At 62.5% G+C, this 55,141-nt stretch carries 61 protein-coding genes (1 of these 61 running past the window's edge); 37 read left to right on the forward strand and 24 right to left on the reverse strand.

The window, feature by feature from the left end:
• Both LGQ03_RS12070 and LGQ03_RS12075 read right to left on the reverse strand, forming a co-directional pair.
• Positions 1–368, reverse strand: the 5' end (the start) of a protein-coding gene (locus tag LGQ03_RS12070; protein ID WP_226748609.1) for a GumC domain-containing protein. 712 nt of this gene lie to the left of the window's left edge; only the first 368 of its 1,080 coding nucleotides appear in the window; its start codon is at positions 366–368; its stop codon lies off the left edge, out of view.
• 141 nt (positions 369–509) lie between these two features.
• Entirely contained in the window at positions 510–1,310 is an 801-nt protein-coding gene (locus tag LGQ03_RS12075; protein ID WP_090159829.1) for a L,D-transpeptidase, read from the reverse strand.
• Positions 1,311–1,498: 188 nt separating this feature from the next.
• On the opposite strand from LGQ03_RS12075, the gene LGQ03_RS12080 reads away from it, so the two are divergent.
• The 4 genes from LGQ03_RS12080 (at position 1,499) to LGQ03_RS12095 (ending at position 5,754) form a co-directional block, all read left to right on the forward strand.
• A complete protein-coding gene (locus LGQ03_RS12080; protein ID WP_226748610.1) occupies positions 1,499–1,969 on the forward strand; it encodes a hypothetical protein in 471 nt (156 codons plus the stop codon).
• A gap of 2 nt (positions 1,970–1,971) precedes the next feature.
• Positions 1,972–2,934, forward strand: a complete 963-nt coding sequence (locus LGQ03_RS12085) for a P1 family peptidase (protein WP_226748611.1) — start codon at positions 1,972–1,974, stop codon at positions 2,932–2,934.
• Between the two features lie 111 nt (positions 2,935–3,045).
• Entirely contained in the window at positions 3,046–4,524 is a 1,479-nt protein-coding gene (locus tag LGQ03_RS12090) for an NAD-dependent succinate-semialdehyde dehydrogenase (RefSeq protein ID WP_226748612.1), read from the forward strand.
• Between the two features lie 117 nt (positions 4,525–4,641).
• Positions 4,642–5,754 carry a sensor histidine kinase gene (locus LGQ03_RS12095; protein ID WP_226748613.1) on the forward strand — a complete coding sequence of 371 codons (1,113 nt, stop codon included), beginning with the start codon at positions 4,642–4,644 and terminating at the stop codon, positions 5,752–5,754.
• A 38-nt stretch (positions 5,755–5,792) separates the two neighbouring features.
• On the opposite strand, the gene LGQ03_RS12100 is transcribed toward LGQ03_RS12095, so the two are convergent.
• Positions 5,793–6,392 carry a DUF1285 domain-containing protein gene (locus LGQ03_RS12100; protein ID WP_226748614.1) on the reverse strand — a complete coding sequence of 200 codons (600 nt, stop codon included), beginning with the start codon at positions 6,390–6,392 and terminating at the stop codon, positions 5,793–5,795.
• 59 nt (positions 6,393–6,451) lie between these two features.
• On the opposite strand from LGQ03_RS12100, the gene LGQ03_RS12105 reads away from it, so the two are divergent.
• The 4 genes from LGQ03_RS12105 to LGQ03_RS12120 all read left to right on the forward strand — a co-directional run bounded on the left by LGQ03_RS12105 (position 6,452) and on the right by LGQ03_RS12120 (position 13,312).
• Positions 6,452–7,456: an AAA family ATPase gene (locus LGQ03_RS12105; protein WP_226748615.1), complete on the forward strand. Its 1,005-nt coding sequence runs from the start codon at positions 6,452–6,454 to the stop codon at positions 7,454–7,456.
• A complete protein-coding gene (locus LGQ03_RS12110) occupies positions 7,453–8,325 on the forward strand; it encodes a DUF58 domain-containing protein (RefSeq protein WP_226748616.1) in 873 nt (290 codons plus the stop codon). The genes LGQ03_RS12105 and LGQ03_RS12110 overlap by 4 nt, the downstream gene beginning before the upstream one ends.
• 60 nt (positions 8,326–8,385) lie before the next feature.
• Positions 8,386–11,151, forward strand: coding sequence for a DUF4159 domain-containing protein (locus tag LGQ03_RS12115; RefSeq protein WP_226748617.1), 2,766 nt, complete (start codon positions 8,386–8,388; stop codon positions 11,149–11,151).
• Between the two features lie 76 nt (positions 11,152–11,227).
• Positions 11,228–13,312 carry a hypothetical protein gene (locus LGQ03_RS12120; RefSeq protein ID WP_404807656.1) on the forward strand — a complete coding sequence of 695 codons (2,085 nt, stop codon included), beginning with the start codon at positions 11,228–11,230 and terminating at the stop codon, positions 13,310–13,312.
• Here the strand turns inward: LGQ03_RS12120 and LGQ03_RS12125 are convergent.
• On the reverse strand, positions 13,309–13,656 hold the full coding sequence (locus LGQ03_RS12125; RefSeq protein WP_226748619.1) for a hypothetical protein: 348 nt from the start codon (positions 13,654–13,656) through the stop codon (positions 13,309–13,311). The two genes, LGQ03_RS12120 and LGQ03_RS12125, sit on opposite strands and share 4 nt — an antisense overlap.
• 110 nt (positions 13,657–13,766) lie before the next feature.
• On the opposite strand from LGQ03_RS12125, the gene LGQ03_RS12130 reads away from it, so the two are divergent.
• The 5 genes from LGQ03_RS12130 (at position 13,767) to LGQ03_RS12150 (ending at position 19,216) form a co-directional block, all read left to right on the forward strand.
• A complete protein-coding gene (locus tag LGQ03_RS12130) occupies positions 13,767–15,200 on the forward strand; it encodes an FAD-linked oxidase C-terminal domain-containing protein (RefSeq protein WP_226748620.1) in 1,434 nt (477 codons plus the stop codon).
• A gap of 60 nt (positions 15,201–15,260) precedes the next feature.
• Complete coding sequence (locus LGQ03_RS12135; RefSeq protein ID WP_226748621.1) at positions 15,261–16,346, forward strand: FAD-binding protein; 1,086 nt, start codon at positions 15,261–15,263, stop codon at positions 16,344–16,346.
• The gene (gene glcF, locus LGQ03_RS12140) at positions 16,346–17,731 is read left to right on the forward strand and encodes a glycolate oxidase subunit GlcF (protein ID WP_226748622.1); all 1,386 of its coding nucleotides are present in this window, start codon (positions 16,346–16,348) and stop codon (positions 17,729–17,731) included. The genes LGQ03_RS12135 and glcF overlap by 1 nt, the downstream gene beginning before the upstream one ends.
• A 61-nt stretch (positions 17,732–17,792) precedes the next feature.
• Complete coding sequence (locus tag LGQ03_RS12145; RefSeq protein WP_226748623.1) at positions 17,793–18,593, forward strand: trypsin-like serine peptidase; 801 nt, start codon at positions 17,793–17,795, stop codon at positions 18,591–18,593.
• Between the two features lie 155 nt (positions 18,594–18,748).
• Positions 18,749–19,216, forward strand: coding sequence for an Hsp20 family protein (locus tag LGQ03_RS12150; protein ID WP_226748624.1), 468 nt, complete (start codon positions 18,749–18,751; stop codon positions 19,214–19,216).
• 68 nt (positions 19,217–19,284) lie between these two features.
• Here the strand turns inward: LGQ03_RS12150 and LGQ03_RS12155 are convergent, their stop codons facing one another.
• The 4 genes from LGQ03_RS12155 to LGQ03_RS12170 all read right to left on the reverse strand — a co-directional run bounded on the left by LGQ03_RS12155 (position 19,285) and on the right by LGQ03_RS12170 (position 24,374).
• Positions 19,285–19,764 carry a pyridoxamine 5'-phosphate oxidase family protein gene (locus LGQ03_RS12155; protein WP_226748625.1) on the reverse strand — a complete coding sequence of 160 codons (480 nt, stop codon included), beginning with the start codon at positions 19,762–19,764 and terminating at the stop codon, positions 19,285–19,287.
• Positions 19,765–19,842: 78 nt separating this feature from the next.
• Positions 19,843–21,333, reverse strand: coding sequence for a Na+/H+ antiporter NhaC (gene nhaC, locus LGQ03_RS12160; protein WP_090160008.1), 1,491 nt, complete (start codon positions 21,331–21,333; stop codon positions 19,843–19,845).
• A gap of 57 nt (positions 21,334–21,390) precedes the next feature.
• Positions 21,391–24,195: a DNA polymerase I gene (gene polA / locus LGQ03_RS12165; protein ID WP_226748626.1), complete on the reverse strand. Its 2,805-nt coding sequence runs from the start codon at positions 24,193–24,195 to the stop codon at positions 21,391–21,393.
• A complete protein-coding gene (locus tag LGQ03_RS12170) occupies positions 24,195–24,374 on the reverse strand; it encodes a zinc-finger domain-containing protein (protein WP_090159813.1) in 180 nt (59 codons plus the stop codon). Before LGQ03_RS12170 ends, polA begins: the two co-directional genes overlap by 1 nt.
• An 83-nt stretch (positions 24,375–24,457) precedes the next feature.
• On the opposite strand from LGQ03_RS12170, the gene LGQ03_RS12175 reads away from it, so the two are divergent.
• Complete coding sequence (locus LGQ03_RS12175) at positions 24,458–25,390, forward strand: ABC transporter ATP-binding protein (protein WP_090159812.1); 933 nt, start codon at positions 24,458–24,460, stop codon at positions 25,388–25,390.
• 58 nt (positions 25,391–25,448) lie between these two features.
• On the opposite strand, the gene LGQ03_RS12180 is transcribed toward LGQ03_RS12175, so the two are convergent.
• Together LGQ03_RS12180 and LGQ03_RS12185 are read right to left on the reverse strand one after the other, a co-directional pair.
• A complete protein-coding gene (locus LGQ03_RS12180) occupies positions 25,449–25,811 on the reverse strand; it encodes an HIT domain-containing protein (RefSeq protein ID WP_226748627.1) in 363 nt (120 codons plus the stop codon).
• Positions 25,812–25,819: 8 nt separating this feature from the next.
• Positions 25,820–27,397, reverse strand: a complete 1,578-nt coding sequence (locus LGQ03_RS12185; RefSeq protein ID WP_226748628.1) for a DUF5928 domain-containing protein — start codon at positions 27,395–27,397, stop codon at positions 25,820–25,822.
• Positions 27,398–27,549: 152 nt separating this feature from the next.
• On the opposite strand from LGQ03_RS12185, the gene LGQ03_RS12190 reads away from it, so the two are divergent.
• Positions 27,550–28,368, forward strand: coding sequence for a sulfotransferase family protein (locus LGQ03_RS12190; RefSeq protein ID WP_226748629.1), 819 nt, complete (start codon positions 27,550–27,552; stop codon positions 28,366–28,368).
• Between the two features lie 75 nt (positions 28,369–28,443).
• Positions 28,444–29,142: a hypothetical protein gene (locus LGQ03_RS12195; protein ID WP_226748630.1), complete on the forward strand. Its 699-nt coding sequence runs from the start codon at positions 28,444–28,446 to the stop codon at positions 29,140–29,142.
• On the opposite strand, the gene nth is transcribed toward LGQ03_RS12195, so the two are convergent.
• A complete protein-coding gene (gene nth / locus LGQ03_RS12200; RefSeq protein ID WP_226748631.1) occupies positions 29,139–29,783 on the reverse strand; it encodes an endonuclease III in 645 nt (214 codons plus the stop codon). The genes LGQ03_RS12195 and nth overlap by 4 nt on opposite strands.
• A gap of 86 nt (positions 29,784–29,869) precedes the next feature.
• Here nth and LGQ03_RS12205 point away from each other — a divergent pair, with 86 nt between their 5' ends.
• Entirely contained in the window at positions 29,870–30,712 is an 843-nt protein-coding gene (locus tag LGQ03_RS12205) for a methylated-DNA--[protein]-cysteine S-methyltransferase (protein ID WP_226748632.1), read from the forward strand.
• 105 nt (positions 30,713–30,817) lie between these two features.
• Positions 30,818–31,471, forward strand: coding sequence for an OmpA family protein (locus tag LGQ03_RS12210; RefSeq protein ID WP_226748633.1), 654 nt, complete (start codon positions 30,818–30,820; stop codon positions 31,469–31,471).
• A gap of 121 nt (positions 31,472–31,592) precedes the next feature.
• Here the strand turns inward: LGQ03_RS12210 and LGQ03_RS12215 are convergent, their stop codons facing one another.
• The 5 genes from LGQ03_RS12215 to LGQ03_RS12235 form a co-directional block, all read right to left on the reverse strand.
• Positions 31,593–32,150, reverse strand: a complete 558-nt coding sequence (locus LGQ03_RS12215) for a F0F1 ATP synthase subunit B (protein ID WP_090159804.1) — start codon at positions 32,148–32,150, stop codon at positions 31,593–31,595.
• A 3-nt stretch (positions 32,151–32,153) separates the two neighbouring features.
• A complete protein-coding gene (locus LGQ03_RS12220) occupies positions 32,154–32,675 on the reverse strand; it encodes a F0F1 ATP synthase subunit B' (RefSeq protein ID WP_090159803.1) in 522 nt (173 codons plus the stop codon).
• Between the two features lie 81 nt (positions 32,676–32,756).
• A complete protein-coding gene (locus tag LGQ03_RS12225) occupies positions 32,757–32,993 on the reverse strand; it encodes a F0F1 ATP synthase subunit C (protein WP_056035496.1) in 237 nt (78 codons plus the stop codon).
• A 63-nt stretch (positions 32,994–33,056) separates the two neighbouring features.
• Positions 33,057–33,842, reverse strand: coding sequence for a F0F1 ATP synthase subunit A (locus LGQ03_RS12230; protein WP_090159802.1), 786 nt, complete (start codon positions 33,840–33,842; stop codon positions 33,057–33,059).
• The gene (locus LGQ03_RS12235; RefSeq protein WP_226748634.1) at positions 33,814–34,167 is read right to left on the reverse strand and encodes an AtpZ/AtpI family protein; all 354 of its coding nucleotides are present in this window, start codon (positions 34,165–34,167) and stop codon (positions 33,814–33,816) included. Before LGQ03_RS12235 ends, LGQ03_RS12230 begins: the two co-directional genes overlap by 29 nt.
• A gap of 207 nt (positions 34,168–34,374) precedes the next feature.
• Here LGQ03_RS12235 and LGQ03_RS12240 point away from each other — a divergent pair, with 207 nt between their 5' ends.
• The gene (locus LGQ03_RS12240) at positions 34,375–34,716 is read left to right on the forward strand and encodes an ArsR/SmtB family transcription factor (RefSeq protein WP_226748635.1); all 342 of its coding nucleotides are present in this window, start codon (positions 34,375–34,377) and stop codon (positions 34,714–34,716) included.
• A 168-nt stretch (positions 34,717–34,884) separates the two neighbouring features.
• Here the strand turns inward: LGQ03_RS12240 and LGQ03_RS12245 are convergent, their stop codons facing one another.
• Both LGQ03_RS12245 and LGQ03_RS12250 read right to left on the reverse strand, forming a co-directional pair.
• The gene (locus tag LGQ03_RS12245; protein ID WP_226748636.1) at positions 34,885–35,796 is read right to left on the reverse strand and encodes a DMT family transporter; all 912 of its coding nucleotides are present in this window, start codon (positions 35,794–35,796) and stop codon (positions 34,885–34,887) included.
• Positions 35,796–36,674, reverse strand: a complete 879-nt coding sequence (locus LGQ03_RS12250; RefSeq protein ID WP_090159798.1) for a LysR family transcriptional regulator — start codon at positions 36,672–36,674, stop codon at positions 35,796–35,798. The genes LGQ03_RS12245 and LGQ03_RS12250 overlap by 1 nt, the downstream gene beginning before the upstream one ends.
• 121 nt (positions 36,675–36,795) lie before the next feature.
• Here LGQ03_RS12250 and LGQ03_RS12255 point away from each other — a divergent pair, with 121 nt between their 5' ends.
• The 16 genes from LGQ03_RS12255 to LGQ03_RS16805 all read left to right on the forward strand — a co-directional run bounded on the left by LGQ03_RS12255 (position 36,796) and on the right by LGQ03_RS16805 (position 46,822).
• Positions 36,796–37,707, forward strand: a complete 912-nt coding sequence (locus tag LGQ03_RS12255; RefSeq protein ID WP_226748637.1) for an alpha/beta hydrolase — start codon at positions 36,796–36,798, stop codon at positions 37,705–37,707.
• A complete protein-coding gene (locus LGQ03_RS12260) occupies positions 37,704–38,060 on the forward strand; it encodes a DoxX family protein (protein WP_226748638.1) in 357 nt (118 codons plus the stop codon). The genes LGQ03_RS12255 and LGQ03_RS12260 overlap by 4 nt, the downstream gene beginning before the upstream one ends.
• 169 nt (positions 38,061–38,229) lie before the next feature.
• Positions 38,230–39,717 carry a signal recognition particle protein gene (gene ffh / locus LGQ03_RS12265; RefSeq protein WP_090159795.1) on the forward strand — a complete coding sequence of 496 codons (1,488 nt, stop codon included), beginning with the start codon at positions 38,230–38,232 and terminating at the stop codon, positions 39,715–39,717.
• Between the two features lie 3 nt (positions 39,718–39,720).
• Entirely contained in the window at positions 39,721–40,302 is a 582-nt protein-coding gene (locus LGQ03_RS12270; protein ID WP_226748639.1) for a GNAT family N-acetyltransferase, read from the forward strand.
• Positions 40,299–40,814, forward strand: a complete 516-nt coding sequence (locus LGQ03_RS12275; protein WP_226748640.1) for a GNAT family N-acetyltransferase — start codon at positions 40,299–40,301, stop codon at positions 40,812–40,814. The genes LGQ03_RS12270 and LGQ03_RS12275 overlap by 4 nt, the downstream gene beginning before the upstream one ends.
• Complete coding sequence (locus LGQ03_RS12280; protein WP_226748641.1) at positions 40,811–41,380, forward strand: GNAT family N-acetyltransferase; 570 nt, start codon at positions 40,811–40,813, stop codon at positions 41,378–41,380. The genes LGQ03_RS12275 and LGQ03_RS12280 overlap by 4 nt, the downstream gene beginning before the upstream one ends.
• Entirely contained in the window at positions 41,377–41,676 is a 300-nt protein-coding gene (locus LGQ03_RS12285) for a chorismate mutase (RefSeq protein WP_056035533.1), read from the forward strand. Before LGQ03_RS12280 ends, LGQ03_RS12285 begins: the two co-directional genes overlap by 4 nt.
• Positions 41,677–41,717: 41 nt before the next feature.
• Positions 41,718–42,119: a 30S ribosomal protein S16 gene (gene rpsP / locus LGQ03_RS12290; protein WP_172794899.1), complete on the forward strand. Its 402-nt coding sequence runs from the start codon at positions 41,718–41,720 to the stop codon at positions 42,117–42,119.
• Between the two features lie 130 nt (positions 42,120–42,249).
• A complete protein-coding gene (gene rimM / locus LGQ03_RS12295; protein ID WP_226748642.1) occupies positions 42,250–42,759 on the forward strand; it encodes a ribosome maturation factor RimM in 510 nt (169 codons plus the stop codon).
• Complete coding sequence (locus tag LGQ03_RS12300; RefSeq protein WP_226748643.1) at positions 42,756–43,559, forward strand: hypothetical protein; 804 nt, start codon at positions 42,756–42,758, stop codon at positions 43,557–43,559. Before rimM ends, LGQ03_RS12300 begins: the two co-directional genes overlap by 4 nt.
• Before the next feature lies 1 nt (position 43,560).
• On the forward strand, positions 43,561–44,358 hold the full coding sequence (locus LGQ03_RS12305; protein ID WP_226748644.1) for a hypothetical protein: 798 nt from the start codon (positions 43,561–43,563) through the stop codon (positions 44,356–44,358).
• Positions 44,359–44,422: 64 nt separating this feature from the next.
• Complete coding sequence (locus LGQ03_RS12310) at positions 44,423–44,584, forward strand: DUF1328 family protein (protein WP_083484359.1); 162 nt, start codon at positions 44,423–44,425, stop codon at positions 44,582–44,584.
• A gap of 35 nt (positions 44,585–44,619) precedes the next feature.
• The gene (trmD, locus tag LGQ03_RS12315; RefSeq protein WP_226748645.1) at positions 44,620–45,441 is read left to right on the forward strand and encodes a tRNA (guanosine(37)-N1)-methyltransferase TrmD; all 822 of its coding nucleotides are present in this window, start codon (positions 44,620–44,622) and stop codon (positions 45,439–45,441) included.
• Positions 45,442–45,491: 50 nt separating this feature from the next.
• Positions 45,492–45,869, forward strand: coding sequence for a 50S ribosomal protein L19 (rplS, locus tag LGQ03_RS12320; protein WP_090159790.1), 378 nt, complete (start codon positions 45,492–45,494; stop codon positions 45,867–45,869).
• Positions 45,870–45,880: 11 nt separating this feature from the next.
• Positions 45,881–46,102 carry a 50S ribosomal protein L31 gene (gene rpmE / locus LGQ03_RS12325; RefSeq protein WP_056035554.1) on the forward strand — a complete coding sequence of 74 codons (222 nt, stop codon included), beginning with the start codon at positions 45,881–45,883 and terminating at the stop codon, positions 46,100–46,102.
• Between the two features lie 441 nt (positions 46,103–46,543).
• Positions 46,544–46,822, forward strand: a complete 279-nt coding sequence (locus LGQ03_RS16805; protein WP_226748670.1) for an HNH endonuclease signature motif containing protein — start codon at positions 46,544–46,546, stop codon at positions 46,820–46,822.
• A gap of 98 nt (positions 46,823–46,920) precedes the next feature.
• On the opposite strand, the gene LGQ03_RS12335 is transcribed toward LGQ03_RS16805, so the two are convergent.
• Complete coding sequence (locus LGQ03_RS12335) at positions 46,921–47,307, reverse strand: four-helix bundle copper-binding protein (RefSeq protein ID WP_090159788.1); 387 nt, start codon at positions 47,305–47,307, stop codon at positions 46,921–46,923.
• 98 nt (positions 47,308–47,405) lie between these two features.
• Complete coding sequence (locus tag LGQ03_RS12340; RefSeq protein ID WP_090159787.1) at positions 47,406–48,722, reverse strand: DEAD/DEAH box helicase; 1,317 nt, start codon at positions 48,720–48,722, stop codon at positions 47,406–47,408.
• A 341-nt stretch (positions 48,723–49,063) separates the two neighbouring features.
• Here LGQ03_RS12340 and LGQ03_RS12345 point away from each other — a divergent pair, with 341 nt between their 5' ends.
• Entirely contained in the window at positions 49,064–49,873 is an 810-nt protein-coding gene (locus LGQ03_RS12345; protein WP_056035780.1) for a division plane positioning ATPase MipZ, read from the forward strand.
• Here the strand turns inward: LGQ03_RS12345 and LGQ03_RS12350 are convergent.
• A complete protein-coding gene (locus tag LGQ03_RS12350; RefSeq protein WP_226748646.1) occupies positions 49,870–50,682 on the reverse strand; it encodes an alpha/beta hydrolase fold domain-containing protein in 813 nt (270 codons plus the stop codon). The genes LGQ03_RS12345 and LGQ03_RS12350 overlap by 4 nt on opposite strands.
• Complete coding sequence (locus LGQ03_RS12355) at positions 50,682–51,464, reverse strand: SDR family NAD(P)-dependent oxidoreductase (RefSeq protein WP_226748647.1); 783 nt, start codon at positions 51,462–51,464, stop codon at positions 50,682–50,684. The genes LGQ03_RS12350 and LGQ03_RS12355 overlap by 1 nt, the downstream gene beginning before the upstream one ends.
• 136 nt (positions 51,465–51,600) lie before the next feature.
• Here LGQ03_RS12355 and LGQ03_RS12360 point away from each other — a divergent pair, with 136 nt between their 5' ends.
• Positions 51,601–53,148, forward strand: coding sequence for an alpha-amylase family glycosyl hydrolase (locus LGQ03_RS12360; protein ID WP_226748648.1), 1,548 nt, complete (start codon positions 51,601–51,603; stop codon positions 53,146–53,148).
• Here the strand turns inward: LGQ03_RS12360 and LGQ03_RS12365 are convergent.
• Complete coding sequence (locus tag LGQ03_RS12365; RefSeq protein WP_226748649.1) at positions 53,084–54,103, reverse strand: SDR family oxidoreductase; 1,020 nt, start codon at positions 54,101–54,103, stop codon at positions 53,084–53,086. The genes LGQ03_RS12360 and LGQ03_RS12365 overlap by 65 nt on opposite strands.
• A gap of 166 nt (positions 54,104–54,269) precedes the next feature.
• The gene (locus LGQ03_RS12370; protein WP_226748650.1) at positions 54,270–55,052 is read right to left on the reverse strand and encodes a DUF4394 domain-containing protein; all 783 of its coding nucleotides are present in this window, start codon (positions 55,050–55,052) and stop codon (positions 54,270–54,272) included.
• Positions 55,053–55,141: the final 89 nt, after the last annotated feature.

The raw sequence follows: 55,141 nt of genomic DNA on the forward strand, positions 1-55,141 counted from the left end.
ATCAGGTCCTGAAGCTTGTCGTCGATCGACGCCTGACGGATGCGTTCCTCGCGCATCGAATCAGCCTTGCCGCGCGAGAAAATGCCGATCAGTTTTTCCGTGGTGGTTTTCGTGCGCATCTCGTCGAAATCGCGACTGAACCCGGCGGTCACATCGTCCAGCCCCATGATCAGTTCCGCGATATTGGCGTTCATCAGGTCGGTCTGGGCGTGGACGTCGTCCAGCGTGGCGTTTTCCAGATCAATCGCCACGTCACTGCCCAGATCGGCGCGCGCGCGTTCGATGCGTGCGGTCATTTCCGCAATCTGCGATTGCGCGGCCGCGACCTGCGCCTGACTGTCCTGGATTTGCTGATCGAAACTCGCCATGCCCTTGTCCCCTGCCTGTGTGCGCCGAAGGGACACCAAGCCCCACCAGTCGGGCATAAGTTAGGCAAAGCATGGGCGCGGACCAAGTGTGCCGCACGGGTCACGCCGTCTTTGTCAGGCGGCGTGACCGAAGGGTCGCAATCAGAAGTTGCTGGCGAGTTCATCCCGCATCGGTTCCCGGTCAGAGGACACGGCCTCTGGTCCCAGCAGTTCGTCCGCACTGATGATCTTGGGCGGCAGTTCCACGCCCCGGTTGAAATACTCGGGGTCGACACGCAGGGATTCCGCCTCGGACCGGATATTGATGGTCATCGGTGTCGTCACGTTGTTGTACAGGTGGATGATGTCCTGGTTGAACATGCGGATACAGCCGGCGGAACCGGAATTGCCGATGCTTTCCAGATCGTTGGTGCCGTGCACACGGTAAAAGGTGTCGCGCCCGTTCCGGTAGATATACAGGGCGCGCGCGCCCAGCGGGCTGCGCAGGCCGCCGGGGATGCCACCGCGGAAATCGCTGTACACCTCGGGTTCGGTGCGGATCATGTTTGCGGTGGGTGTCCAGCCCGGCCAGGCCTTTTTCAGCTGAATCGTGGCCAGCCCGGACAGGGTGCGGCCCTGACGGCCGACGCCCACGGGGTAACGCGTGGCGGTGCCGTCCATTTTCACATGATACAGGAATTTGGCGTAAGGATCGACGTCGATGGACCCGCGCGGTGCCTCGCCGGTATAGACGCCTTCCATCCGGCGATTGATGCCTTGGGTGTATTCGATGGGAATCGCCGGCAGGTCGTAACCCGCATCGCGCAGGGGGGGGTATTCCGGCAGGAATTGCGGTGCGGTAGGCACCGGCATTTCGGGAACGCGCGGGGCACAGGCCGCCGCGGTCGATGCCAGCAGCATGGACCCAAAGGCACGACGAGACAGGGACGAATATGCGCTCATTTTCCAAATCACCAATTTTTAGCTTCTGATCTCTTTAACATCACAATCGGGATAGGCAAATCGCCAAGCCGCCGGGTTTCAATTCCTCACACGTCGTTTACCCGGTGGCTTGCCTTGGATGCGCCTGCGCGGCACTGTCAGGCCATGCAACGCGATTTTTGCCCAAAAAACATGCAACGGTGGATCAGATGACGCTGTCCGGCCTGTTCAATCGACTGCTGCGATACCTGGCCCGCCGCGGGTTGCGGGACGCAACCAGGCTGATCCCATCAGAGAGCACGCGGATCGCGCAACCGACCCGCCCCGCCCCTCCACCGCAAGGTCAGATGCGTTTGCATCTGTTCGGTGCGAATTTCGACAGTCAGGCAGCGGCAGAGGCGTTTTGCCTGTCGCCGCCGGGCACGGAGCTGCCCAGCGCCCTGACCCAGCAACTGTCGGGTGCCTTTGTCGACGACGCACAGGTCGAGGCGGTGCACGACGACATTCCCAACCGATTGGCGGAATTTCTGGACCCCGAGGGCGTGGACGACGTGCTGTTGCGGCTGGCGGGGGACAATACGCTGATCATCCTGACCGAACTGGCGTTCGGCGGACTGCCATACACCCTGGATGACACGGCCGACCTCACCTACCTTGGCGATATCACGGTGGCGGTCTGACGGTGCGCAATCTGCTGACCGATGTGCCCGGGCTGCGGGTCGGACATGCACAGGACGACCGGATCATGTCGGGTGTAACGGTCGTGACCGCCGCCGCACCCTTTGTTTGCGGCGTGCATGTCATGGGCGGTGCCCCCGGCACCCGCGAGACTGATTTGCTGGCCCCTGACAAACTGATCGAACGCGTCGACGCGCTGGTCCTGTCGGGCGGGTCGGCGCTGGGGTTGGATGCGGCATCGGGGGTTGCCAATGCATTGCGCGCAGCGGGGCGCGGGTTCGACGTGGGCGGCCAACGGGTGCCCATCGTGCCGGCAGCGATCCTGTTCGATCTGTTGAACGGCGGGGACAAGGGGTGGGACGTCAACCCCTATGCAGCACTGGGGTTGCGGGCGCTGGAAACCGCAGGCGATGGTGCCGGGCTGGGCAGCGTCGGCGCGGGGGCCGGTGCGACCACGGCCACGCTGAAAGGCGGGCTGGGTCAGGCGTCTGTCAGGCTGGATGACGGCACGACCGTAGCGGCGCTGGTCGCGGTCAACGCCCTGGGATCAGCCACGGTGGGCGAGACCCCGCATTTCTGGGCAGCCCCGTGGGAGGTCAATGCAGAATTCGGAGGCCACGGACCTGCCTTGACCTATCCGCAGGGCCACCCCGCGACAAAAGGGGCCAGCCGCAACACCACGCTTGGGATCATCGCAACCGACGCGGCCCTGACGCAGGCGCAATGCACCCGGCTTGCAACGGCCGCGCATGACGGGTTCGCCCGTGCATTAGTCCCCAGCCATACGCCGATGGACGGCGACCTGATCTTTGCGCTGTCGCAGGGTGACAGACCCGCGCCCGATGCGGCCCTGTTGGGTCATGCGGCCGCGACGGTGATGGCACGCGCCATTGCGCGTGGCATCTATCATGCCACACCTGACCCCCGCGACAGCCTGCCGACCTACGGCCAGCGCCACGGAACATAACCGCCCGATGGGGCGCACCGGATCAGCGCGACGTGCAGAGTTCCGGTTTCCCCCGCCGACCGCGCGCTCTATATGCATGGCAACCGAAACGCGCGTCCGAAAGGAACGACCATGCTTGACCAGACCACCGACCTTGCGTCCCAGCTGAAACGCCCCGACCTGTTGTGCCAAAAGGCCTATGTGGCGGGTGAATGGGTCGATGCCGCATCCGGCAAGACCATCGACGTGGTGAACCCCGCCCGCGGCGACGTGATCGCGACCGTCCCGGACCTGAGCCGGGCCGAAGTTGCAACCGCCATCGCGGCGGCCGACAGCGCACGGCACGCCTGGGCGAAACGCACCGGCAAGGACCGCGCAGGCGTGATGCGCAAATGGTATGACCTGATGATGGCCAACCAAGAGGACCTGGCGATCATCATGACTGCCGAACAGGGCAAACCCCTGACCGAATCCCGAGGCGAGGTCGCCTATGGCGCCGGTTTCGTGGAATGGTTCGGCGAAGAGGCAAAGCGCGTCTATGGCGAAACCATCCCTGCACATCAGGAAAACGCGCGCATCACAGTGATCAAACAGCCGATCGGTGTGGCCGCCGCGATCACGCCCTGGAATTTCCCCAACGCGATGATTGCGCGCAAGGTTGCCCCCGCGCTGGCCGTCGGTTGCGGCTTTGTCGTGCGCCCCGCGTCGCTGACACCGCTGTCGGCGCTGGCGATGGGCAAACTGGCCGAAGAGGCAGGCATCCCCAAGGGTCTGTTCAGCGTCGTGACATCCGACGACAGCTCTGGCGTGGGCAAGGAATTCTGCGAAAACCACGCGGTGCGGAAACTGACCTTTACCGGATCGACCGAGGTGGGGCGCATCCTACTGAAACAGGCCGCCGATCAGGTCATGAAATGTTCGATGGAACTGGGCGGCAACGCGCCGTTCATCGTGTTTGACGACGCCGATATCGACGAAGCGGTCAAAGGGGCCATCGCCTGCAAGTTCCGCAACAATGGTCAGACCTGCGTCTGTGCGAACCGCATCTACGTCCAAAAGGGCGTCTATGATGAATTCGCCAGCAAACTGCGCGACGCGGTCGCGGCAATGAAGGTCGGCGACGGCCTGAAGGACGGGACCGATCTGGGCCCGCTGATCGAACCCAAAGCCATCGACAAGGTCCGCGAGCACATGAAGGACGCGGTCGAAAAGGGCGGCAAGGTCATTCTGGGCGGTGAGCCGCACGCATTGGGTGGCCAATTTTTCCAACCCACCATCGTCACCGGGGCCACGCAGGACATGAAGGTCGCCACCGAGGAAACCTTCGGTCCCTTTGCACCGCTGTTCGCCTTCGAGGACGAGGACGAGGTCATCGCCATGGCCAACGACACGATCTTTGGTCTGGCCAGTTATTTCTACGCCAAGGACCTGAGCCGCGTGATCAAGGTCCAGGAGGCGCTGGAATACGGCATCGTCGGCGTGAATACGGGCATCATCAGCACCGAGGTCGCGCCCTTTGGCGGGGTCAAGCAATCGGGTCTGGGCCGCGAAGGCAGCCATCACGGCATCGAGGACTACCTCGAGATGAAATACATCTGCACGGCCATCTGACGCATGGGTCGAAAGCGGCGCATCGCCGCTTTCGACCTTGCCGGATTGCATGCGACCTTGGGGTCAAATAAAGCTGCCGGGATGGGTACGCTGACCCGGTGGACAGGAATTCAGACAATGCAGGCACCGCTGCACCCGGACGAAGATCAACGCCTGAGCGCGCTTGACGCCTACGACATGATCGAGACGCCGACGGAATCCGATTTCGACGATATCGTCGATCTGGCGTCGCGTATCTGTGAAACGCCGGTTTCCCTGATGTCCCTGCTGGACAAGGACCGTCAGTGGTTCAAGGCCAGCGTCGGCACCGACACCGACAGCACCCCCCGTGAAAACGCGATTTGTGGCCACACCATCCTGCAGGACGACCTGCTGGAGATCGAGGACACGCTGAACGATCCGCGCACATGGGACAATCAGCTGATCGTCGAAGAGCACGGGATGCGATTTTACGCAGGCGTGCAGTTGCGCACACCGCAGGGCCTGCCGATCGGCACGCTGTGCGTTCTGGACGACAAGCCGCGCAAGCTGACCGAATTCCAACGCACCGCTCTGCGCACCCTTGCCAATCAGGTCATGTCGCAGCTGGAATTGCGCCGCACCCTGCGCAATCAGGAAATCCTGCGCGGAGAGATGGACCACAGGGTCAAGAATTCGTTGCAGACCGTGCAGTCACTTATCCGGATCTATGCCAGCAAGGTGTCTGACCCCGTCGCAACCGAAGCCTTTGCCGCCGTGGACCGGCGACTGACCGCCGTGGTGGCCCTGCACCGCGAGTTGCACCAGTCCAGCGCCGTGACCCGTGTCAGGATGCAGCCGTTCCTGTCCGGAATCCTTGCACATCTGTCGCAGACCTGCCCGGAAAACGTGCGCGTCACATCAAAGATCGCCGATTTCGAGCTGTCCTCGGCCGAGGCGACGGCGGTCGCCGTGGTGCTGTCCGAATGTGTCGCCAATGCGATCAAACACGCCTTTCCGGACAATCGCGCGGGCGAAATCAGCATTTCGTTCCAGTACGAACCCGACGGGTCTGTCCGGCTGTCCTGTGCCGACAATGGCGTGGGCAAGACCGACACCCCGTCCGAGGTTGCGGCGATGACCAGCCTGGGTCAGCGGATCATGGATGCATCGGCCCAGCAGATCGCGGCCACGCTGGACCGCGAAGCGCAGAATGACGGTTACCGCGTGACGATGACGTTTACCCCGGTCGCGACAGGCCGTCCGGCCTGAAAACCAGCCGAGGTCCGGGAACGCAGGACCTGTGCAGGTCAATCCAGACCCACAAGCTCCGCCGCCGGCATGAAAGCAAAGAAGACTCCGCCGGAGCGGACACCGAACCAGTCCGCGCCGTCGTGCAAGCTGACCTCGCCCATATCCACAAGGCGGTAGAAACTCTTGCGGTCGATCAGCGCCTCGAGGTTGCGACGGATCAGCACATAGGGTGACGGCTCGCCAGTCTGCGGGTCGCGCGCCATGCGGATCGGATGATCGGGGCCGGCCACCGCACGGTCACCTACGTTTGTAGTGAAAACCAGATCGTCGCCCTGCCGGTCCACATCGATCGCGACGAATGGCGCATCCTCGACCGTGATCCCGACCTTTTCCACCGGAGTCACAAGGAAATAGGCTTCACCCTCGCGTTTCAGGATCGTTGAAAACAGGCGCACCAGCCGGGTTCTGCCGATCGGCGTGCCCTCGTAGAACCAGGTCCCGTCCCGGGCGATCCGCATGTCGATATCGCCGCAGAAATCAGGATTCCATTGATCGACCGGCGGCAGACCGCCTGCTTTTTGCGCCTTGTTCGCGGCCTCTGCCAGACCTTCGGGGCTGGGGGTCACGTTCTTTTGTGGACCGGACTCGTTTGTCATTGGGGTCTTCCGCGATAAGTGCTGTTATGCAGGGATATAGCGGTAAGGGATGAATTGTCATGGCGGATACGGACGACCTGGTGGCGCGGATCGAGGATTTGGGCGACAAGCTGGCGCAGGCCCGCAGTTCGATTGCGGCGCGTTTTCTGGGGCAGGACAGGGTTGTCGACCTGACATTGACCGCGCTGATCTGCGGCGGCCATGCCGTGCTGATCGGCCTGCCCGGACTGGGCAAGACGCGGCTGGTCGATACGCTGTCGACCGTCATGGGGCTGGACGGCAACCGTATCCAGTTCACCCCGGACCTGATGCCAGCCGACATCCTCGGCTCCGAGGTTCTGGAAACCGGCGAAGGCGGTGCCCGCGCGTTCCGCTTCATCGAAGGACCGATTTTCTGCCAACTGCTGATGGCCGACGAAATCAACCGTGCCAGCCCGCGCACGCAATCCGCGCTCTTGCAGGCCATGCAGGAAAAAGAGGTCACGATCGCCGGTGCCCATCGCAAGCTGGGCACGCCGTTTCACGTGCTGGCCACCCAGAACCCGATCGAACAAGAAGGCACCTATCCCCTGCCAGAGGCGCAGCTGGACCGGTTCCTTGTGCAGATCGACGTGCCCTACCCCGACCGGCAGACTGAGCGCGACATCCTGATCGCCACCACCGGGGCCCAAGACGCAAAATCCACCGCCGTGTTCACCGCCTCAGAACTGATTGATGCGCAGGACCTGCTGCGCCGGATGCCTGTGGGCGACGGGATCGTGGAAATGATCCTCGATCTTGTGCGCGCCTGCCGTCCCGGACCTGATGCCGCTGCCGCCGTGAACGACGCGGTCAGCTGGGGCCCCGGCCCGCGCGCATCGCAGGCGCTGATGCTGTGTGTTCGCGCGCAAGCTCTGCTCTCAGGCCGGCTTGCGCCCACACCAGAGGATGTGCGCGCGATGGCAGGACCTGTCCTGAAACACCGCATGGCACTCTCCTTCGCGGCCCGCGCGCGCGGGGTCGATCTGGATGCGCTGATCGACGATGTCACAGCCGGTATCACCCGGACTGCCGCCGCCGCATGAGTGATCCCGTCGTCCTTCGCGCCCGGGCAGAGGCCAGCGCCAGTGCGCTGCCGCCACTGCTGGCCGCGGCAGAGCATCTGGCCAGCACCGTGATCCTGGGCGATCACGGTCGACGCCGCGCAGGCACGGGCGACACCTTCTGGCAATACCGGCCTGCGCAAAGCCACGACAGCGCGCGCAGCATCGACTGGCGCAGGTCCGCCCGGTCCGACGGGGCCTTCGTGCAGGACAAGGAATGGCAGATCGCGCAATCGGTCGTGTTCTGGGTCGATCAGGGCGCGTCGATGCGGTTTTCATCTGCCCCGGCCATTGCGCAGAAATCAACCGTGGCCCGTACATTGGCGCTGGCCTGCGCGATCCTGCTGACCCGCGGCGGTGAACGGGTTGGCTTAACCGGGGCCGCCCTGCCACCCCGTCGGGGCACGGCCCAGATCGCGCAGATGGCGGCGCTGCTGTCGCAGGACGACCCCAGTGACTACGCCATGCCCGAGGCGCGCGGCATGGTTCCGCACAGCCGCGCGGTGTTCGTGTCGGATTTCCTGTCCGATCTGGCCCCGATCGAGGCCGCCTTGACCCGCGCCGCCGACCGCGGCGTGCGCGGTGCCCTGGTGCAGATTCTCGACCCCCAGGAAGAAGCCTTTCCATTCGACGGGCGCACGGTCTTTGAATCCATGACCGGTGGCTTGCGACACGAAACGCTCAAGGCAGGCGATCTGCGCGACCGCTATCTGGACCGCCTGGCCGAACGCAAGGACCGCCTGAACGCTCTCGCACGCACGACTGGTTGGCAGTTTACAACCCAGCATACCGACGCGCCCGCGACACAGGCGCTCCTGTGGCTCTACGCTGCCATGGAGCAGCCCGTATGACACTTCTTCTGGTCGAAAATATCCCGGGGGTCCGGGGGCAGCGCCCCCGGGATTTCACTTATGTTTAGCATCGGCCCCCTCGCCTTCACTGCGCCCTGGCTGCTGCTGGGGTTGATCGCATTGCCGATCCTGTGGGTGTTGCTCCGCGCCGTCCCACCAGCGCCCGTGCGGCGCAGGTTTCCCGGTGTCGCTCTTCTGCTGGGACTGACCGACAAGGATGCACAGTCCGACCGTACGCCCTGGTGGCTGCTGCTGCTGCGATTGCTGGCCGTTGCCGCGATCATCCTGGGCTTTGCTGGCCCCGTTCTGAACCCCCAGGACGATCAGGGCGGCGACGGTCCGCTGCTGGTGGTTTTGGACGGCACATGGGCCGACGCGCGCGACTGGCCCGCGCGGATCGACCGTGCGCGGATCGCATTGGACGACGCAGCCCGGTCAGGCAGGCCTGCCGCCGTGATGACGCTGACCGCACCGCCCGCACAAATGCCCGATTTCCAACCGGCGCAAGCCGTGGCGCAGACCTTGCCCAACCTGCAACCCGCGCCTTGGGAACCTGACGCAGAGGCTCTTGCGGGCTTTGCGCAGACGCTGGACGGCAGCTTTGACACCCTTTGGCTGTCCGACAGTCTGGCACGTGACACACGCAGCGACATGCTGGCCGCGTTCGAGGCGCGCGGCACGGTACGCGTGGTGCAGACGCCGCGCTCCACCATAGCACTGCGGCCTGCCACATTTGCCGACGGCAATATCGCGCTGTCCGCCGCGCGCACGCCTGTCGGCCTGCCGCTGAGCGTGCCGGTGCAGGCCATCGGGCTGGACCCCGCCGGCACCGAACGCGTCCTTGCCACTGTGAACCTGGAGATTCCGCCAGGCGAAGGCGTGGGCGAAACACTTTTGTCCCTGCCGGCAGAGCTGCGCAATCGCGTCACGCGGTTTGCGGTGGCAGGCGTGCGGTCTGCCGGTGCCGTGACGCTGACCGACGACGCCCTGCGCCGCCGCGAGGTCGCGCTGATTGCCGGCGGCGGCGAGGCCGAGGGCCTCGACCTGCTGTCGCCGCTGTATTACCTGCGCGAAGCGCTGGAACCGACAGCGGACCTGATCGACGGCACGCTGGAGGATGTCCTGCTGGCCAACCCGGACGTGATCGTGTTGGCCGATGTGGCGAACCTGTCTGCATCAGAGGCAGACGACATCGCGACATGGGTGGAAAACGGCGGATTGCTGCTGCGCTTTGCCGGACCACGGCTGGCCGCATCCGACGTGGGCCGCATGACCGAGGACCCGCTGCTGCCCGTGCGGCTGCGGGCAGGTGGACGCAGCATCGGCGGTGCCATGAGCTGGGGCGAACCCAAGGCGTTGGCCCCCTTTCCTGAAGGATCACCCTTTTTCGGCCTCGCCATCCCGCAAGACGTGAGCGTGACGGCGCAGGTGGTGGCACAACCCGACCCGACACTGGCCGACCGCGTGATCGCAGGGCTGGCGGATGGCACCCCACTGGTCACGCGCAAGGCGCTGGGACAAGGTCAGGTCGTCTTGATGCATGTCACGGCAAATGCCGAATGGTCGTCATTGCCGTTGTCGGGTCTTTTCGTACAGATGCTGGAACGTCTGGCGGTTTCGACGCGTCCCGCCACACCCGAGGCTGCGGCGCTGGAGGGCACTGTGTGGCTGCCGCAGGCACGGCTTGACGCCTTTGGCCAGTTGACGGATGCCACGACCGAGGCCGGTGTGCCCGGAGAGGCACTCGCCGCAGGCACCGTCGGGCCTGATCTGGCGCCGGGGTTATACGCATTTGACGAAACGCAGATAGCGGTGAATGTGGCAGATGCGGATACAACGCTGGCCACGGCGCAGTGGCCCCCTCGTATCCCCGTCGAAGGGTTGGATATCTCGCAGGAATTGCCGCTGAAGGGCTGGCTGATCGCTGCGGCACTCGCGCTCTTGGCGATTGACGTGATCGCCTCGCTGGCTGTGGGCGGCCGTTTGCGCGGACCGCGCGCCGATGTGGCCGCCGCCGTGTTGCTGGCACTGATGATCGCCACCCCGCAGAATTCGCGCGCACAGGATGCCGATGAATTTGCCATCACGGCCACGCAGGCCGTGTCCCTGGCCTATGTCACGACGGGCGATCCGCGGATCGACGAGGTATCGGAGGCCGGATTGCGGGGATTGTCCGACGTCCTGTTCCGCCGCACCTCGATCGAGCCTGTCGCACCGACGGCACTGAACATCGAGACGGACGAGCTTGCGTTCTTTCCGTTCCTCTATTGGCCGATGACACCCGGCCAGGCGCTCCCCTCGCGCGAGGCCTACGCCAAGTTGAACCGCTATCTGCGGTCCGGCGGGATGATCCTGTTCGACACCCGCGACGCGGATACGGCACGTTTCGGGTCATCCAGCCCCGAGGGGCGGCAATTGCAGTCCATCGCCATGTCGCTGGATATTCCCGCGCTGGAACCGATCCCGGACGATCACGTGCTGACGCGGACATTCTACCTGATCCAGGATTTTCCCGGTCGCACCGCCAGTCGCGATGTCTGGGTCGAGGCTGCCCCCCCGGACGCCGAACAGGCCGAGGGCATGCCGTTTCGCAACCTCAACGACGGTGTGACGCCCGTCGTGATCGGTGGCAACGACTGGGCACGGGCCTGGGCCGTGGACCAGTTCGGTGATCCGATGTTCCCCGTGGGCCGTGGCAGCGCGGGCGACACACAGCGCGAATATGCCTATCGGTTTGGCGTGAACCTGATCATGCATGTGCTGACCGGCAACTATAAATCCGACCAGGTTCATGTGCCCAACCTGTTGGAAAGGCTGGGACAATGAACAACTGGCGCATGTGTTGTAAGGGCAGGATGCCTCCGGCGGGGATATTTTTGACCAGAAGAAGCAGGGTGGATTGATGCAGAGCGTTGTCCTTGATCCACTGTTGCCGATGGTGGCGATTTACGGTGTCGGCGCGCTGGTACTGGCGGCCGTGCTGCTGGCGGTCTGGCGGCGGTTGCCCGGTTGGTGGTTGCGCGGTCTGGCGGGGCTTGCCCTGCTGGGCGCATTGCTGAACCCCGCACTTAGCCAAGAGGACCGGGTGCCGCTGGCCGATATCGTGATGTTGGTCGTGGACGAGAGTGCGAGCCAGCGGATCAGCGACAGACCGGACCAGACGGCTGCGGCCATCGCGAATGTGCAGGCCGAGATTGCCGGTATGGAAAACACCGAACTGCGGATCGTGACCGTCGGCGACGGTGAGGGCGACGCGGGCACGCAGGCCATGACCGCACTGGCCGAAGCACTGGCCGAAGAGCCCCAGGGCCGCATTGCCGGCATCTTGATGATTACGGACGGGCGTGTGCACGACCTGGACCGCACCCCGCCGCTGCCCGCGCCGCTGCACGCGCTGGTGACGGGCCAGCCCGACGACTGGGACCGGCGTCTGGTCGTGGCCAATGCACCGGCCTTTGCCATTCTGGGCGAACCCGTGACGCTGACCGTGCGGATCGAAGATCAGGGGGCCGCCCCCCAGGGGGTCGTGTCGGTGCCGCTGAACATCAGCATCGATGGTGGCGCGCCGTTGCCCTTTGAAGTGCCGATCGGGCGCGACATCGAATTGCCCGTCAACCTGCCGCATGGCGGGATGAATGTTCTCCAGTTCCAGACGCCGACGGTGGATGGCGAATTGACGGATCGTAACAACGCCGCTGTTGTCCAGATCAACGGTGTCCGCGACCGGTTGCGGGTCCTGCTTGTCAGTGGCGAGCCGCATGCGGGTGAACGCACCTGGCGCAACCTGCTCAAGGCGGATGCCAGCGTCGATCTGGTACATTTCACCATTCTGCGCCCGCCGGAAAAGCAGGACGGCGTGCCGGTGGACGAGTTGTCGTTGATCGCCTTTCCCACGCGCGAATTGTTCATGGAGAAGATCGCGGATTTCGACCTGATCGTTTTTGACCGCTATCGCCGGCGGGGCATCCTGCCGTCCCTGTATCTGGAAAACATCGCCAATTACGTGCGCGAGGGCGGTGCCGTGCTGGTGTCCTCTGGTCCGGAATACGGCAGCGTCGACAGTATCTTTCGTTCGCCCTTGCAGACGGTCTTGCCCGGTGCGCCGACGGCGCGGGTCTTTGAGGAAGGCTATGTGCCGCAGGTCACCGACCTGGGCGACCGGCACCCGGTGACTGCCGGGCTGGAAGCGATGTCACCCGGCACCGACAGCGACGGCCCCGGTTGGGGGCGTTGGTTCCGGCTGGTGGATACCACCGTGCCCGAGGGCGCCGAGGTGCTGATGACCGGGCTGGACGACCGCCCGCTGCTGACGCTGGACCGGATCGGCGAGGGGCGCGTGGCGCTGCTGGCAAGCGATCAGAGCTGGCTGTGGGATCGTGGGTATGAAGGCGGCGGTCCGCAGGCCGAACTGTTGCGCCGCCTTGCCCACTGGATGATGAAAGAGCCTGAGCTGGAAGAAGAATCCCTGTGGGTCGAACCCTCTGGCCAGACCATGCGCATCATCCGGCGCACGCTGGAAGATACACCCGGCGATGTCGTGGTGACTGGACCGGACGGGTCAGAGGTGACGCTGACGCTGGACGAGGTCAGCCCCGGACGGTTCGAGACCCTCTGGGACGCACCGGAAACCGGGCTTTATCGTTTGACGGACGGCACGCTGGACACCGTGATCGCGCTGGGGCCGGCGGCACCGCGTGAATTCGAGCAGACCATCGCCACCGGCGACGTGCTGGACGAGACCATCAGCGCCACCAACGGCGGCACGGTGCTGGTGTCTGACGGCGATATCGACATTCGCAGCGTGCGGGTAGGTCGCCCGGCTGCGGGACGCGGCTGGCTGGGAATCACCCCGCGCGAGGCCTACCGCACTGCCGATATTTCCATCGCGCCGATCCTGCCCGCCTGGGCATTCCTGATCCTGGCGGCGCTGTTGGTGATCGGAGCCTGGCTGCTGGAAGGACGCGGCACCAAACGGCGCAAGACCTAGTCCGGCAGGGCGACTGAAACCGTATCCGTGGACCAGCCGTCGACCGCGCATTTCGTGCGGATAAAGACCACTGACAAATTCGTGGGAACGGCGACATTGCCAAGTGACCGGGTAAAGGGCTGTTCGTTGACGTGAGGGTGCAACAACGCTCGGGTGCCGAGGATTGTGCCATCCGCATCCTCGACCCGCCAACCGTCGGCATAGTGATCCCAGCCCGTATCGGGATGGGACAGGGTCACATCGAAACGCCAGGCGGGTCCGTCACGTGCGACCTGCGCTGCGGTGACGACAGGGGCGTCGGCCAGCGCGGGAGTCGCGAGGCCAAGGATCAAAAGCGTGAACATGCGCAAAGGGGCGGTCCTGTGTCGGGGCGGTTGGCCGCAGGTTAGATGATGCAGGCGCGCTTGTCATGGACGTGCGTCGTGCCTTAGGGTTTATCCAAGAGGAGATCATCATGCACATGCCTACACCCGACGCCAAGATTATGGCGCTGAAGGCTGCGCTTGCCGCGCGCCTGCGCGCCATTTTGCCTGCCGACGCCGTGATCGACGATCTGGCGGAGACCCGCGCCTATGAATGCGACGGGCTGTCAGCCTACAAATGCCCGCCGATGCTTGCGGTGTTGCCGGCCACCACGGCAGAGGTTTCGGACGTGCTGCGTATCTGTCACGAGATGGACGTGCCCGTGGTGCCGCGCGGGTCCGGCACATCGCTGGCCGGTGGTGCCATGCCGACGGCGGATTCGGTTGTGCTGGGCGTGGCGCGGCTGAACGCAGTACTGGAAACCGATTATGCCGACCGGATCATCCGCGTGCAGTCGGGCCGCACGAACCTGAGCGTCACCGGCGCTGTCGCGGAAGACGGATTTTTCTACGCGCCAGACCCCAGCAGCCAGCTGGCCTGCGCGATTGCGGGCAACGTGGCGATGAATTCCGGCGGGGCGCATTGCCTGAAATACGGGGTGACGACCAACAACCTGCTGGGCGTGACGCTGGTGTTGATGGACGGCACCGTCGTGGAACTGGGCGGCGGGCATCTTGATGCGGGCGGACTGGATCTGCTGGGGGTCATCTGCGGATCCGAGGGCCAGCTGGGTGTCGTGACCGAGGCAACCCTCCGCATTCTGGCCAAGCCGGAGGGCGCGCGCCCCGTGCTGATCGGATTTGACAGCAACGCCGTCGCGGGGGCCTGCGTGTCCGACATCATCAAGGCGGGCGTGCTTCCCGTCGCGATCGAATTCATGGACCGCCCCTGCATCGTCGCCTGCGAGGCCTTTGCCAAAGCAGGCTATCCCGATTGCGAGGCATTGCTGATCGTCGAGGTCGAAGGATCGGACGCCGAGATCGACCATCAGCTGGGGCTGATCAGTGCGATCGCCCAGCGCCATAACCCGGTCGAGGTGCGCGAGGCCCGCGATGCGGACGAGGCCGCCCGCATCTGGCTGGGGCGCAAATCCGCGTTCGGCGCGATGGGGCAGATCAACGACTACATGTGCCTGGACGGGACGATTCCGGTCACGGAACTGCCGCGCGTGCTGGACCGGATCGGCGCACTGTCGCAAGAATACGGGCTGGACGTCGCCAACGTGTTCCACGCCGGTGATGGCAATATGCATCCGTTGATCCTGTATGACGCCAATACCCCCGGCCAGCTGGAACTGTGCGAGGCACTGGGTGCCGCGATCCTGAAACTCTGTGTCGAGGTCGGCGGCTGTCTGACCGGAGAGCACGGCGTCGGCATCGAGAAACGCGACCTGATGGGGGTGCAGTTCGCCCCCGCCGACCTGACGGCACAGATGGCCGTGAAGGACGTGTTTGACCCCAAGTGGCTGTTGAACGCGGCCAAGGTTTTTCCCCTTGATGCGAGTGCCACGCACCGGGCGGCCTGAGGGCCACCTTGGAGGCGCTGCCTCCAAACCTCCGGGATATTTCTGACCAGAAGAAGACCTATGACCCTGCAAACCGAAGATGATGTTGCTGATTTTGTGCGGGCTGCGAAAGGGCCGGTGGCCGTGCGCGGTGGTGGAACGCGCGCGCAGGGCGGGGTCGATGAGACACTGCCTGTCGCGGGACTGTCGGGGATAACGCTGTATGAACCCGGTGCGCTGACGCTGGTGGCCAAGGCCGGCACACCGATGACCGAGATCGAGACAGCCCTTGCGGCAGAGCGGCAACAACTGGCGTTCGAGCCGATGGATCATCGTACATTGCTGGGGACTGCGGGCGTGCCAACCATTGGCGGTGTGGTGGCGACCAATGCGTCGGGTCCACGCCGGATACAGGTAGGCGCGTGCCGCGATCATCTGCTGGGCGTGCGGTTTGTCGATGGGTCCGGCACCGTGGTGAAAAACGGCGGTCGCGTGATGAAGAACGTCACGGGCTATGATCTGGTCAAGCTGCTGGCGGGCAGCCACGGCACGTTGGGCGTGCTGACCGAAGTGTCGCTGAAGGTGTTGCCACTGCCTGAACGGGTCGCGACACTGACCAAGGTGGTGCCTGATGCGGCGGCGGCTGTCAGGATCCTGTCGGATGCGCTGGGATCGCCCTATGATGTCACGGGTGCCGCCGCTGCGCAGGACGGTGACGGGTTTCGCGTCCATGTAAGGGTCGAAGGATTTGATGACAGCGTCGGTTATCGCGCGGCGCAGTTGCGCGATTTGCTGCATCTTGATGACGGTGCCGATCCTTGGGCGGATTTGCGCGACGTGACCGCCTTGGGCGATTGTCCCTTTGTCGTGCGCGTGTCGGTGCGACCATTGCAAGCGGCAGGGTTGCTGTCACGGATGGATGGCGTGGACAGGGTGCAACTGGACTGGAGCGGTGGTCTGATCTGGCTGGGCGGTGCGCAGGCGGCGCTGTTGGCACAGGCGCAGGCGATCTGCGCCGACATCGGCGGCCATGCGACAGGGATCAAGGGCGACTTTGGCCCCCTGCCCCGGTTCCAGCCGCAACCTGCACCGCTGGCGGCGATCAGCGCGGGCCTGCGGGCCAAATTCGATCCACGCGGAATCCTCAACCCCGGAGTGATGGGCTGATGCAGACGACCTTTACCCCCACGCAGCTGACTGATCCGGCCACGGCGCGGTCCAACCAGATCTTGCGCGCCTGCGTGCACTGCGGGTTTTGCACTGCGACCTGTCCGACCTATCAGGTGCTGGGGGATGAACTGGATAGCCCGCGCGGGCGCATCTACCTGATCAAGGACATGCTGGAAAACGAACGTGTCCCCGATGCCACGACTGTCAAGCACATCGACCGCTGCCTGTCGTGCCTTGCCTGCATGACCACCTGTCCATCGGGCGTGCACTACATGCATCTGGTCGATCATGCGCGCGCCTATATCAATGCCAACTACAAACGCCCATTGTCGGACCGCGCGTTGCGCTGGGTCCTTGCGCGGGTGCTGCCCTATCCGGGGCGTTTCCGACTGGCGCTGCTGGGGGCCAAGATCGCGCGGCCCTTTGCGCGGTTCATGCCTGATCCGCGTCTGCGCGCGATGTTGCGGATGGCCCCTGACGTGATCCCGCCTGTCAGCCGCAACGACGATCCGCAGACCTTTGCCGTGGCGGAACCCCGAATGCGTGTCGCCTTGATGACAGGCTGTGCCCAACGGGCACTGAACACCGATATCAATGACGCGACGATCCGGCTGCTGACGCGGCTGGGGGCCGAGGTGGTGATCGCCGACGGTCAGGGCTGTTGCGGGGCGCTGACGCATCACATGGGCAAAGAGGATGAATCCCACGCCTCTGCTGCGCGCAATATCCGCGCCTGGACCGCATTGGGTGATCTGGATGCAATCGTCGTGAACACCTCTGGTTGCGGGACCACGGTCAAGGATTACGGGCATATGTTCCGCAATGATGCGCTGGCAGAGGATGCGGCGCGCGTCTCGGCGCTGGCGCGCGACGTAAGCGAGGTATTGCTGGACCTGCTGCCCGCCGACAGCCCGCATCTGGACCTGAACGTGGCCAAGGGCGCGATCGCGGGAACCGATGCGGCACGTCTGCCTGCACAGTCCACCGCCACCGGGACCGGGCTGCGCGTCGCCTATCACGCGGCCTGTTCCCTGCAACACGGCCAGCAGATCAAGGCGGCCCCCAAGACACTGCTGAAACGTGCAGGCTTCACCGTGCTGGAACCCGCCGACAGTCACCTGTGCTGTGGATCGGCGGGGACCTATAACCTGATGCAGCCCGAGATCGCGGGGCAACTCAAGCAGCGCAAGGTCGCCACCCTGTCGGCATTGCAGCCCGATATCGTGGCGGCGGGCAACATCGGCTGCATGATGCAGATCGGGACGGCGGCGGGTGCGCCCATCGTGCACACGGTCGAACTGCTGGACTGGGCGACCGGCGGGCCACAGCCGCCCGCGCTTTTGCGGGACCCGGCCACGCCGGTGGTGCCAAAGCTGCGCTGATCTGGTCATAGTGTCGCCATGCGCGGGTGCCACGATTCCCGGCAACCGAAAGGACCGACCGTTGCGCTTGACCCTGCCCCTGATCCTGTCCCTGCTGGCATCACCGCTGTCTGCGCAGGATACTAGCCTGATGGCGCTGGAAACATCCGACACCGGACGCGGTTGGGAGGCGGTCGGCCGGCTGGACGTGGATCGCGGCGGTTTCTGCACGGCCTCGTTGATCGAGGAAAAGCTGATCCTGACAGCGGCGCATTGTCTGTATGACAGCGACGGCAGCCCGATTGCCGCAGAGCGTTTCACCTTTTTGGCAGGCTTGCGCGATGGACGGGCCGAAGCGACGCGCGGCGTTTTGCGCGTCACCCCTCACCCCGACTACGTTCACCGATCCGAACGGCCGCAGAATGATGCGGTCGCGGTCGATATTGCCGTGCTGGAACTGGACCGTCCGATCCGGCAAGGGCGCGTGACGCCGTTCACGCTGGCCACCGAACCGCAGACAGGCGCGCAGGTCGGCGTGGTATCCTATGCCAACGGTCGCGCCAATGTGCCCAGCCTGCAAGAGGTCTGCGAGGTTCTGGACCGCCAAGGCGGGATCGTGGTGATGACCTGTTCCGCCGATTTCGGGGCCAGCGGATCGCCAGTGTTCTGGATGAACGGTGGCACGCCCCGCATCGTATCCGTCATCTCGGCCAAGGGGCGTTCCGGCGCGCGCGACGTTTCACTGGGCACGTCGCTGGCGGACCCGCTTGCGCGTCTGTTGGACGCGCATGCGCGCGGGGTCGGTGCGCTGCCCGTGCCGGTCGCACGCACCATCGGTGTCGGCACCCGCGACGGCACGGGTGCGAAATTCGTCCGTCCCTGAGGACCGTTTCGACAGCCCGCACTCTTGAACGCGGGGCATCTGTTTCCCAAATGTGATGCACCACGATGCCTATCAGGGTCGTGGCACAAACCAATGGCCGGGCCCGCACGGGGCGGCCAGACATCGTTATCGCTTGCACAAAAGGATGACCTGACATGCGAAATTTCGACCTTACCCCCCTGTATCGCGCGACCGTCGGCTTTGACCAGATCGCGGAACTGATGGATCGGGCGCTTGCCTCTGACGTGGGCAGTCAGACCTATCCCCCCTACAATATCGAAAAGACCGACGACGACGCGTGGCGCATTTCCATCGCGGTTGCCGGATTTTCGGACCGCGACCTGTCGATCGAGGTCAACGATCGCAATCTGGTCGTGACCGGCCGCAAGGCTGATGACGACAAGTCGCGCAAATATCTGCACCGGGGCATTGCAACCCGCGCTTTTGATCGCCGATTTCATCTGGCCGACCATGTCCGTGTGACGGGTGCCAGCCATGTGGATGGCATGCTGCACATCGATCTGGTGCGTGAAGTGCCAGAGGCGCTGAAGCCGCGCCGCATTGCAATTGAGACAACCGCCCCGCGCGATGCTGACGTGCTGGATGCAAAATCGGTCAATTAATCACTGACCGTGGATGAGGAAAGGCGGGCCATTGCGGCCCGCCTTTTTTGTGTCTCGACTTGCCCGTCTTAGAACGTCAGATCGGCCTGATAGCCTTGGTCGGGTTCTGCGCCCGTGACGTTCGCCTTGCCGATCTCGTAAAAGAATTTGAGCGGATTTGTTGTGCTGAACCAGCAACCTGCGATCGTTGGGGTCAGGCAGAGCAGACGCACATCTTCGTCTTCCTTGCCGTCTTCGAACCATGCGGCGGCTACGAATGACCAGAGCTCGTCCAGAATGGCGGCGTCCTGAACCTGCTCCAGCTTGCCCTCGATATTGGCATACAGGCCGGATTTCGCATCGGCGATCACGAAACGGGCGGGCTGGTTTGCACTGGTCGTATTTTTCACCAACTCTTCGCCAGCGGCAGCGATGAACCAGATCTTGCCGTCGCGATCCTTGCGCAGTGTCGGGGACATGGGCACCAGTTTACCGTTTTCTGTCAGGCCCAGCATGCCGGCCTGCACATCATCGACCCGGTCCCAAAAGTCTGCTTTTGCGTCACTCATCACGATCTCCTTGCGTATGAAATTCAGTGACGAAACGCGTGGGCGGCAACGGTAGTTCCGCCGCCGCCCACATATCGATCAGGACGTCAGCGCGTGGCCGCTCATGTCCTTGACGTCTTCGTTCTGTTCCTTCCACGTCTGGCGTTCCTCATCCGTCGCCTTGGGTGAGAACAGCCCCGTCAGCGCGTAGAAGATGCCGATAATGGGTGCCATCCAGCAGGCAAAGGCGAGCGGGATATACAGCAGGTTTTGCATGTTGCCGTCCATGATACCCAAACCAAGCGCCGTGATGACAAATGCACCACCCGCATTCCAAGGGATCAGCGGCGACATCATCGTGCCACCCTCTTCGACCGCGCGCGACAGGTTCAGCGTCGAATAGCCGATCCCGCGATAGAGCGGCGCATACATCCGACCCGGCAGCGCGATGCTGATGTATGGGTCGCCCGCGACCACGTTCGTGGCAAAGCTGGTGGCGATGGCGCTGGTCTGCACGGCACCAAAGTTGCTGACGCGTTTGACGATGGAATTGATGATCGATTCCAGACAGCCGGTGCGTTCCAGCGCACCGCCAAAGCCCAGCGCGATGAGGATCAGTGAAATCGTCCACATCATCGACTGAATCCCGCCAGAGTTCAGCAGGCTATCAATGTCCGACACACCGGTATCGATAGAGAAACCTGACTGTGCGTAGGTAAAGACGTCATGAAGCCCCTCACCCTGCCAGAAAATGGCGACAAGACCGCCGGCCAGTACACCCGAAAACAGCGACGGCAGGGGCGGTTGTTTGGTCAGCGCCAGTCCGATGACGATCAGCGCGGGCAGCAGCGGCACGATGCCGATGCTGAATTCATTCTGGAGACCGCCGGTAATGGCATCGATCGCGTCAAAAGACGTCTGGCCATCGCCCATCAGCAGAAATCCCGCCCCGATATAGATTACGAGTGCGATCAGCATCGCAGGCACGGTCGTGGGCAGCATGTTTTGGATATGATCAAAAACCGTGACCCCTGTCACGGCAGGTGCCAGGTTTGTCGTATCAGAGAGTGGAGAAATTTTGTCCCCGAAAAACGCGCCTGACACGACCGCCCCGGCCGTCCAATAGACAGGCACCTCGAACCCGGCACCGATGCCCATCAGTGCCAGACCGATGGTGCCGACAGTGCCCCAACTGGTGCCCAGCGATACAGAGACCACGGCACACAGGATCATCGCCGCAGCGAGGAAGATCGACGGGTTAAGGAGTGTCAGACCGTAATAAATCAACGTCGGCACCGTGCCCGACGCGATCCAGACACCAATGATCATGCCGACGATGATCAAGACGGCCACCGACGGCATAGAGACGTGAATGACGTGAAAAACGCCCTCGCGGATGTCCGGCCAGCCCTGTCCGCGCAACTTGCCCAAAAGGGCCGTGATCGCGAGACCCAAAATGAGCGGAATATGCGGTGTAAAGTCGCCATAGTAGAACAGTTGCAAGGCCAGAAGGCCCAGTGTCAGGACAACGGGTAATAGCGCAAGCCCGAGGCTTGGCAGGTTTTTTTCGTCGCTTGCAGTCTCGCTCATCGCGGCCTCCGGCATTTGTGATCTTATTTGACCTAGTGCGCTGGCAAATTAGTCCAGTTAATGCGCTTCGGACCAGGTCAGGCCCTTGCCGCCGTCGACTGACAGTTTGACGTCCAGATGCACGGCAGGGTCGGCCGCATTTTCCATGACCTCGCGCGCCGTTTCGATCAGCGCGTCGGCGGCATTTTCATCCACCTCGAACAGCAATTCGTCGTGGACCTGCAACAGCATTTTGGCAGGCAAGTCCTTGATCGCATCGGGCATACGGATCATGGCGCGACGGATGACGTCGGCGGCGGTCCCCTGAATCGGCGCGTTGATCGCGGCGCGTTTTGCAAAGCCGGCCTGCGGCCCCTTTGCATTGATTTCGGGCGTGTTGATACGCCGACCGAACAATGTCCGGACGTAGCCGTGATCCTTGGCAAATTTCACAGTGTCGTCCATATAGGCGCGGATGCCCGGGAAACGTTCAAAATAGCGGTCGATGAAACCCTGTGCCTCGGCCCGCGGGATGCGCAGATTACGCGCAAGACCAAATCCGCTAATGCCGTAAATCACGCCAAAGTTGATCGCCTTGGCCTGTCGGCGCACCTCTGGTGTCATCTCGTCCAGGGGCACGTTGAACATTTCGGACGCGGTCAGCGCGTGGATGTCGACGCCGCCGCGAAAGGCCTGTTTCAGCTCTTCGATGCCAGCGACATGGGCTAGGATTCGCAGCTCGATCTGGGAATAGTCGAGGCTGACCAGGACCTTGCCGTCCTCTGCAATGAAGGCCTCGCGGATGCGGCGGCCTTCTTCGCTGCGGACCGGTATGTTTTGCAGGTTCGGATCAGTGGATGCCAGACGCCCGGTGTTGGCACCCGCGATGGAATAGGATGTATGCACCCGGCCCGTATCGGGGTGGATGTGGTCCTGTAGCGCGTCGGTATAGGTCGATTTCAGTTTCGACAGTTGCCGCCAGTCCAGGATGAGGCGCGGCAGGTCGTGCAGCGTCGCCAGATCCTCGAGAACGTCAGCCCCCGTGGAATAGGCCCCCGTCTTGCCCTTGGCCGGGGTTTTCCCGTCGGGCAGCGACAGACCCATTTCGTCGAACATCACCTCGCCCAATTGTTTGGGTGAGCCGACATTGAACTTGCGCCCTGCAAGGGTCTGGATTTCGTCCTCCAGCCCGGCCATTTTCTGGCTGAATGCGTTGGACATGCGCGACAGCGTATCGCGGTCGACCTTGACGCCTGCCATTTCCATCTGCGCCAGCACCGGCACCAGCGGGCGCTCCAGCGTTTCATAGACCGTGGTGACCTTGTTCACATGCAGCTGCGGTTTGAGGTGTTGCCACAGGCGCAGAGTGATGTCCGCATCCTCTGCCGCGTATTTCACCGCCTCGTCGATGCCGACGCGGTCGAATGTGATCGCGGATTTGCCGGTGCCCAGCAATGGTTTGATCGGAATCGGGATATGCCCCAGATAGCGTTCGGACAGCACGTCCATCCCGTGATTATGCAGTCCCGCGTGCATGGCATAGGACAGCAGCATCGTGTCGTCGATCGGGGCCACGTCGATCCCCAACAGGGCAAAGACCTTGGCGTCGTATTTCATGTTCTGACCGATCTTGAGGATGCTATCATCCTCGAGCATCGGTTTCAGGGCCGCCAGACAGGCATCCATGTCCATCTGACCTTCGGCCCGCGCATCGGACCCGAACAGGTCGTCCTGCGTCGCGGCCTTGTGCGCCAATGGAATATAGCAGGCCTGACCTGGCGTCACGCAAAGGCTGATGCCGACGAGATCGGCGCGCATTTCATTCAGCCCGGTGGTTTCGGTGTCCACCGCGACATGACCGTGTTCATAGATCCGGTCGATCCAGACCTGCAGCGCATCCATGTCGCGCACACATTCATAGGCCTCCGCATCAAACGGCTGATCGTCAGGCTGGGCCACGTCCTTCGGGGTCTCGACCTCGATCGCGGGGGCCTCTTGTCCCAGTGAAGCAGCGATGCGTTTCGTGACAGTGCGGAATTCCATCTGTGCGAGGAACCCCAGGAGTGTGTCGGGATCAGGATCACGGATTTCGAGGCTGTCCAGCGTGAACGGCAGGTCCATGTCGCAATCGAGCTGCACAAGGCGTTTGGACAACTCGATCTGGGCCCGGTGGTCGATCAGCGTCTGGCGCCGCTTGGGTTGCTTGATCTCTTCGGCGCGGTCCAGAAGGCTTTCCAGATCGCCGTATTCATTGATCAGCAAGGCGGCAGTCTTGATGCCGATGCCCGGTGCACCGGGCACGTTATCGACCGAATCGCCGGCCAGCGCCTGCACATCGACCACGCGGTTCGGACCGACGCCGAATTTTTCCACCACGCCGTCGCTGTCGATGCGTTTGTTTTTCATCGGGTCGAGCATTTCGACACCGTCACCGACCAGCTGCATCAGGTCCTTGTCCGACGACAGGATGGTCACCCGCCCGCCCGCATCGCGGGCCTGATGTGCAAGGGTCGCGATGATGTCGTCGGCCTCGAACCCTTCGATTTCCTCGCAGGCGATGTTGAACGCGCGGGTGGCATCACGGGTCAGCGGGATCTGCGGGCGCAGATCCTCTGGCATGGCGTCACGGTTCGCCTTGTATTGATCATACATGTCGTTGCGGAACGTGTGGCTGCCCTTGTCGAAAATCACCGCCACATGGGTCGCCGCATCCGGGCCGGTGTTCCCCTCGATGTAGCGTTGCAGCATGTTCACGAAACCGGACACGGCACCGACAGGCAACCCATCAGAGGCGCGCGTCAGCGGTGGCAGTGCGTGATATGCGCGAAAGATGAACGCAGAGCCGTCGATCAGGTGCAGGTGGCAGCCTTTGCCAAAGGCCATCAGACCTTGTCCTTGAACTCTTCGTGGATGAACCGCGCGTCACAATAGCCGCATTCGACCCAGCCTTTGTCATGCGGAATCGCCAGCCAGACCCGCGGATGACCCAGGCCCGGGCCGCTGCCATCGCATGCAATGCGCCATTGGTCGACGATCTTGGTTTCCGGTGCGGGACGTGTCATGGACTGGCCTGTGCGTTGTCGCGGGACCTGCCCGCCTTATATCGCCCCGAACCTATCCCAGCCCAGCAAAGGGTGAAAGACCCATGTCAGACAATGCCATCGAAATTTCCGGACTCAGGAAAACCTATGCCGCCACAGGGCGCAGTGCGGCCAAGGACGCGCTGAAAGGCATCGACCTGACCATTCCGCGGGGGTCAATCTTTGGCCTGCTGGGTCCGAACGGTGCCGGCAAATCCACACTGATCAACATTCTGGCCGGTCTGGTCCTGAAAACCGAAGGCACGGTGAAAATCTGGGGATTCGATCAGGACGTGAACGCGCGCCAGTCGCGAGCGTCAATCGGGATCATGCCGCAGGAACCCAACCTTGACCCGTTTTTCACCCCGCGCGGGTCGCTGGATGTGCAAGCGGGCCTATACGGTGTGCCCAGATCGCAGCGCCGCACGGACGAAATTCTGGATCTGATCGGCCTGTCCGACAAGGCCGACGCCTATGCCCGGTCCTTGTCGGGTGGTATGCGGCGGCGGCTCTTGCTGGGCAAGGCGCTGGTGCATTCGCCGCAGATTCTTGTGCTGGACGAACCCACCGCCGGCGTCGATATCGAGCTGCGCAACCTGTTGTGGCAGAACGTGCGGCAGTTGAACGAACAGGGCATGACCATCATCCTGACGACCCATTACCTCGAAGAAGCCGAGGCGATGTGCGACGAAATCGCCATCATCAACCACGGTGAGATGATCGTGCGCGACACCACAGCGAACCTGCTGGGCACGCTGGACCAGAAAACGCTGGTGATCACGCCGGACGCGGACCATCCGGACCTGCCCGCACTGCCGGATGGTGTGACGGGGGAAAAGCGTGCGAACGGCACGCTGGCCTTTACCTATCAATCCAGCAAAACGCCTGCCGGTCAGATCATCGACACGGTGCGCAATGCAGGCGTCACGATCCGCGATGTCACGTCGGAACAACCCGACCTCGAGGACGTGTTCCTGTCGCTGACGTCCAGCCGCTGACGGGACGGTGGGCGGGGCGCCTTTGCGGGCGCAGCCCGTCAAACAGCGCCGCCGACCGTCATTTGGGCAGCATGCGCCCCAGATGTCTGCCACCGATGATATGCAAGTGGAAATGCGGCACATCCTGCACACCATGCGCGCGGGTGTTGGCAATGGCGCGGAATCCGTCATCGACTCCCGTGATCCGGCAGACCTCTGCCACGGCCTGCATGAAACCCGCCTGTTCCTCTGGCGTGGCCGCACCCGCGAAATGATCCAGCGACACATAGGCCCCCTTGGGGATCACCAGCACATGCACCGGGGCCTGCGGCTCGATATCGTGAAATGCCAGCGCGTGATCATTCTCGAACACGGTCTTGTTGGGGATTTCACCGCGCAGAATGCGGGCAAAGATGTTCTGGTCGTCGTAGCTGAATTCCATGTCTGTCCTCAATCAACGAATAGGTAGGGCGTTTCCGCCAGCGTCTTGGCCACTTCATCCGACACGCTCAGGAAACTGGCAAGCGCCGGCGCATTCTCGATCGGTGTCGCCCGTTCCCTGATCCGGTAGAGATGACTGAAATTGGCGTCCCGGATCCGGTCGCTTTCGAATGTCACATCCTGCTTGATCGTGGGCAGGATCTGGTTGATCGCGTCCAGCGGGGTCTGATCCCCCGCAAGGCCCACCCGCTTGGCATGGCCGATCAGATAGTCTTCGGTAAATTCGCACTGGATTTCCAGCAGGCGCGTTGTGGACCGGTCGGAAAAGAAATCCTGCATCAGGTCGATGTTGGATGTGTCCAGACAGATGATCATCCGGTCGCTTTCGTAATAGTCGAACAGCATCCGCATCAGGGCCCGCCTGTGACGTGTGCGTTTTTCGAGGCTGGCCTGAATGCCGCCCAGATCCGGCATCACGGTGTTTTCCTCGTTGAACAGATAGGCCACGGCGGGAATGTTGGTGTTGTGTTCTATCGCGGCCAGCAGGCGTTTGGCGACGTGCCATTTCTTGCAGGCGATGATCAGCAATTCGCGTTCACGGCCCAGCGTGCTCTCTGTTTCCCAGAAACGGTCTGCAAACCTGCGGCCGATCCGTCCGCGTCCCGTCAGGAATCGGAACAGGTTGCGTCCTTCGTTCGATATCTGGAAATCGGACCTGTCTGACGCATAAAGCCGTCCCAACCTGGCCTTCAGGTCAGTGGCCTCGGGGCTGATCTTGCGCGCAAACAGCGCGTCCTGATTGAGCAGCAGATCAAAGTGGTCGTTGTAGAATGTCACCGGCATCCCGTAGTCGGTGAACATCAGGAATGTCAGCGTGCGCGCCTCGATTTCCTTGCCCGGCACCAGATGCCGCACGAGTGTCTGAAAAAACGTCTCGTCCGGAATCCAGGTGGTCCGAAAGAACCGCATCACGTCGCGCCGCTGGCGTGCGAAATCCAGAATCATTTCGATGGTCTGACGCCTCAGGCACCACCATTGGCTGCCGATCATGATTTGCAGATCGTCAGGCACCTTTCGGGTCAGGCCCAGACGGCGCTGTGTCCAGAAACTCCAGTAGAACCGCCGCTTCTGCGTGCGTTCATTGAACCAGTGGCGATAGATCAGACGTTCTTGCTTGAAACCCGTCTTGATCCAGTCGCTGTCAAAGAAATCAAAGCTTTCGATATAGTCGCGGTCGTTGCGGTCCAGAAAGGCGTGGGCATAGGCCGCCGATTTGATCGCTAGGCAATCGCCGGACACCATGTAGAAATGCGTGGCACGTGGAAAGGCATCGACCGCCGCCTCGACCGCGGACAGGGTCGCGTCAACCAGGCTCCACTCGCCCCAGCCGCATTTTAGTCGCCGCTTGGCGAATGTCACGTTGGGATTCCCCGCCAGGGCCGTGCGGATCCGGTCGAAGCTTGCGCGCGGGGCACGGGCGTCGAAATGAATGGCGATGCAATCACCCACGGCCGTCAATTGCCGGGCCTGCTGGATGATGGCGTCCGGGTCCTTGTGACAGAGCAGGATAAAGGCGATGGTAGCCATCGGTCAGAGAATGTCCTGTTTACGACTGTTGTAAGGTGTCCTCATATCAACAACACTCGGCCATAAGACAGGGTTTCTTTGTCATGATACCTCCAATAAGACATTATTGGATCATATACAGGCCCAGACTTAAACCGACGAGGTAGTGACCCATGGGGTTTCCCGGAACATGGATGACCGAAAGCGAGAGCATGGTCTACCGCGTGGTGCCCAAATGCGCCTGTTCGACCATCGGGCAGATCATGTTCTATTCGGATCATGGCACGTTCTTTGACGGCGATATCCATGACGCGCAGGCCGGTCTGCACAAATGGGCGATGGATGACAGCCAGCCGCTGATCACGGACAACGTCAAATCGCACCGTTCCTATGCCTTTACCTGCGTGCGCAACCCCTACACCCGGATCCTGTCATCATTTTTCGACAAGATTTGCGGCATCCAGCGCAATGGCAAACGCTATCGCGGTAACCTGGTGCCGCTGTTGATCCAGAAATACGGGATCGAGGTCGGCGACCCCGAGACAGGGTTCGAATTCGACCAGATCAAATCGTTCCGCCGGTTCCTGCTGTTCGCGCGTGACACCATCCGCTGGCGGCGCCCGATGGAACCGGACATTCATTGGTCAGCCATGTCGGGCCATATCAGTACCTTCATTCACAACGGCGGAACCTACGACCAGATTTTCTGGACCGAACAGTTCAACGACGGCATGGCCGAAGTGCTGTCCAGGATCGAGACACGCCACCCCGTCGATCTGGCAGCGATCCCCCGTTTCAACGAAAGCGAAGGCCACGGCCCCAAGCGGCTGCACAAGGTGTCCGACTACTTTGACGACCTGTCGATGCATCTGATGTGGGAAATCTACAAAAAGGATTTCCAGCTGTTCCGTTACGATTTCGACAACCCCGACAACAAGATGCCTGTGGCTGACATTGATTTGCGTGAGGTCCACGCCAAGTTGGGCGACTAGAGGGGGCGTTGCCCCCGTGCCGCAAGCGGCACCCCCCAGGATATTTTTGACCAGAAGAAGACAGGACCGCCCGCCATGACCCGTGTGTTGATCCTGGGGTCCGGCCCTGATGTGGCCGAAGCAGCTGATTGGGCGCGCGCGCCGTTCGATGTGATCGTGGCGATCAACAACGCATGGCGCGTGCGTGACGATTGGGACGTTCATATCTTTCCCACCGATTTCCCCGTAGACCGGCGTCCGCGCGACATGCAGCACGATCAGCAGAGTGTTCAGGCTGACGATTATGTCCCGGTCCAGAACACCTATGGCGGTTTCGTTTATGCTGGTGGGACCATGGCGTTTACCGCCGGGTATTGGGCGTTGGGGGCCTTGCGTCCCAGCTTGATGGCATTTGCCGGTTGCAACATGGTCTATCCGGCCAGCGGGGCCACGCATTTCTATGGGACCGGCACCGCCGATCCGCTGCGGCCGGACGTGACGCTGCGGTCGTTGCCTGCGAAATCGGCCCGGTTACATGTGCACGCAGCGCGGCAAGGTTGCACCTGTGTAACCGTCACGGGGGAGGACAGCGTGCTGATATTTCCCCGAGCCACACCAGATGCATTGCCCGCAGCCCCTGCCCCGTTTGATGCCGGTCTGGCCGCACAAGCCGATGCGATGGAGGCGCGGCTGGACTACGTGGTGCCCAGCGGCAAATACTGGAAACAAGAATACCGGTTCGATCCCGCGCAGATCGACGCGCTGGACGCGCTGTGGCTGCGCGCCGTCAGCTAGAGGGTCTTGTCCTCGAACAGGCATAGATCACGAATGATGCAGGTCGCGCATTTGGGTTTGCGCGCGACACAGACGTAGCGTCCGTGCAGGATCATCCAGTGATGGGCATGCAGCTGGTAATCGGCGGGTATGTGATCCTCGATCCGGCGTTCGACGACATCCACATCCTTGCCCGGTGCGATGCCCGTGCGGTTTCCGATGCGAAAGATATGGGTGTCGACGGCCTGGGCGGGATAGCTCCACCACATGTTCAGAACGACATTCGCGGTTTTGCGCCCCACACCCGGCAGTGATTGCAGGGCCGCGCGTGAATTGGGAACCTCTCCGCCATATTCGTCGACGAGGATCTGACTGAGCTTGATGACGTTCTTGGCCTTTTGCCGGAACAGACCGATGGTCTTGATGTGTTCCATCACGCCGTCCAGCCCCAGATCCAGCATCTTTTGCGGGGTATCGGCGACGGCGAACAAATCGCGGGTCGCCTTGTTCACGCCCTTGTCGGTTGCCTGTGCAGACAGCGCCACGGCCACCACCAGCGTATAGGCGTTTGTGTGGTCCAGCTCGCCCTTGGGTTCGGGATCCACTGCGTGAAACCGGCGAAAAATCTCGCGGATCGTGTTGTAGTCGAGTTGCTTTGCCATGGCCCTTGATGCCCCGACGGCGGGGCCTGCGCAAGTTGCGCAAGTTCCGGGTCGCGCGACATGTTGCAGCGCCGTAGATTGGGATCATGGAACGCACACAAAGCTATCATTATCACGTCATGGCCCGCGCGATCACAGAGATCGACGCACGGCAGGGCGAGGCGGCATCGCTGGCCGATATCGCCCATGCGCTGGACATGAGCCCCGCCCATTTCCAACGGCTTTTTTCCGCGTGGGTCGGGGTGTCGCCCAAGCGGTATCATCAATACCTGACGCTGGATCATGCGCGGCACTTGCTGCGCGACAGGTTCACCACGTTGGAAACAGCGGCAGAGGTCGGCCTGTCCGGCACCAGTCGCCTGCACGACCTGTTCGTGCGCTGGGAGGCGATGACCCCCGGCGATTTCGCCCGTGGCGGCGCGGGGCTGACGATCCGCTGGGGGTGGTTCGACAGTGCGTTCGGGCCCGTCCTGTCGATGGCGACGGACAGGGGATTGTGCGGTCTGGCGTTTGCCGCGGAAAGTGGTCGAGAGGCCGCCATGGATGACCTGACCTCGCGCTGGCCCACCGCACACTATGTCGAGGACGCAGCCACCATCGCGGCGTGGACGACCGCTGCACTGACCACACGCGGGGACGCGCGTCTGCACATGATCGGCGCACCGTTTCAGATCAAGGTCTGGGAAGCGTTGCTGCGAATCCCCTCGGGGCATGTCACGACCTATTCCGAAATCGCCAGCAGCATTGGCCATCCCAAGGCTGTGCGGGCCGTCGGCACGGCTGTCGGCCGCAACCCGGTCAGCCTGCTGATTCCCTGCCACCGGGCGCTGCGCAAATCGGGTGGCTTGGGCGGCTATCACTGGGGGCTGCCGGTCAAACGTGCCCTGCTGGCCGTCGAAGGCGCGCGGGCTGACGCGATATCCGCCTGAAAAACGCAATTTCGCCCCCGCTATTTGATAGCGGCGACGGTTGCGCCATATAGCGAGGTATCTTGAATGCCCGAACGTCGGGGATTCGCATGAAGGAAACACGCTATGACTTTTTCACGTTTGAACATGACCGCCGCGTCCGCAGCCTTGCTGCTGGCAGCTGGCTGTGCCGGCACTGGCGGCCCGAACGACAACCAGAATGCCCGCAACGCCGCGATGATCGGCGCAGGTGCTGGTGCCGTCGCCGGCCTTTTGGCAGGGGATGATGCAACCGAGCGGCGTCAGAATGCCCTCGCAGGTGCTGCACTTGGCGCGGCTGCTGGCGCTGGTATCGGCACGCTGCTGGACCGCCAGGAAGAAGAACTGCGCCGCGAGTTGGGCAACAACGTCGGCATCGTCAACAATGGCAACAACCTGACCGTGACCCTGCCGCAGGACATCCTGTTCGCAACCAACTCGACCGCAGTTTCCGGTGCGGCACAGGGCGACCTGACAGCACTTGCCCGGAACCTGCAGTCCTATCCGAATTCGACCGTGAACGTGATCGGTCACACCGACAACGTCGGCGAAGCCGCATTCAACTTTGACCTGTCGCAGCGCCGCGCGCAGGCCGTCAGCAGCGTGCTGATCAACGCAGGGGTTGCACCGTCGCGGATCCGTTCGATCGGCCGTGGCGAGGATCAGCCGATTGCGACGAACAATTCGCCCGAGGGGCGTCAGCAGAACCGCCGGGTCGAGATCGTCATCACTCCGAACTAAGCGGCTTTTGTCAGAAAACCGCCAACCGTTTCGGTTGGCGGTCACTGGCCAGACGGAAAATCGACAAACAAAAAACCCGGCGCACAGCGCCGGGTTTTTTCATTCTGCAATATTGATCGCGTCAGTGCATCTTGGCTTTGACGGTGTCGATGCTCTCGTCGATCAGGGCGTTGGTGCGCTTGGCGTCCATGTTCTTGGCAATCACGTCCTTGGACGCTGCGACAGCGACCATGATCGCCTGATCGCGCACATCGCGGATTGCGGCGGCACGGGCTGCGGCAAGCTGCTCTTCCGCACCGGCCAGACGGCGGTCAATGTTGGATGCGATTTCGGCTTTTGCGGCCTCGGCAGAGCGTTCTGCCTCTTGGCGCGCATTCGCAACGATCCGGTCAGCCTGTTCCTGCACTTCTTTCTGCTTGCGCTCGTAGGATGCAAGCAGAGTCTGCGCTTCTTCACGCAGAGCGCGGGCCTCGTCGAGGTCGGACTGGATGCCGACAGCGCGGCTGTCCAGCATCTCGGTTACTTTGCCCGGCACCTTGAAATACAGAAGGATCGCGATGAACAGCAAGAAGCCGAGCGTCACGACAAAATCGGTGTTCGCCAGCGAAAAGAACACATCGCCTGCAGCGAGTGCCGGTGTTGCGGACAGGGCGAGGACGGCGATCAGGATATGACGCATGACTTAACCTTTCATCCGCGCGGTGACGGCTTCGTTGATGGCATCCGCGTTGACGTCCACGCCCATGGTGGACACCAGTGCCTGCGCCACGTCGCGCGCGACCTCACCCACGTTTTGCGTGGCGTTTGCCCGGATCTCGGCGATGGCGGCTTCGGCCTCGGCGGTCTGGGCGGAAATCTTGGCGTCGGCTTCGGCCAGTGCAGCGTCAAGGTCCTTCTGGGCCTCGGCACGGGCTTCGTCCGCGATACGGTTGCTTTCGCTGCGTGCGTCGGCAAGCGCCTTTTCGTATGATTTTTCTGCGGCGGCGGCCTGATTTTTCAGGTCTTCGGCTGCGGCAAGATCATTCGAGATCGTGCCGGACCGTTCAGCCAGAATAGCCGAGATGCGCGGCAAGGCCACGCGCGACAGCATCAGATAGATCACGACAAGCGCGACCAACAGCCAGAAAATCTGGTTGGGGAATGTTTCAAAGTTCAGCTGGGGCATGCCAGCGTTCACTTCGGTTGCGACTGTTTCAGTTGCCATCAGGCCCCCCGGATACCTTAGGTTCTACCGGCCGGGCCGCGATTGCGCCCCGGCCAGCCGTAAGGATGATTTGCGGTCGTCTTAGACTGCGAACATCAGCAGAAGTGCGATCAGGAACGAAAAGATCCCGAGAGCTTCTGCGAATGCCAGGCCGATGAAGAGTGTCGCGGTCTGCGACGCAGCGGCGGAGGGGTTGCGCAGTGCGCCGGCCAGGTAGTTACCTGCCACGTTGCCAACACCCAGAGCAGCCAGACCCGTACCGACGCCAGCCAAGCCAGCACCCAGGAATTGGCCCATGTTTGCGATATCGCCTTCCATAATCTTTTCTCCTTACGATGGAATTGCGTTGATGGTTCGTAGACTTACCCGTGGACCTGCCCGTTAGTGGGCCGGATGCAGCGCATCCTTGAGGTAGACACAGGTCAGAATGGTAAAGACGTAGGCCTGGATGCCGCAGACGAGGATTTCCAGACCGTAGATCGCCGTGATGGCCAGAACGGACAGCGGGCTGACGGCCGCCAGTGCGGCAAAGGCTGCGAACACCTTGATCACGGCGTGACCGGCGGTGATGTTGCCTGCCAGACGGACCGAGTGGCTGACCGGACGGACGAAGTACGAAATGATTTCGATCACGGCGATGATGGGACGCAGGAACAGCGGTGCCTCTGACATCCAGAACAATTTCAGGAACGACGGACCGTTCAGCACGAAACCAAGGATGGTGACTGCGAAAAACACGCCGAAACCCAGCACCGCGGTCGCCGCGATATGGCTGGTCGTCGAGAACGACATCGGGATCAGGCCGAGGTAGTTGGCGAACAGGATGAACATGAACAGCGTCATGATATAGGGGAAATACTTCAGCCCCTCCTTGCCGGTGATGTCCTCGACCATCTTGTGGGTAAAGCCATACATCAGTTCGGCGATGGACTGGCCGCGACCGGGGATCGTGGACCGGCTGCGCGTGCCCCAGATGAACAGTGCAGCGATGCACAGCACTGCAATGGCAAGCCACAGGGTCACGTTCGTGGGCGTGTACCAATGCACGGGGCCGTCACCGAACAGCGGTTTGACAATGAACTGGTCCAGCGGGTGAAAAACCAGACCGCCAGTTTCTTCGGCACCGTCGTAAGCAGTTTCAGTCGCCACGTGTTTCACCCTCGTCATCGGCGGATTGTTCCGCCTGCTGTTTCGCCTGCATTTCCTTGGCTGACCGCATCATGGTGTTCACACCGGCTGCGAAGCCAAAGAAAATGAACAGCACCAGAAATATCGGCATGGTCCCAAAGAAGAGATCCAGGCTGTATCCGATGCCGAAACCGATCCCAAGACCGGCCACAAGTTCGATCACCATCCGCCATGCAAGCTGCGCTTGACCGTGATGGCTTTCACTATGGGATTTCACCGGTTGCGTCACCTTGCGGGCCGCCAGTTTCTGTTCCAGCGCCTTCAGACGCTCGGACGGATCTGGATGGTCCGTGTTCGGTGTCACGTGGATCTATCCCGTTCGTTCCCGTGAGGGTCTATGGCGCGAACGAAAAGGAGTCAAGCGAGGCAAATTTTACGCCAACAAATTGATTTGTATGGATATATTCAATACACACAGACAGCAATTCGCCGAAATCCAATGCATCGCGCCCCCGTTTGTCATTCAACCATTCGGTTGACGATAGCGCGGGCATCGGCGTATCGGATTTGCATGACCGCAAATCTGGACACAACCTTTGCAGCACTTGCCGACCCGACCCGCCGGGCGATCCTGTCCATGTTGCTGGAGGATGACATGGCCGTCACGGACGTGGCAGAGCCGTTCGAGATGTCACTGGCGGCAGTGTCAAAGCACCTTGGCGTGCTGACAGCCGCCGGTCTGGTGTCACAGGAAAAACGCGGCCGCGTGAAATGGTGCAAACTGGAACCCGATGCGCTGCATGCTGCGGCGGTCTGGATGCAGGCCTTTGGCATGTTGGGCCCGCTGGACCTGGATGCGTTCGAAGGGTTTCTGTTGGGCCAGTTGGAACAGGAAAAAACCGCCAACCCGTGATCCGGGCGGCGGCTGATAACTGGTTAACCTGTCGTGTGCGTTACAGAACGAACTGCACGATCGCGACGACGATGACCACGAGACCCACGAGATAGATGATATTACGCATTTTTTTATCCTACTTGAACTATTCGTGAGCGAACGCCCCGGTGCGACATTTTGTTCCGATCAGCCCCCGTGTTTTTCCGGGCCGTCATCGCGCAGCAGCAGGAACAGTGCCAGAATGGTCAGCGCAATCCCGACCAGGATCAACGGTCGCGGCGGCACGGCCCCCAGCGCCAGCTGCCAGCAGATGACCCAGCTGGGCGTCAGATAGGTGTAGGCCATGACCTTGGCGCTTGGCAGGCGGGTTGCGGCGAACTGCAACAGCGCAAAGGTCGCGGCAGACGCAGCGATGGCCACATAGGCCAGCGTGATCCAGACGATACCCGGCAGACTGGTCCAGGGCGTCGCCACGATTGCGTCCCAGGCATAGACCGTCAGCAGCAGCGCTCCGGCCAGCAAGGTGCCACAGGCAAATACCAGCGTGCCCTCACCCCGTTTCAGCAGCGCCACGCAGGGCGTGTAGAACGCATGCGCGATACATCCGACAAAGAATATCGCCTCGCCCCGTCCCACATCCAGCGCACGCAGCGCGGCCAGATCAGCGCGAAAGATGACCCACAGCGCCCCGATCCCGCCGATGGCCAGCGCCAGCGCCATCCGCGCCGTCAGACGTTGCCGCAACAACAGCCAGCCGAAACCGGCCGCCATGATCGGTGTCAGGGTAAAGACCGCCGAGGTGCTGACCGGCGGCGCGGTTTTCAGCCCTTCGAACATTGTGGCGAAATAGATGCCCATCAGGGCCGCCAACGCGAAATAGCGCCATGGTGCCTGAAATGCCCTGCGGTTCACCTGCCCGGTCGCCACCGCGGCCACGGCCAGCAATACGGCAGCCAACCAGAACCGGGCAGCCGTCATGACCACGGGGTCGATTTCGTTTGCAGCACGGCTGCCAAGCGCAAAGCTGCCCGCAACCAGCGCCGAGAAGGTCAGCATTGCCAGATGACCCGCCCTGTCGGCGGACCGGGGTTTGAACATCACAGTTCGGCCTTTTTGACCCAATCCTTGAGAAAGGCGACAAAGGTCTGCACCTTCTTGCTGCGGTGCAGATCGACGTGGGTGACGATCCAGACATCCACGGACCATTCTTCCGGGCTTTCGATCACGGGGACCAGTTTCGGATAGCTCAGCAGATCCAGTCGCGACATGAAACCGATACCGGCCCCGGCCAGAATGGCCTCGCGCAGCACACGGGCGTCCGTCGTCTGGATGCGCCGCCTTTCGTCGGGCACACGTTCGGACAGCCAGCGGTAGAAGGGCGCACGATTGACCCCGTCCATATGCGTGACGAATTCGTGCCGCGCCAGGTCCGCTTCGGATTCGACCGGTCCCATCCGGGCGAGGTAATCCTCTGATGCGACCAGCACGGGCCGGAGCTGCATCAAGGGTTGGACCACGTTGTCGGGTTCTGCCGGTCGCGCGCCTGCCCGCACGGCAACATGTGCCTCGCCGTATTCCAGCCGAAAGATGCGTTCGTCGGTCAGGATCTGGCTGCGGATTTCAGGATAGGCCGTGTTGAATTCGTGAATGACACCCGCAAGGATGATCGACAACTCGCCGATCGAGGTAATGATCAGCTCGCCGCTGACGCCATCGCCCTGCCCCTTGATGCGCCCGACCAGCTGGGTGAATTGTTCATCAGTCGTCTGCGCCACGCGCAGCAGATCCACACCTGCATCGGTCGGCGTATAGCCGCGTGCATGGCGCTGGAACAGCTTGACGCCCAGCCGTCCCTCAAGCGAGTCGATATGTCGGATGACCGTCGCATGATGCACGCCCAGTTGTTCGGCGGCCCCGCTGACCGTCCCCGCCCGCGCCACCTGAAAGGCCGTGCGGATTTCGTCCCAGCTGTCCATGTCTTGCGCTCTCTCTGGTTCAGGCCCGTTCTGGGCCAAGGTCGGTTATTTTACCCCATAGCGCAATCGTCAATGACCTGCATCGCTTGACCGGGACTGACGGAACACCCCACTGTAGGACATGACTTCGTTGACCCACCGCCTGATGCGGCTGCACGCATGGACCGTGCAAAAGCCGATCCTCGCACTCGTGCGACACACGGGCGTGCTGCGCGTCCTGTTCACCGTGAATGCCGTGATCGGCAACAAGACACCGCCGGGTCTGCGCCTGAAGGCAATCGACCTGAACGGCAGACCCGGCATGATATGCGGCACGGATGCACCGACACCGAACGGCACGACGCTGTATCTGCACGGCGGCGCCTTCGTGATCGGCAATCTGCGGGGCTACAGGCATCTGGTCGCGCGGCTGGCGCAGGCGGCGGGCACGCGCGGTGTATTCCTCGATTACCGGTTGGCGCCGGAACATCCGTTTCCGGCCGCACTTGATGACGCAGAGGCGGCCTGGCGCGCGTTGTCTGATGATCCGGACGCGGGACCGCTGACATTGGCGGGGGACAGCGCGGGCGGCAATCTGGCGCTGGCACTCTTGCAGCGGATCATCGCCAAGGGGCTGGTGTTGCCGCATGGCGTGGCTGTGCTGTGTCCCGTCACGGACCTGCGACTGGAAAACCCGTCGCTGGCGAAAAACCGCAAAACCGATCCGCTGGTTTCGACCCGTTGGGGCGCGCGGGGCGTTGCGGCCTATCTGGCCGGTGCTGATCCCGCCCAGCCCGATGCCTCGCCCATACTGGGGGATTTCACCGGCGGACCACCCGTTCTGATCCACACCGACCGGGGCGAGGTGCTGCACGACGATGCCTGCCTGATGGCCGACCGGCTGCGCCATCAGGGCGTGGATGTCACATTGACCAAGGAGGCGGGTCTGTATCATGTCTGGCACCTGAATGTCGGGCGCACCGTCGAAGCAGGTCGCAGCGTGGCCCAGATCGGCGCATTCCTGTCCGACGCCGTCACAAGGGGCCGTTCATGACGATACTGATCCTGATCCTGCGGATCGCACTGACCGTCGCGTTTCTCTATTTCGGTCTGCGCAAGATTTTCGGCGGCAAGGAAGACGTCAAAATCTACGACGCGCTTGGTTTCGGACAATGGCCGCGTCCCATCACCGGCAGCGTGGAAACGATCTGCGCCATCGGGCTATGGGTGCCGGGGTTTCAGGGGATCGCGGCACTGGGCCTGCTGGCAACGGTCATCGTCGGCACCACGACGCTGACCCTATTCACCAGGCTGCCGCGCGCGCACATGTTCGCGCTGATCGCAGGCAGCGCCGTGCTGGTTTGGTTCGATGCCGCCGATATCCTGCGTTTTCTGCCGCTGGCTTGACTCTGTGACTGTCCCCGCGTAATCCGCACGTAATTCCCCGGAAGCTGTGCCTTCCGGTCCCCGGTTAACGGGGATCGCCCTCCGTCAGCGCGTTGCGCCCACGGGGGCGCTACCGCATTGAGCGTTCGTCCCCATATGGGTGGCAACGCAACCGACGACAGGACGAGCCATGTTCGAGAACCTCTCTGACCGCCTATCAAGCGTCTTTGACCGCCTGACGAAACAGGGTGCCCTGTCCGCGGACGACGTCAAGACCGCCATGCGCGAGGTGCGTGTTGCCCTGCTCGAGGCCGATGTGTCGCTGCCCGTCGTGCGCGATTTCGTCAAGGCGGTCGAGGCCAAGGCGACCGGTCAGGCCGTGACCAAGTCGATCACGCCGGGCCAGCAAGTCATCAAGATCGTCCACGACGAATTGCAGCACGTCCTGACCGGCGACGAAGATCCCGGCAAGCTCAAGATCGACAACCCGCCAGCACCCATTCTGATGGTCGGCCTGCAGGGTTCGGGCAAGACGACGACGACGGCGAAACTGGCAAAACGGCTCAAGGATCGTGAGGGCAAGAAGGTCCTGATGGCCTCGCTCGACACCAACCGCCCTGCGGCCATGGAACAGCTTGCGATCCTCGGCACGCAAATCGGCGTGGATACCCTGCCCATCGTCAAGGGCGAGACGCCCGTGCAGATCGCCAAGCGCGCGAAAACGCAGGCCAGCCTTGGCGGGTATGACGTGTTCATGCTGGATACCGCGGGTCGTCTGCACATCGACGCCGAATTGATCGCGCAGGCCGCCGAGGTGCGTGACGTCGCCAACCCACGCGAAACGCTGCTGGTGGTTGACGGCCTGACAGGTCAGGACGCAGTCAACGTCGCCCAGGAATTCGACGACAAGATCGGCGTGACCGGTGTGGTCCTGACCCGGATGGACGGCGACGGGCGCGGCGGTGCGGCCCTGTCGATGCGTGCCATCACCGGCAAGCCCATTCGCTTTGTCGGTCTGGGCGAAAAGATGGACGCCATCGAGACCTTCGAGCCACAGCGCATCGCGGGCCGTATCCTGGGCATGGGCGACATCGTGGCCCTGGTCGAAAAGGCGCAGGAAACGCTGGAGGCCGAACAGGCCGAACGCATGATGAAGCGGTTCCAGAAGGGCCGTTTCAACATGAACGACCTGAAAATGCAGCTCGACCAGATGCTGAAAATGGGCGGCATGGAAGGCATGATGGGCATGATGCCCGGCATGAACAAGATGAAGGGCCAGATGGACAAGGCCGGGATCGACGACAGTATCCTGCGCCGCCAGATCGCCCTGATCAACTCCATGACCAAGGCCGAGCGCGCCAACCCCGACCTGCTGGCTGCCAGCCGTAAAAAGCGGATCGCCAAGGGTGCGGGTCTGGAAGTGTCGGAACTGAACAAGCTGGTCAAACAGCACCGCCAGATGGCCGACATGATGAAGAAAATGGGCAAGGGCGGGATGCTCAAACAGGCGATGAAGCAGATGATGGGCAAGGGTGGCATGCCGGACATGAACGACCCTGCCGCCATGCAAGAGGCCGCCAAGGCCATGCAAGGCCGCATGCCCGGCGGTGGCCTGCCCGGACTGGGCGGTGGTGCCGCCCTACCCCCCGGTCTGTCCGGTTTCGGCAAAAAGAAATAAGCGATGAAGTCGGATCGTTCCCTGCACAGCCGCGTGCTGACCTCTGCCCCGGTGTTGACCACCGGGCGGTTGTTGCTGCGCGGCCCGCAGGACAGCGACCTGGACGCGTTGACCGACATGGTGACGCAATCGGACCGCATGAAACATGTCGGCGGCAAGGGCACCAGCACCGAAGCCTGGCGCGCATTCATTTCGGGGATCGGCCACTGGCAGATGCGGGATTTCGGGTTCTTTACGATCACCGACCGTAACACCGGCGAAACCTTTGGCCGATGCGGACTGCTGCGGCACGTCGGCTGGCCTGAAACCGAACTGGCCTACCACCTGTTTGACGGCGCCGAGGGGCGCGGCATCGCCTATGAGGCCTGCGTTGCCGTGCGCCGCTGGGCGGGCGAGAGCCTTGGCCTTGGGCCGCTGGCGTCGTTCATCGCCCCTGCCAATGCCCGCAGCCGTGCACTGGCCAAACGCCTGGGCGCGGTTGAGGAAGGGCTGCACGTCATCGACGGCGACCAGGCACTGGTGCACCGGCACCTGGCGCATGACGCGCCCTTGGCCCGCGCGCAATGGCTGGAGGTCTCGCAATGAACCACAGCCTGCAAACTGCCCGCCTGATCCTGCGTCAGCCTCATGCATCGGACTGGCCCGCGTTCCGCGAATTCATGGCGTCGGACCGTGGCGCGCTGTTCGGCCACACGACCGAAGGGACCGCCTGGCGCAGCTTTGCCGCCGAACTGGGCCACTGGCAGATTTTCGGTTTCGGCATGTGGGCCGTCACGCAGCGCGGATCGGACGCCATCGTGGCACTGATCGGCCCATGGTGCCCGCCAGACTGGCCGGAAAACGAAATCGGCTGGATGGTGCTGGACCCCGCGATCGAGGGCACCGGCATCGCCCACGAGGCGGCCAAGGCATCGCTGATGCACGCCTTTACAGCCCTCGGCTGGACCACCGCCGTCAGCTATATCGCGCCCGACAATACCCGGTCTGCCGCATTGGCCGCCCGGTTGGGGGCCGCACCCGACCATGCCGCGACCCCGCCCGCCAGCTACGCAGGCCAGGTGGTCTGGCGTCACCCCCTGCCAAAGGACCTGTCATGACGATACATCCCTGGGAACAGCCCCCCGCCGGGCAGGCCGCCGTGGCGGTCGACCGCATCGCGCAGGCCCTGCCGCGCATCGCAACGGACCGCACCATCATGCGCGGCCCCTACATGGAAGATTTCGATGTCTTTGCGGATCTGGTGACGTCGGACCGCGGGCGCTATGTGTCTGGTCCGCTGACGCGCGAGGGTGCCTGGGACGACTTCATCCAGTTGACCGCCAGCTGGATCCTGCGCGGCGCTGGTCTGTGGACGGTCGAACATCAGGACGACAAACGCGTGCTGGGGTTCGTGCTGCTGGGACATGAAACCCGCGACCCCGAACCCGAACTCGGGTTCCTGTTCACCCAAGAGGCCGAGGGCGAAGGATACGCTTTCGAAGCTGCCGAAAAGGCACGCAACAATGCGTGGAACGCCCTCAGCTTTGACACGCTGGTCAGCTACATCGACCCCGAAAACGACCGTGCGATCGCGCTGGCGAAACGTCTGGGTGCGATCAAGGACGACGGCATGCACGACGGCTGCGAAATCTGGCGTCACCCGCGACCGGAGTATGACCTGTGACCGATGATCCCGTCATCCGTGCCGCAGAGGTGCTGAAGGAGCACCGCGCCAGCATCGACCGGTTGGATGCGATCCTTGTCTATACCCTGGGCGAACGGTTCAAGCACACGCAGGCTGTCGGCGCGCTGAAGGCCGCGCACGACCTGCCGCCGTCAGACCCAACGCGCGAGGCGACACAGATCGCCCGCCTCACCGATCTTGCGAAGCGGGCCGATCTGGACCCGGAATTCGCCAAGAAATTCCTGAATTTCATCATTCAGGAAGTCATCCACCATCACGAACAACACAAATCCTGACGGGCCTCCCCCGTCATCAATACCCAAGAAGGAAAAACATCATGGCTATGAAAATTCGTCTCGCTCGCGGCGGTTCCAAAAAGCGCCCCTACTATTCCATCGTTGCTGCCGACAGCCGCATGCCGCGCGACGGCCGTTTCAAGGAAAAGCTGGGCACCTACCAGCCGATGCTGTCCAAGGACGACGAGAACCGCGTCAAGATGGACATGGAGCGCGTGACCTACTGGCTGGGTCAGGGCGCAGAGCCCACCGACCGCGTGGCCCGCATGCTGGAGGCCGCTGGCCACCTGCCCAAGAAGGACCGCCAGAACCTGAAAAAGGGTGAGCCGGGCAAAGCCGCCAAGGCACGCGCCGAAGAAAAGGCCGCCAAGCAGGCCGCCATCGACGAGGCAGCAAACGCCCCCGCCGAGGCCCCCGCAGAAGAGGCCGCAGCAGAGGAGTAAATCCGACGCCGCGTGACCGATTGGCCCGTCTGTGCAACCGCACGGGCGGGCCTTTTTCGTATCACGCCCCTATTCCGCCCGCGCCACGGTCGCGCTACACTCGGTCCCGAACAAAATTCAGGGGCGTTGCATGACCGAGACCGTAATCGTGGGCCGAATCGGCGGATCATTCGGCGTCAAGGGCGAGGTCCGGATCAAATCGTTCTGCGCCGATCCCCAAGCCATCGCGGATTATACGCCGTTGACGACCGAGGACGGGCGCAGCTTTGCCCAGATGGTGTTGACGGGACAGACCAATGGCGGTTTCACCGCCCGGCTCGATGGCGTCATCACCAAGGAAGACGCCGACGCGCTGCGCAACGTCGATCTCTATGCGCCGCGCGACGTGCTGCCGGCCCTGCCGGACGACGAATACTATTACACGGATCTGATCGGATTGACCGTGGTCGATACCGGCGGCGTGACATTGGGCACGGTCGCGCGGGTCGTGGATCATGGTGCTGGTGATCTGCTGGATGTGACGGTGGCCGGGCAATCCGACACCGTGCTGATCCCTTTCACCCGCGCGGCGGTTCCCACGGTCGATCTGACCAGCCGTCGCATCGTGGCCGATCCACCCGAGGGTCTGTTCCCCACATGAGGCAGATTTTCATCCATCCGGGGTTTCACAAGACGGGAACCAGCTCGATCCAGCATTTCCTGTGGTACAACCGCGAAACGCTGGACCCGTTCGGCGCACCGGTGATGCTGCGACACATGAAACCGCTGCTGCAGGTCATCGGACGGTTTTCGCGCACGCTGAACCCGCTGGATCTGATGGATTACGTGGCCCGGATGGACGATGCATTCGCCGTGGCGGCCCCTCGCAGCGACCAGAACATCATCATGTCCTGCGAGGGTTTGCTGGGCAACCTTCCCGGCGGGCCGGGGGTCGATTCCTACGCACCGTCGGTCACGCTGGCTGCCTATCTGACCGGCTATCTCTCGGAACGGTTCCCCGATGTGCGGCAACGTATGATCCTGACAACGCGCGATGCCGATGGCTGGCTGTTCAGCACCTACCGGCATCATCTGCGGGGGCACAGGTTGAAACTGGATTTCAAGGAATTCGCGGCCCTGCACGCAGGCACCGCCGATCTGGCGAAAACCGTGGCAGAGGTGGCAGAGGTGATCGCCCCCGTGCCAGTCGACACGCTGCCGATGACCGACCTGCAGGCGCATCCCTTGGGGCCCGGTGGTGCGTTGTGCGAACACTTGGGTGTGTCGCCCAAGATCATGGCGCAGCTTGCCCCCGTGGGAACAGGCAATGCGGGACCGGATACCGCGTTGTGGCAAAAATTCCTGGACCTGAACCGCAGCCCGCTGGCCGATCGCGCGGTCGCCGCCGAAAAGGAACGCCTTGCGGCAGAGGCCAACCTGGGCGGCTGGCGGTTCGCCTGACATGACCCGCGTCATCGTCCACCCCGGTTTTCACAAGACCGGGACGTCCAGCCTGCAAACCTACCTGACGAAACACCGTGCAGCGCTTTGCCCGTATATGGCGTTCTATGGAAAGGACGACTTCTTGCAGGCCGGAGCCGCAGCGCGCCTATATGCCCAGCGCCCGTTTCGGTGGCGACTCTGGCTCTTTCGGCGGCGCCTCGACCGGTTCCTGGCCACGATCCCGGACGCCCCTGTGGTCGTCCTGAGCCGCGAGACATTCAGCGGGTCCATGCCCGGCCATCGCCGTATGTCAGGCAAGCTCATCACAAGATACCACGACGTGGCCGTGCCGTTGGGTCACCAGATCAATGCGGCACTGCGTGCCCGGTTCGGCCAGGACGTGCAGATCACTTATTTCTACACCCTGCGTGAACGGGAGGACTGGATCAGATCCGTCTATGGCCATCTGCTGCGATCCATTCACCTGACCTGCGATTTCAACGCGTTCCGCGCGCAATTTCCCGATCTGATCGACCCCGCGACCGAGGCCATGCGGATTACGCAGGATCTGGGCATCGCCGACGTGCATTGCGCCGACCTGCACGATATCGGCCACCGCCGCGCCGGACCCGCCAGCGCGTTGCTGGACCTCATAGGCGTTCCGGCAGCGGTTCAGGATGCCCTGCCACCCGCCGCCCGTGCGAATGCAGGGCAGGATCTTGAATTGCAAAATACTTTTCTGGCACTGAACCGCGCAGGCCTGAGCAAAGCAGCGTTGAAACGACGCAAGGAGGAACTGCGCCGACTGGCCGATTGACGTGCATGGAACAAAATGTCGCAGCCCCGGGTTGGATCAATAGTCAAACCAGAAAGGATCTATTATGATCGGTTGGATTATCACTCTACTCGTTATTGCCGCCATCGCGGCGCTGCTCGGCTTTGGCCGGATCAGCGGCCTTGCCCTCACCGGTGCAAAAGTACTGATCGGCATCGTGCTGATCCTGTTCCTGCTCGTGATCTTTGGCATCGTCGCGATCGCCTAGTGCAAGGCGGCCCGCGCCGCGCTATGACGCGGGCCATGACTGACACGCCCCGTTCCGCTGGTCGCAAGACCATCCGCCCCACGCTGCAACCGCGCGACCTGATGACCGACCAGCCAGAGCTGGCGGGCGTCTGGACCGCGCAGGTGCTGACCCTGCTGCCAGAGGCTTTCCCCGGTATTCTGGGTGAAAGCCTGATCGGTCGCGCGCTCAAGGACGATCTGTGGCAGTTGAACGTGACCGACCTGCGCCACTACGGTGAGGGTAAACACCGCAACGTCGATGACACCCCGGCAGGCGGTGGCGCGGGCATGGTATTGCGCGCAGATATCCTGGACCGGGCGCTGCACGATGTGCGTGCCGGATCGCGCGGGCGCAATCCATTGATCTACCTGACGCCACGCGGTCGCCCCATGACGCAAGGCTTGATGCAGAAACTGGCCGCCAGTGACGGTGTCACGCTGCTGTGCGGGCGTTTCGAGGGGGTGGACGAGCGCGTGATCGAGGCGCACGACATGATCGAGGTCAGCCTCGGCGACTTTGTCATGACCGGCGGAGAGATCGCCGCAATGGCCTTGATTGACGCAACGGTCCGTCTTATACCCCGCGTGCTTGGGAATCAGGCATCCGTGGAAGAAGAATCCTTCTCGCATGGATTGCTCGAACATCCCCAGTACACGAAACCCGCCGTCTGGAACGGTCGCGCGATACCCGAAGTTCTTCTGTCGGGGCACCACGCGAAGATCACTGACTGGCGACGGGCGCAGGCCGAAAGGCTGACAAAGGAACGCAGACCTGACCTCTGGCGGGCTTATTGTGCGGTGCATGATAGGGACCCGGACGAAGACACAGAGCTCTGAGGTGGCATAAACGTCGCGGGAAAACCCGTGCTATCATAGGAGCGCATGATATGGATATCATCGCACAGATCGAAGCGGAGCAGGTTGCTGCGCTGGGGAAAACCATCCCCGATTTCAAGGCGGGTGACACCATCCGCGTCGGTTACAAAGTGACCGAAGGCACCCGGACCCGGGTTCAGAATTACGAAGGCGTCTGCATCGCCCGCAAGAACGGCCGCGGCATCGCCGGTTCGTTCACGGTCCGCAAGATTTCCTTTGGCGAGGGCGTGGAACGCGTGTTCCCGCTGCATTCGACAAACATCGACGAGATCACCGTGGTGCGCCGCGGCAAGGTCCGCCGGTCCAAGCTGTACTATCTGCGCGCCCGTCGCGGTAAGTCCGCGCGTATCGCCGAGATGTCGAACTACAAGCCCCGCAACGACGCATAAGGACGGACACGATGAAAAAAGACATCCATCCCGATTACCACACCATCGACGTCAAAATGACCGATGGCACCGTGGTCCAGATGAAATCCACCTGGGGCAAGGAAGGCGACCAGATGTCGCTGGATATCGACCCCTCCGTGCACCCCGCATGGAACGGCGGCAGCACCCGCCTGATGGACTCGGGCGGCCGCGTGTCCAAGTTCAAGAGCAAATACGCTGGCCTCGGTTTCTAAGCCTGACGCCTGTGACAGACGACAAACGCCGCCCCTCGGGGCGGCGTTTTGCGTTTGAGGGGATGAGTTGGTCTTCAAGGTCAAATTGGACCGACTTTGGAAACTGTGTTTCGCTATTTCACGATTTGAGAACGGATTGACTCGCAGCTTTACGATTGCGAGGTTTAGGCAAGTGGACGCTGCAAATTGCAGTGCCGATCATGACAAAACGTCTGGTCGGACCAGACAAAAAGATGTCTGTTTCTGCGTACGGAACGCGATATCACGAAAACTCGGACTTCGCGCGAGCAATAGCTTCCTGCCGAGGAGCGTCCTTCAGGACGTCGCGCATTCGCTTCAATCGAAGTAGAATAGGAGTTCGAGCCAATGAAGAAACTCGTTCGCATACGACACAAAAAGATGAAGCAGCAAAAGGGACGTTGCTACTATTGCGATTTGCCGATGTGGGAGCCCGCCGCCGCCGCGGATAGGCATGCACCTCATAGAAAACGGACCGGACCGAAGCCGTTGCGATGTACTGCCGAACATCTCCGACCGAGATCAGAGGGCGGCAGGAATACAGAAGACAACATTGTCGCCGCATGCCTCTTTTGCAACAGTAACCGGCATCGCGCAAAGATCGCCCTTACTCCCATAGTATATCGTCAGCACGTTCAGGAAAGAATGGCGTCAGGCCGGTGGTTGTCTGTCCTGAGAAAGCAGACGCTGAAAACCGGATGAGCGAAGCCACGTATCGCCACGCTTTAAAGAGCGAGGCGATACGTGGCAGACCAAATGTTGAGCAAGGAGCGACCTAAAGGCCGCGCTCCAACTACTCGTTACAACGTCTCCAAAGCCTTCTTGCAGTCCTCGACCGTCTCGCGGCACATCTTGGCGCAGCGCTTGCAGTGGGCGTCGTCGTGGGTTTCGCACATCGCGGCGCAGGCTTCACAGGCCTGGATGCACAGCGCCAGCGTGGCCTTGATGATGGCGACGTTTTCGCCGGTGCGGCGCGTGGCGACGCGGTAGGTCGCGGTGCAGATGTCGGAACAATCCATGCACAGACGGATGCATTGCGCGCGGTCCTCATCCTCTGCCGAGCAGGCGTCGGCGCAGGAATTGCAGATGGCGGCGCAGTACATGGCATAGCGGACGGCCTGCGTCAGCGGCTCGTTATCGTGACCGGCAACGTCGGGATGCTCGGCGATCATTTCCTTGATGGACATAGCGTGTCTCCTGTCTGGGTTCGGGGACCAACCCGGCTCACGCGACAGATGTTCCGCATAGAAAAAAGGCGCACCCCGACGGGGTGCGCCTTGATCGTTCAGGCGGCAGAAGACCGCCCGCCACCGCTGCGACGGCGACGCTGACCGCCACCGGGTTTGGCGTTGGTGTGTCCGGGCTTGTTATTCGCCTTGGGCTTGCCGCGACCTGCGCCGCCAGCGTTGCCACCGCGACCACGACCACCGCCGCCACCGCCACCGTTGGGGCGTTTTTTCTGGCCCGGCTGGATTTCCCAACGCGTGCCTGTTGCCGTCGGGATCGTCGATTTCATCGCTTTTTCGATGTCCTGCAGTTCGATCATCTCATCGGGTGCAACCAATGCGACCGCGCTGCCGTCAGCACCCGCACGCGCCGTCCGACCGATGCGGTGGACATAGTTTTCGGCCACGTTCGGCAGGTCGTAGTTATAAACAAAGGCCACATCGGGGATGTCCAGACCACGGGCGGCCACATCGGTGGCGACCAGAACCCGGACCTTGCCCTGTTTGAACGCCTCCAGCGCGCGATCACGCTGGCCCTGGGATTTGTTGCCGTGGATGGATGCGGCGGCGAAACCCTTGTTCTCGAGCTGCTTGTAGATCTTTTCGCAACCGTGCTTGGTCCGGCCGAACACAATGGCCAGCTCGTCGCGATGCGCGTCCAGCAGTTCGACCAGCAGGTCGAACTTGGCCGCCTGCGCCACGAAATGCACCGATTGTTCGATCTTTTTCACGGCCTGACCCGGCGGGTTGACCTGCACGCGCACGGCATCCTTGAGGTAGGTATCGGCCAGCTCGCTCATCAGCTTGGGCATGGTGGCGCTGAACATCATGGTCTGACGATCGGCGGCCAGCAGCGGTGCGATCCGGCGCAGCGCATGGATGAAACCCATGTCCAGCATCTGGTCGGCCTCGTCCAGCACCAGATAGATGGTTTCATCCAGCCGCACGGCGCGGCGGTCCAGCAGGTCGATCAGGCGACCGGGCGTCGCGACCAGCAGGTCGACACCGTTTTGCAGACGTTTCTGCTGGGCCACGATCCCCGCGCCCCCTACGACCAGCGCCACCTTGAGGTGGCTGCCCATGGTGTAGTTGGTCAGGTTGTCGGCGATCTGTTTTGCCAGTTCGCGCGTCGGGGCCAGGATCAGGCCACGGACGGTTTTCGGGGCCGGTTTCGTGCCGGCCTTCATCAGTGCGTCGATCATCGGCAGGCCAAAGGCCGCCGTCTTGCCGGTACCGGTCTGGGCCAGACCCATGACATCGCGGCCCTGCATCGCGTAGGGGATCGCCTGTTTCTGAATGGGGGTGGGTTCGGTGATGCCTTGCTCAGCAAGCTTTTCCACCAGGCGGGGCGCAAGGCCCAACATGTCGAAATCCATATATAACTCTTTCCGGGACCAGACGGCCCCTTGCGGCACACGGCAATCGTGTGCGGCGCAGATGGGTCGCTGCAAATAGTCGTCCACGCCGAATTGCCCGGACGCCGCTTGCGGCGCTGGACCCCCTGCGTGACCGTGGGAACCTGAAAATTTGACGGTGATTTGCGGGGCGTTCTGGCCCGGCCCTGCTCACGCGGCAGGATCATGCGTCTGTGGGGCACATGAGGCTTTGTTCGTCGCATGTCAACCACCCAGACAAAAGCGGAGGCAGAAGGCCGCTTGCGCTTTTCACGCCGCACCACACAAGATAAGGTGTGCCAAACGAACAAGAGGGCTTTCGCGTGGCGCATATCATCGTGGTCGGCAACGAAAAAGGCGGTGCTGGCAAATCGACCGTCGCCATGCACGTGGCAACGGCGCTGGCGCGGATGGGGCACCGGGTCGGGACGCTGGACCTGGACATGCGGCAGAAATCGCTGGGCCGCTACATGCTGAACCGGCAGACATTCCTGCGCGACGAAGGCCTTGACCTGCCCTCGCCCACCTATGCGGAATTGCCCGAAATCGACCAGGCCAGCCTGGGACCGAACGAAAACATCTACGACCACCGCCTGTCCAAGGCCGTCGCCGGGCTGGAACCCACATCGGATTTCATCCTGATCGACTGCCCCGGCAGTCACACCCGGCTCAGCCAGGTTGCCCACTCACTGGCTGATACGCTGCTGACGCCGTTGAACGACAGTTTCGTGGATTTCGACCTGCTGGCGCATGTCGATACCGCTGGCGAACAGATCACCGGGCCGTCGGTCTATTCGGAAATGGTATGGAACGCGCGGCAGTTGCGCGCGCAGGCGGGCCTTTCACCCATCGACTGGATCGTGGCGCGCAACCGTGTCGGCGCCCAGCAGATGGTCAACAAGGACAAGATGGAACGCGTGATCGAAAAATTGGCCAAGCGGATCGGTTTCCGCATCGCGCCCGGTTTCAACGAGCGCGTCATTTTCCGCGAATTGTTCCCCCGTGGCCTGACCCTGCTGGATCTGCGCGACATCGGGGTCAAGAACCTGAACATCTCGAACGTGGCCGCCCGTCAGGAACTGCGCGAGCTGATCAAGGCGCTGAACCTGCCCGGTGTCACGGCGGATTTCTAGGCGTTCAGAAACGCGGCCACGTCTGACAGCAGGATGCGCGCCTCTGGCAAGGTATCCGGCCAGATATGCCACATGTGAAACAGGTCCGGCACGGTGCGCAATGTCACCTCGGCCCCGGCAAGCGCCGCCGCGTGCGCAAGCAACAGGCTGTCGTCCAGCAGGACCTCTGACAGGCTGACGGATATCAGCGTGGGCGGCAGGGCAGACAAATCCCCAAGAAGTGGGGATACCTCTGGGTCCCGCGGATCACGGTCCCCAAAGGCCAGATGGGCCAGTGCTGCATCCTGTGCGTCGTCATTCATCAGATCGCTGTCACCGTTGCGCGCCCGCGTGGTGCTGGCACCGCTGCGGTCGGTGTTGGGCGACAACAGCGCCATGCGCGGAATGTCGGCCCCCGACTGGGCTGACACCAGTGCCAGATGACCACCCGCGCTGTCAGCCACCACCCGCGCCCCCGGCAGTGCATCCAGCACCTGCCGGGCGGCCTCGCGGATAGCGGGCCAACCGAACTGTGGGGCCAGCGGGTAATCGGGCACGAACACGCGCGCGCCGGTCAGACCCGCCAGATAGTTGGCACAGCCCGCATGAGTGTCGGACCCGCCAAAGACATAGCCACCACCATGAAACCAGACGATCGGGTCCGGCCCCTGCCCGAACCACCGTCCACGGCAGCCCCCGACCGTCGCGGTCGGGGGCAGGTCCTGTGGATCGGGCCAGCGGCACAGCCGCACAAAGGCCGCCCGCATTTCGTCAGGTGACCCCGTGACCGGTGTGCGACCGATGTGCCTGACAACGGCGCTGAGTGACATCAGACGTTGATGGAGCCGACAGCCCCACCGTCCACACGGTAGTTCGACCCCGTCACGAACGACGCCAGTTCAGAGCAGAGGAACGCGATAACCGGGGCCACTTCCTGAGGTTTGCCGCGACGTTCGAGGACCAGATAGGGGCGTTCCTCGCGCAGGAAACTGTGCACGGCCTCGTCAAAGCTGACGCCTTTTTCCTCGGACCGTTTTTCCATCATGCCATCGGTCATGGGCGTCTCGATGAAGGCGGGGGCCACGCAGTTGACCATCAGACCCTTGCCGGAATGCTGCATGGCGACGGATTTGGCAAAGCTGAGCAGTGCCGATTTCGATGCGTTATAGACCGTTTCGTCCGGATAGGGTTGGGCCACGTTTTCGGAGGTGATGAAAACGACACGGCCCCAGCCACGGTCGATCATCGGCGGGCACAGGTGCCGCGCCAGACGCACGCCCGACAGAAAATCAATGTTCAGCGCGTCAGACCATTCTTCCTCGCTCATGGTCAGCGGATCGCCCTTGCCACCTGTCACACCGGCCGCATGAACGACGATATCGAACGCTGTGCCCGCCTTTTCGACAAAGGCCGCGACACCTTCCACGCTGGACAGATCGCCCGCGATGCCGGTGACGCCCAGTTCTTCGGCCGTTTGGGCCACCTGATCGGCGTCCAGATCGGACAGCGTGATGACGGCCCCCGCATCCTTGAGAAGTTTGATCGTTTCGACACCGATGCCGCCGGTGCCACCGGTGACGAGTGCGATTTTGCCTTTGATACCCAGATCCATGGGATGCTCCTGTGTCTATGTGTCGTCATCCAACAGAGGCCGGGGGCATTGTGTTCCTTGCAATCATGTCGCGTACCGGCTGCGGAACCATCGGTCGGGACCAAAGGTTGGTCAGACGAATGAATGAAAGCTGCACATGACAGACACCTTTGGGCATCGCCCGCCCGCCCCCGCGATCTATCAGATTTATCCACGGTCATTTCAGGACACGACAGGCAGTGGGGTGGGCGATCTGGCGGGCATCACGCAGCGGCTGGACTACGTGGCGGGCCTGGGTGTGGACGCGATCTGGCTGTCGCCGATCTATGTCTCACCCATGGTGGATGGCGGCTATGACATCATTGACCACAGCGCGATTGACCCGCGTTTCGGGACACTGGACGACTTCGATGCGCTGGTGGCCAGGGCGCATGATCTGGGCCTTGCGGTCTATATGGATCAGGTTCTGAACCATACCTCGGATCAATGTCCTTGGTTTCAGGATGCAATCTCCGGTGACGCGGCCAAGGCAGACTGGTATCTGTGGCGCGACCCCAAGCCCGATGGCAGCCCGCCCAACAATTGGCTGTCGCAGTTCGGCCTGCCCGGCTGGCATTGGAACCACAAGCGGCGTCAGTACTACTATGCACAGTTCACCGCATCCCAACCCAGCCTGAACCTGCGCAATCCCGACGTGCAGGCAACGATTGCCCGGCAAATGAAGGGCTGGCGCGACCGGGGGATCGATGGTTTCAGGTTCGATGTCGTGACATCGTTTCTGTGGGACGAAAGCCTCAAAGACAACCCGCCGGCAACTCCGGAGGTACAGGACAAGGTGTCGGGCGAGAATTTCAACCCCTACACCTATCAGGATCATACCTATGACATGCTGCCCGGCGATGGGGCCGCCTATGCGCAGAACCTGCGTAAATGGGCCGGCGACGACGCCTATCTGTTTGGCGAAAACACATCCGGCAACCAGTCCGTCGCACTGGCCATGGCGTTTTCCGAACCCGGCCGCCTGAACGCGACCTATATCACCGACATGCCCGAGGGGCGCGGCAGTCCTGCGACCTTTGCCGATCTGATCGCGCGGGGGGCCGACTTTCAGCGCCTGCCCGGCTGGCTGTCCAGCCATGACCAACCCCGCCACGGGGCCGGGGATGCGTCCGATGCCGTGCTTGCCTTGCAAATGGCCTTCCTGCCCGGACCGTGGATCATTTATCAGGGCGAGGAACTGGGGCTGCCGCAACCCGACCTGTCACAGCACGAGGTCACGGACCCGCTGGACCTGCGCTATTGGCCGGATGGACCGGGCCGTGAAGGCGCGCGTGTTCCGGTGCCCTGGAACGCCGACGATGAATGGTTCGGATTTACCGACGACTGCCCCTGGTTGCCGATGCGCTGGGACCGTGATGCGTTGCGCCGCGCCTGGGCCGACGGCGGCATGGTCGATTTCTATCGCCGCATCATTGCCCTGCGTCGGGATCTGAACTGGGCAGAGGCAGACATCACCGATGTCAGGCTGGATGGTAACGTTTTTGACATGACGATCACCACCGGGGACGCTGTCCGCTATCGCGGGGTATTCACCCATGGTGCTGCCGGCCCCGCAGACATGCCGCAGGGCGATGCCTTGATCAGCGCAGACGGCGTGGCACCCGATGCGGCAGGCTGGTCTGGCGGCGTCTGGCGGCTGTCGTAGCCACCAGCGCCCCCAGCCCAAAGGCAGCGGCAACGATACCGCCCGCGATGACCTTGCGCGCACGGTCGGCGTCGACCGTCAGCGCCGTGGGGGCGACATCGCCATCGAAATCACCCGTGGCAGACCCCGGTCGCGCCACAGGCGCATGCAGGTTGTCGGCATCAGGTGCAGCCCAAGCGGGTTGATCGGATTTCTGCATCTCGATCCCGTTGCGGGACAAGCGACGGTCGATATAGCCCGGCAGCAGCATGTCACCGAAAACCAGTTTCAGCACCGATGTGCCGACCAGAACCTCGCGCAGGTTGCCGTCGATCGCCTTGAGCACGGCGCGGGCCGCGACATCGGGATGATAGACGGGCGGTGCAGGCTGAGGTTTCATGTCCAGATTGTTTCGGGCCCACTCAAACTGGGGCGTATCCATCGCAGGAAGCTGGACCAGCGACAGATGCAGATCCGGTCGGTCCTGCATCAATTCAGACCGGACCGCGCCGGCAAAACCGTTGATCGCATGTTTGGCCGCCACATAGGCCGCCTGACCCGGGACCGGGCGGTAGGCCAGCCCAGATCCGACGTGGACGATATTACCATGCTGCATATGGGCCAGCGCCAGCCGCGTACCGTTCACCTGACCCAGGAACGTGGTGCGGATGATCTTGTCGAAATCGGCCACGGGAAGGTCGGCGAATTTGCAAAATGCCGTGCTCATCGCGCAATTGACCCAGACGACCGGGGCACGATCCGCGACCAGCGTCGCGACCGCGTCCGTCAGGGCCTCTGCATCACCGACATCGGCGCTGGCGGTCTTGATCCGACCTTGCGGATGCGCACGACGCAGCCCGTCAAGCCGGTCGCCACCCCTTGCGATGACACCGACGGTCATCCCCCGCGCCACCAGCGCATCAACGACAGCCCGCCCGACCCCGGCGGTTCCGCCCAAAACGATTGCGTCTGTCATCAAACTCTCCTGATCCGTGCGCGGGATGCGCGTTCAAGGATAGAAGTCCCGCCACCCGCCGCAGGTTCCGCGACCATTGCCCCCTTCGAACCTGCCGCAAGCCGTCAGCGCATAAAAAAGCGCGACCCCGAAGGGCCGCGCCTCTCTGCCGCAATGCGTATTGGGGTTACATCGCGGGCAGAACGGTGACGTCGCGGATTTCGCCGTCAACACTTTCGATCATGCCGACGCTCGTCGCGACACCCGTCGCCAGATCAACGGTATACAGCGTGTTGCCGTTCACCAGGAACGCGGTGTTTTCCAGCTCTGCCGTGGTCTGGACGTCAAATGCATAGGCCTGCGCAGGCGCATCAAGGCCAAGCTTGCCGATGGCCGACAATGTGCCGTCGTTGGGCGAGGTCTGCTGGATCAGGCCCGCAATCGTCGCGTCGATGTCATACATCGCGGTGGATTCCGGCTGACCGTAGCTGTTGATATAGGCAGCGGCCACAATATCGGGGGTTTCGCCCATGTGCATGTCGCCTTCGACCCAATCCAGACTGCCGTCGACCGTGACCTCACCGGTGTCGACATTGACACGGTGGTTCGTTGTATCGGTCATGAAACGCAAACGGTCGGCGGCCGGGTTGAAATCGACGATGACCTGCGAATCTGCGACGGGCAGCGGCGTGTCCATCGTGGACATCTCGGTCGCCTCGCCAGTGGCGGTGTCGATGCTGACGATGGTCATGTCCGGCGTCACGCCGACGACGGTGTTGTTGGACGGACGCAGGTCGATGCCCAGCAGGCTGTCGACGCCGGTCACCTCCATCGTGCCGGACACAGCCAGTGTTTCAGTGTCGAACATCACCAGCGTCTTGTCACCGACCAGACCCAGGGCCGGGGCGGCCATCGCGGCGGTTGCAGACAGAGCAATGGCAGAGGTGGAAAGTGCGAGAATACGGAACATGGAAATCTCCTGTTGATCGTTTCACAGACAGCGTGCTTGCCGTCCTTGCCCTGAAGACACGGCAGATCGCCAAACGGATGCAAAGAAGC

Source organism: Loktanella gaetbuli (genome assembly GCF_020531945.1).
GTDB lineage: Bacteria > Pseudomonadota > Alphaproteobacteria > Rhodobacterales > Rhodobacteraceae > Loktanella > Loktanella gaetbuli.

Bases quoted from the DNA above. Each gene is read 5' to 3' on its own strand.
- trmD (WP_226748645.1), top strand. From the start codon at position 44,620: ATGACTGACACGCCCCGTTCCGCTGGTCGCAAGACCATCCGCCCCACG.
- LGQ03_RS12100 (WP_226748614.1), bottom strand. From the start codon at position 6,392: ATGACAAACGAGTCCGGTCCACAAAAGAACGTGACCCCCAGCCCCGAA.
- nhaC (WP_090160008.1), bottom strand. From the start codon at position 21,333: ATGAGCGAGACTGCAAGCGACGAAAAAAACCTGCCAAGCCTCGGGCTT.
- LGQ03_RS12090 (WP_226748612.1), top strand. From the start codon at position 3,046: ATGCTTGACCAGACCACCGACCTTGCGTCCCAGCTGAAACGCCCCGAC.
- LGQ03_RS12250 (WP_090159798.1), bottom strand. From the start codon at position 36,674: ATGGACAGCTGGGACGAAATCCGCACGGCCTTTCAGGTGGCGCGGGCG.
- LGQ03_RS12155 (WP_226748625.1), bottom strand. From the start codon at position 19,764: ATGAGTGACGCAAAAGCAGACTTTTGGGACCGGGTCGATGATGTGCAG.
- LGQ03_RS12180 (WP_226748627.1), bottom strand. From the start codon at position 25,811: ATGGAATTCAGCTACGACGACCAGAACATCTTTGCCCGCATTCTGCGC.
- LGQ03_RS12280 (WP_226748641.1), top strand. From the start codon at position 40,811: ATGACGATACATCCCTGGGAACAGCCCCCCGCCGGGCAGGCCGCCGTG.
- LGQ03_RS12135 (WP_226748621.1), top strand. From the start codon at position 15,261: ATGACCCTGCAAACCGAAGATGATGTTGCTGATTTTGTGCGGGCTGCG.
- LGQ03_RS12300 (WP_226748643.1), top strand. From the start codon at position 42,756: ATGAGGCAGATTTTCATCCATCCGGGGTTTCACAAGACGGGAACCAGC.
- rimM (WP_226748642.1), top strand. From the start codon at position 42,250: ATGACCGAGACCGTAATCGTGGGCCGAATCGGCGGATCATTCGGCGTC.
- ffh (WP_090159795.1), top strand. From the start codon at position 38,230: ATGTTCGAGAACCTCTCTGACCGCCTATCAAGCGTCTTTGACCGCCTG.
- LGQ03_RS12210 (WP_226748633.1), top strand. From the start codon at position 30,818: ATGACTTTTTCACGTTTGAACATGACCGCCGCGTCCGCAGCCTTGCTG.
- LGQ03_RS12080 (WP_226748610.1), top strand. From the start codon at position 1,499: ATGACGCTGTCCGGCCTGTTCAATCGACTGCTGCGATACCTGGCCCGC.
- rplS (WP_090159790.1), top strand. From the start codon at position 45,492: ATGGATATCATCGCACAGATCGAAGCGGAGCAGGTTGCTGCGCTGGGG.
- LGQ03_RS12245 (WP_226748636.1), bottom strand. From the start codon at position 35,796: ATGTTCAAACCCCGGTCCGCCGACAGGGCGGGTCATCTGGCAATGCTG.
- LGQ03_RS12370 (WP_226748650.1), bottom strand. From the start codon at position 55,052: ATGTTCCGTATTCTCGCACTTTCCACCTCTGCCATTGCTCTGTCTGCA.
- LGQ03_RS12170 (WP_090159813.1), bottom strand. From the start codon at position 24,374: ATGACACGTCCCGCACCGGAAACCAAGATCGTCGACCAATGGCGCATT.
- LGQ03_RS12185 (WP_226748628.1), bottom strand. From the start codon at position 27,397: ATGGCTACCATCGCCTTTATCCTGCTCTGTCACAAGGACCCGGACGCC.
- LGQ03_RS12350 (WP_226748646.1), bottom strand. From the start codon at position 50,682: ATGTCACTCAGCGCCGTTGTCAGGCACATCGGTCGCACACCGGTCACG.
- LGQ03_RS12220 (WP_090159803.1), bottom strand. From the start codon at position 32,675: ATGGCAACTGAAACAGTCGCAACCGAAGTGAACGCTGGCATGCCCCAG.
- glcF (WP_226748622.1), top strand. From the start codon at position 16,346: ATGCAGACGACCTTTACCCCCACGCAGCTGACTGATCCGGCCACGGCG.
- LGQ03_RS12095 (WP_226748613.1), top strand. From the start codon at position 4,642: ATGCAGGCACCGCTGCACCCGGACGAAGATCAACGCCTGAGCGCGCTT.
- LGQ03_RS12195 (WP_226748630.1), top strand. From the start codon at position 28,444: ATGACCCGTGTGTTGATCCTGGGGTCCGGCCCTGATGTGGCCGAAGCA.
- LGQ03_RS12260 (WP_226748638.1), top strand. From the start codon at position 37,704: ATGACGATACTGATCCTGATCCTGCGGATCGCACTGACCGTCGCGTTT.
- LGQ03_RS12305 (WP_226748644.1), top strand. From the start codon at position 43,561: ATGACCCGCGTCATCGTCCACCCCGGTTTTCACAAGACCGGGACGTCC.
- LGQ03_RS12175 (WP_090159812.1), top strand. From the start codon at position 24,458: ATGTCAGACAATGCCATCGAAATTTCCGGACTCAGGAAAACCTATGCC.
- LGQ03_RS12150 (WP_226748624.1), top strand. From the start codon at position 18,749: ATGCGAAATTTCGACCTTACCCCCCTGTATCGCGCGACCGTCGGCTTT.
- LGQ03_RS12335 (WP_090159788.1), bottom strand. From the start codon at position 47,307: ATGTCCATCAAGGAAATGATCGCCGAGCATCCCGACGTTGCCGGTCAC.
- LGQ03_RS12190 (WP_226748629.1), top strand. From the start codon at position 27,550: ATGGGGTTTCCCGGAACATGGATGACCGAAAGCGAGAGCATGGTCTAC.
- LGQ03_RS12355 (WP_226748647.1), bottom strand. From the start codon at position 51,464: ATGGATCTGGGTATCAAAGGCAAAATCGCACTCGTCACCGGTGGCACC.
- LGQ03_RS12275 (WP_226748640.1), top strand. From the start codon at position 40,299: ATGAACCACAGCCTGCAAACTGCCCGCCTGATCCTGCGTCAGCCTCAT.
- LGQ03_RS12365 (WP_226748649.1), bottom strand. From the start codon at position 54,103: ATGACAGACGCAATCGTTTTGGGCGGAACCGCCGGGGTCGGGCGGGCT.
- LGQ03_RS12120 (WP_404807656.1), top strand. From the start codon at position 11,228: ATGCAGAGCGTTGTCCTTGATCCACTGTTGCCGATGGTGGCGATTTAC.
- LGQ03_RS12105 (WP_226748615.1), top strand. From the start codon at position 6,452: ATGGCGGATACGGACGACCTGGTGGCGCGGATCGAGGATTTGGGCGAC.
- rpsP (WP_172794899.1), top strand. From the start codon at position 41,718: ATGGCTATGAAAATTCGTCTCGCTCGCGGCGGTTCCAAAAAGCGCCCC.
- LGQ03_RS12215 (WP_090159804.1), bottom strand. From the start codon at position 32,150: ATGCGTCATATCCTGATCGCCGTCCTCGCCCTGTCCGCAACACCGGCA.
- LGQ03_RS12240 (WP_226748635.1), top strand. From the start codon at position 34,375: ATGACCGCAAATCTGGACACAACCTTTGCAGCACTTGCCGACCCGACC.
- LGQ03_RS12360 (WP_226748648.1), top strand. From the start codon at position 51,601: ATGACAGACACCTTTGGGCATCGCCCGCCCGCCCCCGCGATCTATCAG.
- LGQ03_RS12110 (WP_226748616.1), top strand. From the start codon at position 7,453: ATGAGTGATCCCGTCGTCCTTCGCGCCCGGGCAGAGGCCAGCGCCAGT.
- rpmE (WP_056035554.1), top strand. From the start codon at position 45,881: ATGAAAAAAGACATCCATCCCGATTACCACACCATCGACGTCAAAATG.
- polA (WP_226748626.1), bottom strand. From the start codon at position 24,195: ATGGCCTTTGGCAAAGGCTGCCACCTGCACCTGATCGACGGCTCTGCG.
- LGQ03_RS12340 (WP_090159787.1), bottom strand. From the start codon at position 48,722: ATGGATTTCGACATGTTGGGCCTTGCGCCCCGCCTGGTGGAAAAGCTT.
- LGQ03_RS12125 (WP_226748619.1), bottom strand. From the start codon at position 13,656: ATGTTCACGCTTTTGATCCTTGGCCTCGCGACTCCCGCGCTGGCCGAC.
- LGQ03_RS12205 (WP_226748632.1), top strand. From the start codon at position 29,870: ATGGAACGCACACAAAGCTATCATTATCACGTCATGGCCCGCGCGATC.
- LGQ03_RS12270 (WP_226748639.1), top strand. From the start codon at position 39,721: ATGAAGTCGGATCGTTCCCTGCACAGCCGCGTGCTGACCTCTGCCCCG.
- LGQ03_RS12225 (WP_056035496.1), bottom strand. From the start codon at position 32,993: ATGGAAGGCGATATCGCAAACATGGGCCAATTCCTGGGTGCTGGCTTG.
- LGQ03_RS12310 (WP_083484359.1), top strand. From the start codon at position 44,423: ATGATCGGTTGGATTATCACTCTACTCGTTATTGCCGCCATCGCGGCG.
- LGQ03_RS12255 (WP_226748637.1), top strand. From the start codon at position 36,796: ATGACTTCGTTGACCCACCGCCTGATGCGGCTGCACGCATGGACCGTG.
- nth (WP_226748631.1), bottom strand. From the start codon at position 29,783: ATGGCAAAGCAACTCGACTACAACACGATCCGCGAGATTTTTCGCCGG.
- LGQ03_RS12075 (WP_090159829.1), bottom strand. From the start codon at position 1,310: ATGAGCGCATATTCGTCCCTGTCTCGTCGTGCCTTTGGGTCCATGCTG.
- LGQ03_RS16805 (WP_226748670.1), top strand. From the start codon at position 46,544: ATGTGGGAGCCCGCCGCCGCCGCGGATAGGCATGCACCTCATAGAAAA.
- LGQ03_RS12130 (WP_226748620.1), top strand. From the start codon at position 13,767: ATGCACATGCCTACACCCGACGCCAAGATTATGGCGCTGAAGGCTGCG.
- LGQ03_RS12230 (WP_090159802.1), bottom strand. From the start codon at position 33,842: ATGACGAGGGTGAAACACGTGGCGACTGAAACTGCTTACGACGGTGCC.
- LGQ03_RS12115 (WP_226748617.1), top strand. From the start codon at position 8,386: ATGTTTAGCATCGGCCCCCTCGCCTTCACTGCGCCCTGGCTGCTGCTG.